38 protein-coding genes are annotated in these 46819 nt (G+C 40.6%); 14 read left to right on the forward strand and 24 right to left on the reverse strand.

Going from position 1 to position 46819, the window contains the following annotated elements; all coding sequences use genetic code 11:
• Positions 1-267: 267 nt before the first annotated feature.
• From nqrM to CWB60_RS13455, 11 genes are all read right to left on the reverse strand, one after another.
• The gene (nqrM, locus tag CWB60_RS13405; protein WP_004587136.1) at positions 268-480 is read right to left on the reverse strand and encodes a (Na+)-NQR maturation NqrM; all 213 of its coding nucleotides are present in this window, start codon (positions 478-480) and stop codon (positions 268-270) included.
• A gap of 162 nt (positions 481-642) precedes the next feature.
• Positions 643-1674, reverse strand: a complete 1032-nt coding sequence (locus CWB60_RS13410) for an FAD:protein FMN transferase (protein WP_138578303.1) — start codon at positions 1672-1674, stop codon at positions 643-645.
• Positions 1675-1771: 97 nt separating this feature from the next.
• Complete coding sequence (gene nqrF / locus CWB60_RS13415) at positions 1772-3001, reverse strand: NADH:ubiquinone reductase (Na(+)-transporting) subunit F (protein ID WP_004587138.1); 1230 nt, start codon at positions 2999-3001, stop codon at positions 1772-1774.
• An 18-nt stretch (positions 3002-3019) separates the two neighbouring features.
• Entirely contained in the window at positions 3020-3628 is a 609-nt protein-coding gene (nqrE, locus tag CWB60_RS13420) for an NADH:ubiquinone reductase (Na(+)-transporting) subunit E (RefSeq protein ID WP_004587139.1), read from the reverse strand.
• A gap of 10 nt (positions 3629-3638) precedes the next feature.
• Positions 3639-4271, reverse strand: coding sequence for an NADH:ubiquinone reductase (Na(+)-transporting) subunit D (locus tag CWB60_RS13425; protein ID WP_004587140.1), 633 nt, complete (start codon positions 4269-4271; stop codon positions 3639-3641).
• Positions 4271-5023, reverse strand: a complete 753-nt coding sequence (locus CWB60_RS13430) for a Na(+)-translocating NADH-quinone reductase subunit C (protein ID WP_004587141.1) — start codon at positions 5021-5023, stop codon at positions 4271-4273. The genes CWB60_RS13425 and CWB60_RS13430 overlap by 1 nt, the downstream gene beginning before the upstream one ends.
• Positions 5016-6218: an NADH:ubiquinone reductase (Na(+)-transporting) subunit B gene (locus CWB60_RS13435; protein ID WP_004587142.1), complete on the reverse strand. Its 1203-nt coding sequence runs from the start codon at positions 6216-6218 to the stop codon at positions 5016-5018. Before CWB60_RS13435 ends, CWB60_RS13430 begins: the two co-directional genes overlap by 8 nt.
• 3 nt (positions 6219-6221) lie before the next feature.
• Entirely contained in the window at positions 6222-7565 is a 1344-nt protein-coding gene (locus CWB60_RS13440) for a Na(+)-translocating NADH-quinone reductase subunit A (RefSeq protein WP_004587143.1), read from the reverse strand.
• Between the two features lie 353 nt (positions 7566-7918).
• Positions 7919-9112 (reverse strand): enoyl-ACP reductase FabV, encoded by a 1194-nt coding sequence (gene fabV / locus CWB60_RS13445; RefSeq protein WP_024034299.1) that lies wholly within the window; start codon positions 9110-9112, stop codon positions 7919-7921.
• Positions 9113-9236: 124 nt separating this feature from the next.
• Positions 9237-9548, reverse strand: coding sequence for a BolA family protein (locus tag CWB60_RS13450; protein ID WP_004587145.1), 312 nt, complete (start codon positions 9546-9548; stop codon positions 9237-9239).
• A 55-nt stretch (positions 9549-9603) separates the two neighbouring features.
• Complete coding sequence (locus tag CWB60_RS13455; protein ID WP_138578305.1) at positions 9604-10215, reverse strand: alpha-ketoglutarate-dependent dioxygenase AlkB family protein; 612 nt, start codon at positions 10213-10215, stop codon at positions 9604-9606.
• A 42-nt stretch (positions 10216-10257) separates the two neighbouring features.
• Between CWB60_RS13455 and CWB60_RS13460 the strand changes: the two genes are divergently transcribed.
• The 4 genes from CWB60_RS13460 to CWB60_RS13475 are packed head-to-tail and all read left to right on the forward strand — an operon-like array spanning position 10258 to position 14008.
• Complete coding sequence (locus CWB60_RS13460) at positions 10258-11400, forward strand: methyltransferase (protein ID WP_024034301.1); 1143 nt, start codon at positions 10258-10260, stop codon at positions 11398-11400.
• Between the two features lies 1 nt (position 11401).
• The gene (locus CWB60_RS13465; protein WP_138578307.1) at positions 11402-11962 is read left to right on the forward strand and encodes a YajG family lipoprotein; all 561 of its coding nucleotides are present in this window, start codon (positions 11402-11404) and stop codon (positions 11960-11962) included.
• 2 nt (positions 11963-11964) lie between these two features.
• Positions 11965-12582: a peptidylprolyl isomerase gene (locus CWB60_RS13470; RefSeq protein ID WP_004587149.1), complete on the forward strand. Its 618-nt coding sequence runs from the start codon at positions 11965-11967 to the stop codon at positions 12580-12582.
• Positions 12583-12628: 46 nt separating this feature from the next.
• Positions 12629-14008 (forward strand): AmpG family muropeptide MFS transporter, encoded by a 1380-nt coding sequence (locus CWB60_RS13475; RefSeq protein WP_138578309.1) that lies wholly within the window; start codon positions 12629-12631, stop codon positions 14006-14008.
• A 71-nt stretch (positions 14009-14079) separates the two neighbouring features.
• Here the strand turns inward: CWB60_RS13475 and CWB60_RS13480 are convergent, their stop codons facing one another.
• Positions 14080-14319, reverse strand: coding sequence for a helix-turn-helix domain-containing protein (locus CWB60_RS13480; RefSeq protein WP_004587151.1), 240 nt, complete (start codon positions 14317-14319; stop codon positions 14080-14082).
• Positions 14320-14818: 499 nt separating this feature from the next.
• On the opposite strand from CWB60_RS13480, the gene CWB60_RS13485 reads away from it, so the two are divergent.
• The gene (locus tag CWB60_RS13485; protein WP_138578311.1) at positions 14819-15007 is read left to right on the forward strand and encodes a hypothetical protein; all 189 of its coding nucleotides are present in this window, start codon (positions 14819-14821) and stop codon (positions 15005-15007) included.
• Between the two features lie 48 nt (positions 15008-15055).
• On the opposite strand, the gene erpA is transcribed toward CWB60_RS13485, so the two are convergent.
• Complete coding sequence (gene erpA / locus CWB60_RS13490) at positions 15056-15394, reverse strand: iron-sulfur cluster insertion protein ErpA (protein WP_002958911.1); 339 nt, start codon at positions 15392-15394, stop codon at positions 15056-15058.
• A 248-nt stretch (positions 15395-15642) separates the two neighbouring features.
• Between erpA and CWB60_RS13495 the strand changes: the two genes are divergently transcribed.
• From CWB60_RS13495 to CWB60_RS13515, 5 genes are all read left to right on the forward strand, one after another.
• Positions 15643-17325 carry a chloride channel protein gene (locus CWB60_RS13495; RefSeq protein WP_055252948.1) on the forward strand — a complete coding sequence of 561 codons (1683 nt, stop codon included), beginning with the start codon at positions 15643-15645 and terminating at the stop codon, positions 17323-17325.
• A gap of 7 nt (positions 17326-17332) precedes the next feature.
• Positions 17333-17767, forward strand: coding sequence for a CopD family protein (locus tag CWB60_RS13500; protein ID WP_024034304.1), 435 nt, complete (start codon positions 17333-17335; stop codon positions 17765-17767).
• A gap of 116 nt (positions 17768-17883) precedes the next feature.
• Complete coding sequence (locus tag CWB60_RS13505) at positions 17884-18900, forward strand: aspartate carbamoyltransferase (RefSeq protein WP_004587156.1); 1017 nt, start codon at positions 17884-17886, stop codon at positions 18898-18900.
• Between the two features lie 35 nt (positions 18901-18935).
• Entirely contained in the window at positions 18936-20216 is a 1281-nt protein-coding gene (hemL, locus tag CWB60_RS13510) for a glutamate-1-semialdehyde 2,1-aminomutase (protein ID WP_138578313.1), read from the forward strand.
• 157 nt (positions 20217-20373) lie between these two features.
• Entirely contained in the window at positions 20374-22215 is a 1842-nt protein-coding gene (locus CWB60_RS13515) for a methyl-accepting chemotaxis protein (protein ID WP_138578315.1), read from the forward strand.
• Between the two features lie 76 nt (positions 22216-22291).
• Here CWB60_RS13515 and CWB60_RS13520 read toward each other — a convergent pair whose 3' ends face one another.
• The 5 genes from CWB60_RS13520 to CWB60_RS13540 all read right to left on the reverse strand — a co-directional run bounded on the left by CWB60_RS13520 (position 22292) and on the right by CWB60_RS13540 (position 31281).
• On the reverse strand, positions 22292-25312 hold the full coding sequence (locus CWB60_RS13520) for a TonB-dependent receptor (RefSeq protein ID WP_024034306.1): 3021 nt from the start codon (positions 25310-25312) through the stop codon (positions 22292-22294).
• A 454-nt stretch (positions 25313-25766) separates the two neighbouring features.
• The gene (gene mrcB, locus CWB60_RS13525) at positions 25767-28109 is read right to left on the reverse strand and encodes a penicillin-binding protein 1B (RefSeq protein ID WP_004587160.1); all 2343 of its coding nucleotides are present in this window, start codon (positions 28107-28109) and stop codon (positions 25767-25769) included.
• Between the two features lie 149 nt (positions 28110-28258).
• Positions 28259-29488, reverse strand: coding sequence for an ammonium transporter AmtB (locus CWB60_RS13530; protein ID WP_004587161.1), 1230 nt, complete (start codon positions 29486-29488; stop codon positions 28259-28261).
• 12 nt (positions 29489-29500) lie between these two features.
• On the reverse strand, positions 29501-29839 hold the full coding sequence (locus CWB60_RS13535) for a P-II family nitrogen regulator (RefSeq protein ID WP_004587162.1): 339 nt from the start codon (positions 29837-29839) through the stop codon (positions 29501-29503).
• 221 nt (positions 29840-30060) lie between these two features.
• The gene (locus tag CWB60_RS13540; protein ID WP_029773860.1) at positions 30061-31281 is read right to left on the reverse strand and encodes a GGDEF domain-containing response regulator; all 1221 of its coding nucleotides are present in this window, start codon (positions 31279-31281) and stop codon (positions 30061-30063) included.
• Positions 31282-31618: 337 nt separating this feature from the next.
• On the opposite strand from CWB60_RS13540, the gene CWB60_RS13545 reads away from it, so the two are divergent.
• Positions 31619-33136 (forward strand): S10 family peptidase, encoded by a 1518-nt coding sequence (locus CWB60_RS13545; RefSeq protein ID WP_029773861.1) that lies wholly within the window; start codon positions 31619-31621, stop codon positions 33134-33136.
• A gap of 24 nt (positions 33137-33160) precedes the next feature.
• Here the strand turns inward: CWB60_RS13545 and CWB60_RS13550 are convergent, their stop codons facing one another.
• The 3 genes from CWB60_RS13550 to CWB60_RS13560 form a co-directional block, all read right to left on the reverse strand.
• Entirely contained in the window at positions 33161-35407 is a 2247-nt protein-coding gene (locus CWB60_RS13550; RefSeq protein WP_138578316.1) for an ATP-binding protein, read from the reverse strand.
• On the reverse strand, positions 35394-36203 hold the full coding sequence (locus tag CWB60_RS13555) for a phosphate/phosphite/phosphonate ABC transporter substrate-binding protein (RefSeq protein ID WP_138578318.1): 810 nt from the start codon (positions 36201-36203) through the stop codon (positions 35394-35396). Before CWB60_RS13555 ends, CWB60_RS13550 begins: the two co-directional genes overlap by 14 nt.
• Positions 36204-36366: 163 nt before the next feature.
• Entirely contained in the window at positions 36367-37887 is a 1521-nt protein-coding gene (locus CWB60_RS13560) for a CYTH and CHAD domain-containing protein (RefSeq protein WP_024034312.1), read from the reverse strand.
• A gap of 215 nt (positions 37888-38102) precedes the next feature.
• Here CWB60_RS13560 and CWB60_RS13565 point away from each other — a divergent pair, with 215 nt between their 5' ends.
• On the forward strand, positions 38103-38708 hold the full coding sequence (locus CWB60_RS13565) for a TIGR04211 family SH3 domain-containing protein (protein ID WP_024034313.1): 606 nt from the start codon (positions 38103-38105) through the stop codon (positions 38706-38708).
• A gap of 112 nt (positions 38709-38820) precedes the next feature.
• Here the strand turns inward: CWB60_RS13565 and CWB60_RS13570 are convergent, their stop codons facing one another.
• A complete protein-coding gene (locus CWB60_RS13570) occupies positions 38821-39303 on the reverse strand; it encodes a winged helix-turn-helix transcriptional regulator (protein ID WP_004587169.1) in 483 nt (160 codons plus the stop codon).
• A gap of 207 nt (positions 39304-39510) precedes the next feature.
• On the opposite strand from CWB60_RS13570, the gene putA reads away from it, so the two are divergent.
• Together putA and CWB60_RS13580 are read left to right on the forward strand one after the other, a co-directional pair.
• Positions 39511-43314, forward strand: coding sequence for a bifunctional proline dehydrogenase/L-glutamate gamma-semialdehyde dehydrogenase PutA (gene putA / locus CWB60_RS13575; protein ID WP_138578320.1), 3804 nt, complete (start codon positions 39511-39513; stop codon positions 43312-43314).
• Between the two features lie 119 nt (positions 43315-43433).
• On the forward strand, positions 43434-44627 hold the full coding sequence (locus CWB60_RS13580) for a cyclic di-GMP phosphodiesterase (RefSeq protein WP_138578322.1): 1194 nt from the start codon (positions 43434-43436) through the stop codon (positions 44625-44627).
• Positions 44628-44676: 49 nt separating this feature from the next.
• Here the strand turns inward: CWB60_RS13580 and CWB60_RS13585 are convergent, their stop codons facing one another.
• Positions 44677-45759, reverse strand: a complete 1083-nt coding sequence (locus CWB60_RS13585) for a general secretion pathway protein GspB (protein ID WP_138578324.1) — start codon at positions 45757-45759, stop codon at positions 44677-44679.
• A gap of 11 nt (positions 45760-45770) precedes the next feature.
• Positions 45771-46688: an ExeA family protein gene (locus CWB60_RS13590; RefSeq protein WP_024034318.1), complete on the reverse strand. Its 918-nt coding sequence runs from the start codon at positions 46686-46688 to the stop codon at positions 45771-45773.
• Positions 46689-46819 lie beyond the last annotated feature (131 nt).

The raw sequence follows: 46819 nt of genomic DNA on the forward strand, positions 1-46819 counted from the left end.
ACACACAATATAAAGATTCTTTTAAGCGAGGCTAACTTTTATGCCTCAAGCTTATGACTGGAGCCTTGCTCTGTGTCTATGGTTAAACTTTAGAGTGTTAGCTCCAATTTGACAAACGAGAAAAATAAACCTAATAGGTGAAAAAAACTAAACTATAGACCTTGGTCTAATACATTAAGGTTGTGTTTAATTAAAAGAAGGTATGAGTACTAAATATACAGGTACAAAAAAAGCGCCATAAGGCGCTTTTTGTCATTAAGCTACTGCTTAAATAATTTGGTTTTCTTTCCAGGCTTGCTCTTTAGCCATACGCTTTTTACGCTTATCACATGGATCGTCACAATCACAGGCTTTATCAATACCTACCGAGCCTAATCCACCGCAACTACTTGCCATAGATTTTCTTTGCACGATCATACCAACAGCCATAGCTATCACGATTAAAATTAATAAACCAAATGTAAGAAGAAAAAGTGACATTGCTTAGCCCCTATTGATCAGCAATAAATTATGCTCAAACATTGTTGAGCGACCGCTAAATTATACACCCAAAACCCACATAGATGCGAGAGAAGTCTATTTCAAAAAATCGGTTGTAATATGCGTTTAGCACTAATAAAGTTTTAGCTAAACGCCATTATATTACAAATAAGGCTTAAATGCAGTGCTCGCGTAAGTCACAATGCCTTTGTCTGATTTAGCCATTAAGTACACAGGTAAATCGTGCTTTTCAGCGTATGCTTTAGCATCGTCCATTCCCATAACCGTTAATGCGGTTGCTAAGCCATCTGCGGTCATTGCACTAGGATGTAATACAGTAACCGACACTAAGTCATGTTTGATTGGCATGCCTGTTACTGGGTCAATTAAATGAGTGTAAGTTTCGCCATCCATTTTATAAAAAATACGGTAGTCGCCTGATGTTGCAATGCCATTCGTACCGGGCGCTAATACACGGTGCACTTTTCGCTCGCCTGGTGGCGCATCTGGCTGCTCTATCGCGATTTTCCAATCTTGGTTATTTGGCTTTTCACCGCCAATGCGCAGCTCCCCACCTATTTCTACCATGTAGTTACTAATATTTTGGCTTTCAAGTAATTGCGCTACTTTATCAATGCCATACCCTTTCGCTGTGGCCGAAAACGACAGCTCTAAACCATCAACTGTTTTAGCAAGGCCCTGCTCAGTAAGATTAAGTTTATCTACACCAATTTTTTCAATCATTGCAGCAAGTGCTTCATCACTTGGGCGCTTAGTTGGTTTTTTATCAGGTCCAAAGCCCCATAAATCTATTAACGGGCCCATCGTTACATCGAGCGTTTTGGTCGACTTACCTAAACGAATCGATTCACTCACCACAGCCCTAAAGTCTTCACTAATTGGCATAACCTGGTTGGCGGGTAATTTATTAAATGTGTTAATTTCAGAATCGGGGATATACGTAGACATAGACTGATTAACCGCTTTCAATTGCGTATCTATTTGCTGCTGTAATTTAGTGGCATCGACGCTTTTATCGTCGGCAAAGTATTTAATATGATAGGTGGTGCCCATCGTTTTGCCTTCTAAAAATACCTCCTGAGGAGTTTTTTCAGCCCCACAGCCAGAGATAAATAGCATTATAGTTAATAAAAAAATACTGATAGCGCCTTGAGAACTGCTTACTCTGTTCATTAAATTAGCCCATGTAAAATAAAATAAAAAAGCCCCGTAGCACAAAGTGCGACGAGGCCCGTATTTTAACCAAAACTAAGCTGTTTTGATATGGGTGTTAGCCACCGAAGTCATCTAGTAAGATGTTTTCGTCTTCTACACCTAGGTCTTTAAGCATGCCGATAACAGCCGCGTTCATCATTGGAGGACCACACATGTAGAACTCACAATCTTCTGGCGCTTCATGATCTTTCAAGTAGTTTTCATAAAGTACGTTATGGATAAAGCCTGTGTAACCTTCCCAGTTATCTTCTGGTTGTGGGTCAGACAATGCGGTATGCCATACAAAGTTATCGTTTTCAGCTGCTAAGCCGTCGAAATCTTCAACATAGAACATTTCACGCTCAGAACGCGCACCATACCAGAAACTAATCTTACGCTTAGAGTTTAAACGCTTAAGTTGGTCAAAGATATGTGAACGCATTGGTGCCATACCTGCACCACCACCTACGAATACCATTTCAGCGTCGGTGTCTTTAGCGAAGAACTCACCAAATGGACCTGAAATAGTTACCTTGTCGCCTGCTTTAAGTGACCAAATGTACGATGACATTTTACCACATGGTAGGCTTAGGTTTCTTGGCGGCGGCGTAGCAATACGCACGTTAAGCATGATAATGCCTTCTTCTTCTGGGTAGTTAGCCATTGAGTATGCACGAATTGTTTCGTCGTCTACTTTTGACTCCAGGTCGAAGAAACCAAAGTGATTCCAGTCGCCACGATACTCTTCAGGAATATCGAAATCTGCGTATTTAACATGGTGAGCAGGCGCTTCGATTTGGATGTAACCACCCGCACGGAAAGGCACTGATTCGCCATCTGGAATTTGTAGCTTAAGCTCTTTAATGAACGTTGCTTTGTTATCGTTAGAGATAACTTCACAATCCCATTTTTTAACACCGAAAATTGACTCTTCAAGTTCAATTTCCATGTCGTTTTTAACATTTACCTGACACGCTAAACGACAGCCTTCACGGGCTTCACCTTTAGAAATGTGATCAAGTTCTGTTGGTAAGATATCGCCACCACCTTCTTTAATGTGTACACGACACTGACCACAAGAGCCACCGCCACCACATGCAGATGATACGAAAATACCTGATTCAGATAGCGCACCTAAAAGCTTGCTACCTGCTGATGTTTTAATGGCTTTGTCAGGATCGCCATTAATACCGATGATGATGTCACCACTTGCAACTAACTTAGATTTAGCACCAATGATAACTAAAACTAGTAGTACAACGATAGCGATGAAAACACCAACGCCTAAGAAAATCTCATAACTCATGATTTATCCTCGCTACCTTTACAGTGAAATACCAGAGAATGACATAAAGCCAAGACCCATTAAACCAACAGTGATGAAGGTAATACCTAAACCACGTAGGCCATCTGGCACGTCTGAATATTTCATTTTCTCACGGATACCTGCAAGTAATGTAATTGCAAGCGCCCAACCAACACCAGCGCCAACACCATAAACAACAGACTCGCCGAAGTTATAGTTACGCTCAACCATGAATGATACCGCACCAAAAATCGCACAGTTAACTGTGATTAGTGGTAAGAAGATACCTAATGCGTTGTAAAGTGCAGGGAAAAACTTATCTAATGCCATTTCCAAAATTTGCACAAGTGCTGCAATAACACCAATGAACGTTAAGAAACGTAAAAAGCTAAGGTCTGCTTCAGGGTAACCAAGCCACTCTAATGCACCCGGTGCAAGTACGGCATGGTAAACCAAGTTATTTACTGGTACAGAAATACCCAGTACCACAATAACGGCTACACCTAGGCCAATTGATGTAGTTACTTTTTTAGATACTGCTAAGAAAGTACACATACCTAGGAAGAAAGCTAAAGCTAAGTTTTCAATAAAAACCGCTTTTACAAATAAACTAATATAATGTTCCACTGCTTGCCCCTTACGCTTTAGCTTCTACTTGGTCTTTCTTATAAGTACGAAGTACCCATATGAATAAACCAATGATGAAGAATGCACTCGGTGGTAAAATCAATAGACCCATAGGTTGATACCAACCACCATCTTGTACTAATGGGATAATATCAACACCGAATAGTGTTCCCTTACCAAATAGCTCACGAATGAAACCAACAGTAAGTAATACCACTGAGTAGCCTAAGCCATTACCAATACCATCTAAAAATGACATAAGTGGCGGCGACTTCATTGCGTACGCTTCAGCACGACCCATTACAATACAGTTAGTAATGATTAGGCCAACGAATACAGAAAGCTCTTTCGCCGTAGCGTAAGAGAATGCTTGTAATACTTGGTCTACAACAATTACTAGTGAAGCAATGATCGTCATCTGTACGATAATACGTACTGATGAAGGTATGTGGTTACGAATGCTTGAAATGAACAAGCTAGAAAACGCCGTTACTAATGTCAAAGCAATTGACATGATTAAGGCATTTTTTAAGCTAGACGTTACCGCCAGAGCAGAACAAATACCTAGTACTTGTAATGCGATTGGGTTGTTAGCTAAAACCGGACCAAATAGGACCGACTTCATTTCTTTAGTATCAGCCATTATTTCAACGCTCCTTCACGTACCTTCGCAAGGAAAGGACCAAAGCCGTTTTCACCAGTCCAAAAGTCAACTGTGTGATCAACACCATTAGAAGTTAGTGTAGCACCTGATAAACCATCAATTTGATGTTCGTTGCTAGCACCGCTTTTCATAATGTTAATAGGTAACTCTTTACCTTGCCATTTAGCTGTCCATTGTGGGTTTTGAATTTCGCCACCCAGGCCTGGTGTTTCGCTATGCTTGTAAAAGTTGATGTTTTTAACTGTTTCGCCATCGCTTTCAAGCGCTAAGAAACCATACATTACACCCCAAAGGCCGTAACCTTGGATAGGTAAAATGATTGCATCTGTAGAGCCATCTTCTTTTTTAGAGATGTAAACAGGCGAGTTTTTAGTCATACGCTGAATACCAGCGATGTCCTTAATCCCTTCTGCTTTAAGTGCAAAACTTCTTTGTTGATCGAATTTCGATTTTTCGAAATCAAATGAGTTTGGATCAGCATCTTCAACAAATTCGCCAGTGTCCATATCAACAACACGTGCTTCGATTTTGCCATCGAATGTGTCAGATACAGAGTTTGCGATTTCAATATCAGCTGCTGCTAAGATATTACGTTGAATATCTTGAGTTTTATTAGCTTGCTGTAAAGGACGAAGCTGTACAGAAGCAAACGATACAATAATTGCACACACTAAACATAGTGCTACAACAACCGTTAACGTTTTGCCGATTGATTCGTTATTACTAGACATTACGTGCCAACCTCCGCTTGATATTAGCTTGCACTACAAAGTGATCGAACAATGGAGCAAATAAGTTAGCAAATAAGATTGCTAGCATCATGCCTTCTGGGAAAGCAGGGTTTACTACACGGATCATAACTACCATAAAGCCAATAAGCGCGCCGTATGCGAACTTACCTTTATCGGTAAATGCAGCTGATACAGGGTCAGTAGCCATAAAGAACATACCAAACGCAAAACCACCCAGTACTAAATGCCAATGCCAAGGCATTGCAAATACAGGATTGCTCTCAGAGCCAACCGCATTTAATAAGAATGCAGTTGCCACCATACCTAGGAATACACCTAGTACAATGCGCCAAGAAGCGATGCGAACGTAAATTAAGAATAAGCCACCAATAAGCACAGCAAGCGTAGATGTCTCACCTACAGAACCTTGAATGAAACCGTAAAACGCATTCCACCATAGCTCCATGTTGCTGTAATCAAGAGTGCCTACAAACGCTTGACCTAGCATAGTTGCACCAGAGAACGAGTCTACTGCAGTCCATACTGTGTCACCTGAAATTTGTGCAGGGTATGCGAAGAATAAGAACGCACGGCCCGCTAATGCAGGGTTTAAGAAGTTACGGCCTGTACCACCAAAGATTTCTTTAGCAATAACAACACCAAACGTAATACCTAACGCCACTTGCCATAAAGGAATAGTCGCAGGCAAAATAAGTGCAAATAATACAGAGGTTACGAAGAAACCTTCGTTAACTTCATGCTTACGCACAGAAGCAAATAGTACTTCCCAAAAACCACCTACTGCAAAAGTAACGGCGTATATTGGTAAGAAGAAACATGCCCCGTAGAACATTTTAGCGCCCCAGCCCGACTCAGCGGTTAATTCACCACCAAATAACTGGAACAAGCCAACCTGCCAAGAGTTTGCTAGTTCAAAACCTTGTGCTAAAGCACCCGCGGCCTGATGACCGATGTTGAACATACCAAAAAACATAGCTGGGAACGTCGCCATCCACACTAAAATCATCATGCGTTTTAGGTCGATATTATCGCGAACGTGAGTTGCGCCTTTATTTACATAACCTGGCGTGTAAAAAATAGTCGCGGCTGCTTCATACAGGGCGTACCATTTTTCGTGTTTACCACCTGGTTCAAAATGCGGCTCAATGTCTTCTAAAAATTTCTTTAAACCCATCTCTTAGCCTTCCTTCTCGATCGTTGTTAAGCAATCGCGTAGGATAGAACCATACTCGTATTTGCCCGGACAAACGAAGGTACATAACGCTAAATCTTCTTCATCAAGTTCAAGCGCACCTAATGAAATTGCACTGTCTAAGTCACGTGAAATTAAGTCACGTAATAATAGGGTTGGCAAAATATCTAGCGGCATTACGCGCTCGTAGCTACCAATTGGTACCATGGCACGTTTTGAACCACCTGTAGACGTTGTCATTTTAAATAAACGACTCGGTGCAAGGTGAGAAAGGAATGTACGCGTTACAGAGAATTTATCACTACCTGGTGCAATCCAACCAAACAGCTCTTTTTCGCGACCTTCAAGTAAAACAGATACTTGAACGTGGTAGCGGCCTAAGAATGCATGAGGACCTGAAGAAATAGCGCCAGATAAAACAGAACCAGAAATAACACGGTTATCACCGTCTTCTAATTCGCCTGCCACTAAATCATCTAATGAAGCACCTAGTTGTGTTTTCACTAAACGAGGGTTTTTAACGCGAGGACCTGCAAGCGAAATAACACGGTCTGTGTTGATTTCACCAGTAAGGAATAAGTGACCATACGCGATAACGTCTTGGTAACCAATATGCCAAACTTGTTTATTAACAGATACTGCATCAAGGTGATGAATATGAGTACCAACTAAGCCTGCTGGATGCACGCCACCGAACTCATGTACTTCTACTTGAGCGATAGACGAGCTAGGAACTTGACTGCCAGCTTGCTTACATACAAATACTTTGCCATCGGTCAAACGCGAAACAACAGCAAGCCCGGCTTCAAATGCAGCTGCATTTTCGGCAATAATTACTGCAGGATCTGCAGCAAGAGGGTTTGTGTCGATAGCGGTTACAAATATAGAGCTAGGATTTGCATCCAACGCAGCTATTTTGCTAAATGGGCGAGCACGAAGTGCTGTCCATTGACCTGACTGAACAAGTACTTCTTTGGCTTTTTCACGCGATAAGCTTGCAAGCTCATCTGCATTGAAAGAGTCAAAGGTGATTTGCTCACTGCCGTTTACTTCAATAACAACAGATTGCAGCACACGTTTAGCACCACGATTAATTTCTTTTACTGTACCAGAAGCTGGTGCAGTAAATAGGACGCCTGGGTTCTTTTTGTCTTCAAAAAGTACCTGGCCTTTTTTGACTTGGTCATCCACACGAACATGCATGGTTGGACGCATACCGATAAACTCTTCACCTAGCACAGCTACACGTTTGATGGCAGAACCATCATGAATAACTTGCTGAGGCGCGCCCTCTATGGGTAAATCCAGACCTTTTTTTATGTTGATCATACGCACTTGCATTAATTAACGGAAAGAAACTGAAAAATCGTATCAACCACGTCGCCACTTGAGTTATCCAAGATATATCAAGGTACAAAAGAACAACTTGCTAGGAATATCAAACAAGCAACGCAGTAAAACTCCTCACATATTGCTTCGATTTTAACATCATTATGTACGACTATGCGAGTGTATTTATGAAAATTATACGACAGAAACGCTTATTTAGTTTTGTTAAGTGTTTTAAATAAAAATCAAGGTAGACCAAAGTGGTAGCCTAAGCACCTAACTGCCACAAAATATCTAAAACACTAAAAGCAAAAAAGCCGCAATAAGCGACTTTTTATAATTACAAAGTATGATTAGTCAATCATGTTTGCAATTGGCTTCACTGCATCTACATCTTGCTCATAGTCAACAGCGTCAATGCCAAAACCAAATAAACGTAAAAATTCGTTATGGTAGCCTACATAATCGGTTAGCTCATCAATTGAGCTCGTATCTACTTTATCCCAAACAGCTTGCACACGTGCTTGTACATCGTCCTCTAGCTCTTTGTAGTTTTGGAATAAGTGGCCGCCCTCGTCAAAGCGTGGGTTTTCACCGTATAGGTTTTCGCTAAATAAAGCATGAATTTGCTCAATGGTGCCTTCATAAGTGCCATCGGCTTTCATTACTTTAAATAAAGCAGAGATATATAGCGGCATAATAGGAATAGCAGAGCTTGCCTGAGTAACAACAGCATTTAAAGACGACACATAGGCTTGACCATTTAAATCTTTTGTCGATTCTTTAATTGCGGCAGTTGCACGGTCTAAATCTTCTTTTGCTTTACCTATTGTTGCGTGCCCGTAAATTGGCCACGTTAACTCTTTACCTATATAAGTATAAGCCGTGGTTTTAAAGTTATCGGCTAGTACGTCTGCTTCTTTTAATGCATCAATCCACATTTCCCAATCTTCACCGCCCATCACTTTAATGGTGTTGTCGATGTCATCTTGGCTTGCGGCTTCTACTGTTACTTCGTCAATTTCGCGCTTTGACGTATTTAAATTTTTTGTGGTTACAGCACTGCCAATAGGTTTAAGTGTAGATGAATACACCTCACCTGTATTTGGATCGGTACGACGAGGCGATGCTAAGCTGTAAATAATACAGTCTACTTTGCCTAAATCTGCTTTGATTGTCTCGATTGCTTTTTGCTTAATTTCGTTAGAAAACGCATCGCCATTAATATTTTTTGACCAAAGCCCAGCTTCATCTGCAGCGTCTTGAAATGCTGCTGTATTGTACCAACCAGCAGAACCTGTTTTACGCTCTGTACCTTCTTTTTCAAAGAAAATACCCAGTGTTTTAGCCCCACCGCCAAATGCCGCCGTAATACGAGACGCTAAGCCGTAACCAGTAGATGCACCAATTACGAGTACATTTTTAGGCGCATCTTTTAATTCGCCTTGTTGTTTTACATAGTTAATTTGCTCTTGAACATGCTCTGCACAACCTACAGGGTGTGCGTTAGTACAAATAAATCCACGAATTTTAGGCTTAATGACCATTGATCATCCTATATCTTTTACAATAAAAATTAGCGCTAGTTTAAAGGCTAATACTAAAAACACTGATCTGATCAGTTAAACCTGATCAAATACCCCTATTTATATTGGCTAACGTACATTGTGGTTAATTTAGCTTTGAGCCGCCCATACAATTTGGAGAGTCAGGTGCTTCGCCACCTTGCTCTGAAAATTCATCTGGCGTGTACGTATGAATCGCTAAGGCATGAATATGATTTGCTAGCTCATCTTTTAGTACTTCGTTAATTTGGCGGTGGCGCTGCAGTAATCGTTTACCCGCAAATTCTTCGCTTACCACAATTACTTTAAAATGCGACTCAGTACCGGCGCTGTGCATATGGCTTTCGTTGATTACGTTTAAATGCTTACAGGCAATCGCGCTACTAAGCTTGTCTTGAATTTGTTGTTGCATTGACATTAAAACACCATATTTAGTCACTGATTTGTGCAGCTACTATAACAAGTTAATTTAACTAACTAAATTGCTTTTGCTTAATGTGCTCAATAAAGCGGTACGTTAAGCTGATCCGTGGGTGAGCAAGCGTTGTTTGTTTGGGGATTGCGTGCTGGTAGTCGCGCTGACTATGCCCACTCATCACTAAGCAACTACCGCTTTGTAATTTTAAGTCGGTGACTTTATTGGTGGCTTTTTGTTTTAATTTGAGTACGCGCTCAGCACCAAGCGATATACATACAATGGTAGGTTCAGGGCCTAGTTCTATTTCATCATCACTGTGCCAGCCCATGGTGTCGTTACCATCACGGTAATAATTGACTAATAACGAATTAAGCGGCTTATTTAAATGTCGCTCTAAACGTTTTCGCATTGCTAAAAGCACTTCATCCCACGGCTCTACTGTTTGTTTACTGTGTGAGTAACCATTTTCAATATTTAAGTCGCTCATAAAACATTGCAAACGTGGAATGGGCCCTGTTCTGCCATACACAGTGACATTAGGCTGCTGCCAATTAAGATTTTTTTGTAAATAATAAAATAAATCGAGGCTTTTTTGCGCACTAAGCGCCTTACTTTGATAAGAAAAGCCGTTTGGTAACTGTTGGGGGTTGGCGTTTTGCCGTTGCATGTTAGAATTTACCTACATTAGATTACTGATCAACAAACCATTATGACGACGCAAGCCCAGCTAGGCGATAAAACATTTACTCTTGAACGTTTCCCTTTGGATCAAAAAAACCGCAGTTTACAAGCGTGGGATTCGGCCGACGAGTACCTTATCAATTATGTTAACGAACATCACCCTGATTGTCGCTCATTACTAATTTTAAACGACGCGTTTGGTGCCCTTGCCTGTTATTTTAGTGAATTAACGGTTTGTTCAGTTAACGATTCTTATATTAGCCACCAAGCTGCAGCCTATAATTTAAAAGAAAATAAACTATCAACAGCCCAATTTACACAGTTAGATAGCTTATCTGCGCTGCCTGAAGAGGTTGATTTAGTACTTATAAAAATACCGCGTAACGTCGGGTTTTTACAGTTTCAATTAAGCGAGTTGAGTGAAGTACTTGCCCCTGGCACACCGGTTATTGCCGCGGGTAAAACAAAGGAAATTCATAACTCAACTATAAAAGCGTTTGAGCAATTTATTGGCGAAACCAAAACAAGTTTGGCCGTTAAAAAGTCGCGTTTAATATTAAGTACAGCTAAAGGCGGTTATAAAGAAGCTAACTTCCCGGTAAGTTGGCAGCTTGAAGGCACTGATTTTAATATAACGAACCATGCCAATGTGTTTTCGCGCGATTCGTTAGATATAGGTGCACGGTTCTTTTTTAATTACTTGCCGCAAACCTCAAAAGCAAAAAGTATTATCGACTTAGGTTGTGGTAATGGTGTGGTGGGCTTAATGACGTTATCACGCTGTCCAAATGCGTCGGTAACCTTTGTTGATGAGTCGTACATGGCGGTCGAATCTGCACGTTTAAATGTAGAACTTAACCAAGCAAATAAATTTGATGATTGCCAATTTATAGAAAACGATTGTTTAACCGGCTTTGCAAGAGACAGTGTAGATATGGTGTTGTGTAACCCTCCATTTCACCAAGCCCAAGCTGTTACCGACCACATTGCGTGGCAAATGTTTAAACAAGCAAAAGATACATTAAAAGAAGGTGGCGAGCTGCGTATTATTGGTAATCGTCATTTAGATTATCACGATAAATTAAATCGTATGTTTGGTAACTGTAAGCTATTAGGTTCAAACAAAAAGTTTGTAGTGCTCAGCGCAACTAAAAATAGTGGGATGCTATAAAATGAAATTAACTAAATTTATTTTAGCCTGTTACTCCATGCTGGTGTTTAGCGCATGCAGTAACCAGCCAAACCAAGTGATATTAAACCCGGTTTATAAAAGTGGCCAAATTAGCGTTATTTCAGCCAGTTTAAGTACCAGCGTTATTGATTTACGTGGTGATAGCGCCACCCTTAAGCTTGTTGAGTCGGACAAAACCAAGACCTTTGCCAGCCAAGATATTGTAACCTCTGTTAAAAGCGTATTAGATAGCGCGCTAAACCGTAACGGGGCAAGTATTTCAAACCTAGCAACAACCCGCTTTGAACTAGACATTCATGCCTTACAAGCACAGGTGACTGAAAAGCTCATGAGCCATACCAGCGAAGCGCACATTGAGCTAGGCGTACGGGTCATTCGCTCTACCAGCAATTTTAGTAAAGTGTATCGTGGCAGTGCTAATTTAGAAGGGCCGCTGAGCCATGATCGCGCCAAAATTGAAGGTCAACTCAATAAGTTGACGGAACAAATTATAACCCGCATTGTATCGGACCCAGAATTAATTGAATTTTTAGAAGGTTAACAATGAAACGATTTTTAATCTGCTTAAGCCTACTATTTAGTGTAAGCACCTTTGCCGCGCAAGAAGGCCGTTTTGTTCAAAAAGACAATATTTTTCCGCGTGTAGAAATAGTCACGTCATTGGGTAGCATTGTGGTTGAGCTAGACCGCTCAAAAGCCCCTATTACGGTAAATAACTTTTTAACCTACGTAATGGATAAAAGTTACCAAGGCAGTATATTCCACCGTGTAGAACGTGATGTTGAAAACGACCGTGACTTTGTAATACAAGGTGGTGGCTACGATAAAGACCTTGATGGCTTACACGAAAACGACCCTATATTTAACGAAAGTGGCAACGGTTTAAAAAATGATATGTACAGCATCGCTATGGCGTATCAAGACCGTGAACCGCACTCGGGAACTCGCCAATTCTTTTTTAATATGGATGATAACGATCATTTAAACCCAGGTAGAGATTGGGGCTTTGCCGTGTTTGGCAATGTAATGGATGGTTACGACACGCTAGATAAAATTATGGCTGTAGAAACCGGCTTTAATGAAAAAATTGGCTACGACTTTGTACCAAAAACGCCTGTTGTTATTTTAAATATTAAAGTACTTGAGCAAACCCCATTATAAAACACTGAGGTGCAACTAAGTTGCACCCAACGCCAATGAAGGCCCTATGAGCAAAACCCTCTCAGTAAGCGAATATTTCTCGTATTTTAAAGATAAACGTTTAATCAATATTTTTATATTTGGTATGAGCAGTGGTTTTCCATGGGTACTGATTGGCTCTGTGATGTCGGCTTGGCTAAAAGACGGAGGCCTAAGCCGCAGTATGATTGGCTTATTTGGTATTGTATTTGGCGCATATAGCATTAATTTTATGTGGTCGCCGCTTATTGATAGAACCAAACTGCCGTTATTGTACAAATGGTTTGGGCAACGTCGCAGCTGGATTTTATTTTGCCAAAGCTTTATGTTTATTGGCACACTGCTTTTAGCGGGGCTTGATTTAAAAGCAAACTTAGCGATTGCCGCCGGCTTATGTTTACTCATCGCAGTCGCCTCTGCCACACAAGACATAGCAATTGATGCTTTTAGAATAGACACGTTAAGCGAAAACGAATCTCATAAAGCCACTGCAGCTGCTGCTATGGCCACATCGGGTTGGTGGACAGGTTACGCATTACTGGGTGCTATTCCTTTTTACATGGCCGATATCCCCTCTTTAGATTGGCCACAAGTGTATTACTTTTTAGCCGCTGTTATGTTGATACTAATGAGCGGCGTGTTGTTTGCCAAAGAGCCTAAATCAAACCGAGAAGCTGTTCACGCAGAGCTTGAGCGCGTATACCTTGAAAAACTAGCCAGCATTAAGCAAACGCCCTTTACTAAAGTGATTGCTTGGCTTGGCGTTACAGTGGTTGATCCCTTTAAAACCTTTTTTGCTAAAAATGGGGTTAAAACAGCCCTTGCCTTATTAGCATTTATTTTCTTATTTAAAATAGGCGAAGCTTTTTTAGGGCGTATGTCGATTGTTTTTTATAAAGAAATAGGCTTTAGCAACAGCGACATAGCTACTTTTTCAAAAGTAGGCACTGCAGTACTCACCATTGCTTTTACCTTTGTGGGCAGCTTGTTCAATCAAAAGTACGGCATTGTAAAAGGGTTATTTATAAGTGGCGTTGCTATGGCGGGGTCTAATTTAGCATTTTCGGCTATTGCGCTGGTTGGCCCTAATTTGGGCTTATACGCTTTTGCTATTGTAATTGATGGCTTTACTCAGGCTTGGTCGTTAGTGGCTATGGTGGCATTTATATCGATGTTATGTGACCGAGCATTTAGTGCAACACATTATGCATTACTGGCTTCACTTGGGAATTTAGGGCGTACATTGCTTTCAAGTTACAGTGGTGTAGTTATTGATGATTGGCTAATGGGAAATTGGGCATTATTTTTTGTGTTAACGGCATTAATGGTAATACCTTCGCTGGTGTTTTTATATTTGATTAGGCATAAGCTCTATCAGTTAGAGCAAAATTACCATAAAAATATGTAATGCATCCCTGCATTAACGTGATTTGCTTAGGCCGTTCAAGTGCCCCTTATAACACCCTAAGCAAAACAATATTAATCCGCTTTAATTAAGCCTAGCGCTTCATGCGGATCAACTTCAAGTGCATTACAGTAACGTACAAACTCAATAACATCTAAGCGGCGTTCTTGATTTTCAATCTTACCGATAAATGAGTGAGGTGTTCCTAGCACTTGTGCCAGGCTACGCATTGTATGACCCTTTTCATGGCGTTTTGTTTTAAGCCATTTAGTTAGCTTTTCGTTTTCTTCAGAAGAAACAGTCTTGCCCATCATTTTACATCTCCTACTAGATGATATGACATACCCGTCAAAGCAGTAGTCACACAATGATTGGAGGCATATAAGCAGATACCCACTACATTACTCAATAGCAAGCTATTGCTTAAATAAGCAAAGGTATTGCTACTTATTCAACCTACCAATCTATTCAGTGCTAACCCGCAAAAATAGGATATAGGTTTATTTTTATTAAGAGTGAAATTTTGCCCGTCTCACTCTTGGATACATTATATACTATTAACAGTTCGGTTAAATAATTAATTACATAGCTTGCATAAATTTACCCAACCACTAACCTTTACTTATGCTGAATATTTAAGTTAACGTACCAAAAATATTAAGTTTTTTCCTAAAAAATTAATTGTAAGATAAAAGCACTTTGTTACAAATTAACGTGCAGATAACCTTGCTGTATTGATGTTTAAACAACAGTAAGGGTAAAAAAGTTCCCATAAATAACGTTTTTCCCTAACTAAGGGACTAAAGAGGAAGTATGTTTAGAGTCTTATTTTTGTTGCCTATTTTACTATGCTTTTTATGGTTTTTGTTTTTACGTCACTACGGAGTACCCATTAAACAAGGTAAAAAAGGCTTTTTATACATACTTGCCTTTTCTGCTTTTATATTAGGCTTTTTTGTATTAATAATGCAGTTTACCCATTACAGCCCAATTGAATTTTAGGCATTAAAAAAGCCGCTAACGCGGCTTTAATAGCTAAGCGTAAATTGCTTAAACGCTAAAACTTGCACCACACCCACAGGTAGTCGTTGCATTAGGATTAGATACAAAAAAGCGTGCGCCTTCTAACCCTTCGGTGTAATCCACTTCGCCATCAACTAAGTACTGAATACTCATTGGGTCAATAACCAAGGTTACACCATTTTTAACTATTTCTAAATCGCCAGGATTTGCTTTTTCATCAAAAGTAAAACCATATTGAAAACCAGAACAACCACCACCTGTTACGTAAACACGCAGTTTTAAATCTGGATTTTCTTCTTCGTCGATTAACTGTTTAACACGAACAGCAGCTGCATCGCTGAACTTTATTGGTAATTCTTCAGACATTTTAAAACCCTCAATATCGCAATGGCGTGATTATCTAATACCCGAGTGTTTTAATCAAGTATAGTCAAACATCTCTTGTGCTATCTTAGGCTTTTAACTATTGCTTTAGCCGATACGATAGCAAAATGTGTTTTCAGTGATTGCTGTAATATTTGTTAATATAAGTGTTTAAAATTGCAAAATCACAAGGACTTACCTGCACACTTTTGTTAAACTGCTCGCTGAAAAAATGTGGCGGAGAATACAGCATGTGGCTTGAGCAACTCAGGCGTCGATTAGCAAAACCAAAAACCTCTGTGCAATTATGCTTATTAGGCGTAAGTGCTGGTTTAATTGCTGCATTTTTTATTATTTTATTTCGCTTAACGATTCTGTTTTTTCAAAGCTTATTTTTAGACACTCCCGATAATTTTACTACTATCCCCACTCTTGAACGAGTTTTAATGCCGTTGATTGCTGCGCTACTGATTGCTACATTTGCTGCATTTACTGGCTTTAAGCACTACCGATTAGGCATTCCTTTTGTTATTCATCGCATTAAACGCCACTACGGGCAAATGCCGCTTTACAACACTGTAAATCAATTTGTTGGTGGTGCACTGGCACTTATTAGTGGTTTTTCGGTTGGCCGCGAAGGGCCATCTGTTCATATGGGCGCCACTGGCGCAAGTATATTAGCCGATAAACTTCATTTACCGCATAACGCCATGCGTACATTAAGTGGCTGTGGTGTCGCCGCTGGTATTGCGGCCTCGTTTAATACCCCACTGGCTGCGGTTATTTTTGTAATGGAAGTGGTGCTACGTGAGTACAAAGTGCATATTTTTGTACCAATTATGCTTGCCGCACTAACTGGTGCATTAGCGACTCAATTTGTGTTTGGTGAAGGCTCAGAGCTTGCACTTATTAGCATTACGCCATTGAGTGGTTGGCATTACCCATATTTAATTTTATGTGGCATGGCCTTAGGGGCAATTGCCTATAGCTTTAATCAAAATTTAATGCTGATCATAAAAACATTTAAACCTTTAAGCATGTTTCCTCGTTTACTCATTGCAGGTTGTATTGCGAGTATTATTGCCTATGCAGTGCCCCAAGCGATGGGTTCGGGTATGAGTGCGATTACTATTGCGGTTGAATCGCCTGAAAACGCGCAGCTACTTACCACTATTTTAATAGCTAAACTGCTGGCGACCCTGTTTGCCATTGGCCTAGGAATACCGGGTGGCTTAATAGGTCCCGTTATTGGGCTAGGTGTATTAACAGGTACTTTAATGGCCTTTTTTGCTCAATTTATAAGCCCAGGTGCTGACATTGCAGGCACATACGGCGTATTAGGAATGGCAGGGTTACTCGCGGCTACATTACATGCGCCTTTAGCAGCATTAACAACTGTGATGGAGCTTACGTCCTCGCCAGAGATTATTGTACCGGCCATGTTAGTGATAACAACCGCCTATGTAACGGCGCTGCAAGTATTTGGCAATCGGTCTATATTTTTGCAACAGCTTGATTTTCAGGGGCTACCCTATCATGTATCGCCCGCGACGGAGGCGCTACAAAAAGTGGGCATAATGGATGATATGGATGAGGACTTTAAACTGCTTTATTCAGACGATAAAGAGCAAATTAAAAACACCTTAGACGCCATGGACAGCCAAACCCCTTTAATAGTTTACGATGAAGAAAACGGCTATCGCCTAGCAGAGTACGACCTTACCCTGATGTCGGGCGAAAACATAAATATAAACTACATTAGTTTACAAGGCATTAGCAGCCAGTCGACCTTAGCTGATGCCTTTGATATTTTAAAAGATAAACGCAGCGGCGCCCTGTATGTATACAACTTGCTAGATGATCAGCAAATAATGGGGCTATTACGCTGGGATCAAATAAATAATATTTTAACTATTCGTAACAGCCTACTTTAGGATTCTTATGAGCGCTTTACTAATTTATAAAACACTGCACATTTTTTTTATGATTGCTTGGTTTGCCGGTATTTTTTATTTACCTCGGTTATTTGTATACCACGCAATGAGCGAAGAAAAAGCCTGTAACTCAATGCTTAAAGTAATGGAGCGTCGGCTACTCTTTTTTGTTACCCCGTTTGCTATTTTAACGGCCGTTTTTGGTGTACTCACTATTGTAGAATATGGCCGTGAGTGGTTTAGATACAGCATGTGGCTGCACTACAAACTGGTACTGGTCATTATTTTATATCTATACCACGGCTACTGCTTTAAATTACTGAGCGACTTTAAACACGACAGAAATACCAAAACGGACCGTTTTTATCGTATTTTTAATGAGCTCCCAGTTATTGCGCTGCTAATTATTGTTGCGCTTGCGGTAATAAAACCTAATTTATAAGCTGTGTAGCGCATGTTAAACTGCGCTGCAATTTACAATACTTGCTATAACACGCGCGATTGCGTGCCCCATTTTTATGGATTATCGCGCCCCTTTGATTGATTAGGAATAACCCCATGTTAAGTTTCCAAGGTGAACATATACTGTCGGTAAATCAACTCGACAGAGACTGCATTGAGCGTATTTTTGCAGTAGCGAAAAAAATGGAGCCTTATGCTAAAAAACAAAAGCAAACAACAGTGCTAGAAGGCGCTATTTTAGCTAATTTGTTTTTTGAACCAAGCACGCGTACGCGTGTAAGCTTTGGTACTGCCTTTAATTTATTAGGCGGTGGCGTGCGCGAAACAACCGGCATGCAAAGCTCAGCACTTGCTAAAGGCGAATCGCTTTACGACACTGCGCGCGTTATTTCAGCGTACGCTGATGCCGTCGCTATGCGCCACCCTGATGCAGGCTCGGTAAGCGAATTTGCAGACGGTTGTACCGTACCGGTAATTAACGGTGGTGATGGCCCTAACGAGCACCCTACTCAAGCTCTACTTGACTTGCTTACTATTGAGCGCGAACTAAACCGATTTGATCAAAACATTGATGGCATGCATATCGCCTTAGTTGGCGATTTAAAATATGGCCGCACAGTACATTCATTATCTAAATTATTGTGCCATTACAAAAACGTAAAATTTTCGATGGTGGCGCCCGATGGCCTGCAAATGCCAACGAGCATTTTAGATGCGGTAGAAAATGCAGGCCATAAAATACAATTAGTCAACAAAATGGAAGGGAACTTAGCAGCCGATATTGTGTACCAAACACGTATTCAAGAAGAGCGCTTCCCTTCACAAGAAGAAGCTAATAAATACCGTGGCGGCTTTAGAATTAGCCAATCAATTTATAACGCGCACTGTAAGCCAAATTCTGTGCTTATGCACCCGCTCCCACGCGATAGCCGTTTAGAAGCTAATGAGCTTGATAACGACTTAAACAGTAACGACAATTTAGCTATATTCCGCCAAGTACAAAATGGCGTGTTAATTCGTATGGCACTGTTTGCTTTAACCCTCGGCGTAGAAAACAAAGTCGAGCAATATGAAGTAGACGTACCTTGGTTTAGCCGCAAACGCGACAGCTAAACACTTTTACCAAGCGACAACTAATAGGATTTTTCATGACAATTAGCCAAGATTTATTTAATCGTGCACAAACTTCAATTCCTGGTGGCGTAAATTCACCTGTACGTGCATTTAACGGTGTAGGTGGTACGCCACTATTTATTACCAAAGCCGAGGGTGCCTTTACCTTTGACGCCGATGGCAACCGTTATATTGATTACGTAGGTTCGTGGGGTCCGATGATCATGGGCCATAACCACCCAGCTATAAAGCAAGCTGTTCACGAAGCGGTAGAAAACGGTTTAAGTTATGGGGCGCCCACTGAAGCCGAAATTTTAATGGCTGAAAAAGTAAAAGCGCTTGTTCCCTCAATCGAAAAAGTACGTATGGTAAGCTCGGGTACCGAAGCCACAATGAGCGCCATTCGCTTAGCACGTGGCTATACAGGGCGTGATAAAATCCTTAAGTTTGAAGGTTGTTACCACGGCCATGCCGACTCATTATTAGTAAAAGCAGGCTCTGGCGCATTAACCATGGGTGTGCCAAATTCACCCGGTATCCCTGAGGATTTTGCAAAGCACACGCTTACCGTATCGTTTAATAACCTTGATGAAGTAAAAGCTGTATTTGAAAAATACGCAGACGACATTGCCTGTATTATCGTTGAGCCAGTAGCGGGTAACATGAACTGTATTCCTCCTGTAGAAGGCTTTTTAGAAGGCTTGCGGGCAGTATGTGATGAGTACAAATCAGTGCTTATTTTTGACGAAGTAATGACCGGCTTTCGTGTTGCTTTAGGTGGCGCTCAGGCGTATTACAACATAAAACCTGACTTAACATGTTTAGGTAAAGTCATTGGCGGCGGCATGCCTGTTGGTGCCTTTGGCGGCAAAACCGAAATTATGGATTACATTGCGCCAGTAGGTCCGGTTTACCAAGCTGGTACTCTTTCTGGTAACCCTATTGCAATGGCTGCGGGTTTAAAATCGCTTGAGCTATTAAGTGAGCCAGGTTTGCACGATAAGTTAGAAGCTATTTCTAAAGCTATTTGTGAAGGCTTTGAAGCAGGCGCTAAAAAAGCAGGCATACCTTTAACCACTAACTACGCAGGCGGTATGTATGGCTTTTTCTTCACTGAAGCAGAAAAAGTAACCACTTATAAACAAGCTACAGAATGTGATTTAGAACGCTTTAAACGCTTTTTCCACTTAATGCTGGAAGATGGCGTATACCTAGCACCTTCTGCATTTGAAGCAGGCTTTGTGTGTGCTGCGCACACAGAGCAAGAAGTACAAGCGACTATTGAAGCTGCAGAGCGCGCCTTCGCTAAGCTATAAGCATCCAATACATGTGTTAATAATATGCGTTATTAACTCTGTAGTTAAAAAAAGCCCTTACGGGCTTTTTTTATTTGTGCGTATTGATAATTGAATGGTTTTTAGCCTTTATACGGTCTCACTTTTTAGACTCACTTTTACCCCACAAGAGAAACGTATGACGAGCTTAAGGCACTTAGCAGCACCTGCTATATCATTAATGGGCAACTTAAAATATAAAACTAAAATTGGTTTAGTTTTTGGTATTTTATTATTACCCCTTGCGCTTAGTTTGTTTTTTTTAGTCTCTTTATTAAGCGAGAGTATCAGCGTCTCTCAAATGCAAAAACAAGGATTACTGAGCTACAGAGACATTCTTGCAAATCAAATGCAGGGTGGAACCTATAAAAATGTAAAAGTAGCTAAAGCACGTGGTTTTAATGTAAAAGATGAGCAAATAAATGACGTACTTGAGCTGGTTTCAATACAGTCTAATTTAGCCTTAGATAACCAACTTGCGAGTGCTTATGTTAATCGCGCATTAGTTACGCCTATACCTGCGCTTATCATGCAGATAAATGCGACAGCGCAAAGCGCTAATACTGTTCTTACTAACCAGCGTTTTACACCAGAGACTTTTATTGCGCTTTCAAACTTAAGTAAGTCGCTCCCTTTATACCAGCAGCAACTCGATAAAATACTTACAATTGCCACCACGGCCGATGCATCTGTAAATAAAGCACTCACGCCCTCTCTCACTAATTTACATAACGCCATAGCCGCTTTTAAAACAGCCATTGATAAAAAGCTGCTTGAACCAGATGATATACAGCTTACACAAAACGAATTTGCAGGGCTTACCAGCCAAGTGCTTAGTCGTATTAGCCAACTAATTGATAAAAGCATCCCTACCCTTGAATCGCTAATAAATGAAAAACTGAACACGCAACGCTTGACAAGAAACACTGTATTGGCTGCATCATTAATTAGTTTATTGATTGCATTTTACTTAATGGTTGGTTTTTATTTTGCGGTAGTTGATACCATTAATCGCTTTGCCGAAGCTGCGCAAAGTGCAGCAAATGGCGATTTAAATGCGGTTATCAACTCAAGTACTAACGATGAAATGGATATTATTGCAGCGCGATATAACGCACTTCTTAATGCTTTTTCAAAACTTTTAGAGAATGTAAAAGCAAGCACTGTGGAGCTATGTGGCGCCACTAAATCGCTTTCACAGGCAAGCAGCCAAACGAGTAACGATGTTGAAAAACAGCAAATACGGGTAAACGCTATTCATGATGCACTAAGTAATATGGAGCAAAGTGCAGTGAGTGTAGAAGAGTCTGCTAATCAAGCAATGTTAACAGCACAAGATGCCGCGCAGCATGTAAAGCAAGGCTCTAACAACACCATGGAACTTGCCAAATACATGCAAGACCTCCAAGTTGAATTTACCGAAAGCCAACAAGCCTTAGATAGACTAGCTCAAGATAGCCAAGAAATTAGTAAAGTAAGCAAAGGCATTAGCGAAATAGCCGATCAAACTAATTTATTAGCCCTAAACGCAGCAATAGAAGCCGCACGAGCCGGTGAACATGGCCGTGGTTTTGCCGTGGTAGCTGATGAAGTAAGAACCCTTGCACAGCGTACACAAACTCAAACACAAGAAATTCACCAAATTATTAGCTCACTTCAGCAGGCCTCTGACGATACACAACAAAAAATGCGCTCAAGTGTCCAGAAGATGGAACAATCGGTAAACGCCGCCACCGAAACAAACGATATTTTACAAAGTGCAGAGCAAAGCATGGGCGATATAAAACACCAAGGCGAAGAGATAGCACTGCGGGTTAAAGAGCAATCTAACGCAACCACCCAAGCATTAAGTGATGCACAAGAAGTAAGTAACTTAGCAGATCAAACTCTTCTCTCTGCACAATCTACACTGCAAGACGCACAGCAACTTAGTCAGCTCTCTGATGACTTAACTAAATCAATGCAGTTTTTTAAATCTTGAAAATAATAAAAATGCTTTTAAATTACAAAAAACCCTTCGATTAAGAAGGGTTTTTAAGGTTAGTTATTAATAAGTATTAAAAGCGAGCTTCCAAACCTATACGAACGTAACGTGGTGTTTGCCAAGAGTATGCAGCATCATGGTACGCATTTACTTCACCTTCATTTTGCTCATAGTGTTCATTCAGTGATGACTCTGTTTGCGAGTTGAAAATGTTAAATACATTAACCGATGCACGCATGTCGATATCAGATACTGTGAAATCATATGCAGCAGATAAATCTAAGTTAAATACCCAAGGTGTACGGCCATTTGTGCCTCGGCTATGTTTTTCATAGATTTTCTCATCTTGATCACAGTCGCCGTTGCCATTTGTATCCGGACACTCATTAGTATAAATGTAGAAAGTATCACCCCAACCACCATTTAAATTTGGATCGGTAGATGGATAGCCTTGACCAAATAAGCTCTTAGGACGCCCGCTTTGTAAAGTAGCATTCCAGCCTACAGTTAAGTCTTCCATTGGCTCCCAACTACCAAAGAATTTAAATGTATGGCGTCTATCATTAGGTTGATAGCCCTGAGAACCATCCATAACTGCTGGGAAGTCGAAGTCTTGGGTAATACCCGCATCTGCTTGACCAATATCTGATTTAACAGCACCTTCAAAGTTACCTACACTTCTAGCCCATGTATAACCAAACTGATAACGAATAGTGTCAGCTTTATAGTCAAGGCTAAACTCTACAGCGGTGTATTCATTATTTGCTTTAGGTAGGCCTATTGTTTCTGCTGAATAGGTAGTTAAAGAACCACTATCTGGAACACCGTCGTTATTGAATGATGAATCTCCCCAATCGGTTCCATTCCAGTAGTAACCGTCACTGTACCAGCTAGACGAATCGCCAGGGTTTATCATTACGCAGTAAGGGTATGCATATCGCCCACAGTAGTCATCTAATGCTGTTGCAACTTCGCGGTATATACCTTTAACACCTACTGTATATTCATCATTTAAAGCTTGCTGTATACCTATAATATATTCATCTTTAGAGAATGGATCAGCCTCTTGCGCTTGGAAGATATCTTTTTCAGGTATAACCGGTACACCACTCACTTGCTGTGAGTTTTGAATACCACCATTCCCAAGCGTGTCAGCTAATGGCGTTAGGCCTGTTGGTGCGCCAGTTTGTGAATCAACACCAGTATACGTATAAGCTGTGGTTATATCACTAACCCCTGATGCGGCTCTAAAAATAGTATTATTGGCTACGGGTAAGTAATAACGCCCATATGTACCATAAACTTTAGTGTCGCCTGTACCTGTAGGATCCCAAGTGAAGCCTAGTCTAGGTGCAATATCTGTTTCAAAGCTAGTTAGTAACTTACCAGTCGTACCCCAGCTATCAAACTCATCAATACGTAAGCCAACTTTAACTGAGAAATCCTCTGTTACTTGCCACTGATCTTCTATGTAGTAAGCTGTTAACTCTGATTCAAAGCTGCCGCCGCCATCAAAGATACGGTCTTCAACATAGTCAAGCGCGGCACCAGTGTTATTTGTTAGTGCGCCATTATCGGCTTGCCAACTACCATTATCTGCAAGAGTTCTGTAATCATAGCTGTGGCCACCAATAGGACTACTTATATTCTCAGACTTACGCTCTTGGTAATCGATACCAAATGTTATTTCATGGTCATTCCATACATATTCAACATCTAAGCGATATTGGGTATTTTCATCATTATTGGCACCAAAGCTACCGCCTGCACCACAGCCAGTGATTGGATTAGCAGTACCTCGAGAGTCGGTAATAGATGGACAAACCAAGTTTTCTGATTGCGTTTCATATTCTGTTTTAATATTACCAGCCATAGCAGTAACAACTAGGTCTTCGGTTAAAACACCCGTATAACTTAAGCTTTGCGCTTCACCACCACGCTTTAAAATGGCACCATCGATACGATCGCCCACAGTACCGTTATTGTATTCGTACACTGAACGCTCAATATCACGACGATTAGAGTAGGCAAAGTAGCTTAACCTATGGTTTTCATTAATATCCCAATCAAGCTTACCGCCCCAAAATAAATTATCGCCACCAGAAGCTGATTCATTTCGGTATTGATCGTTTGGCGAAAATTCATCTCCACCCCACGTGTATGTAGACTCAGTATCTCTTGGGTTAATTAATCCATAGAAAAACAACGTGTCTTCAATCAGAGGACCACCAGCAGAAATAGTCACATCTGTTTTGCTATCAGTGTCTAAGCTTTCATCTCTAAATATTTGACCTGCGCCATTGTTACCACGAGAAATACTTCCCTCTTCTTGCAAAGAGTCTGGTTGAAATTGCACAACTGCCGCAAATTCCCACTCATTTGTACCACTTTTAGTAGTTGTATTTATGGTACCACCGGTTGCGCGGCCAAATTTGGCAGAGTAACCACCCGTTTTAACTTGGAACTGGTCATAGAACTCAAACGGTACTTCACCACAACCAAGGCCTTGGCGTGTATTAGTAACCTCTAAGCCATTAATATAACATGCATTTTCAGCTACTGATGAGCCACCAAACGACGCAGTATTACCAAAAGCACTGTCTCCTTTAACAGCTCCTGGTGCCAACAATGCAACCGAGGTAAGGTCTCTGTTTATCGGCATACGGTCTATTTCAGCATCTGTAATAACTAGGCCAGAATCGGCAGTTGTTAAATCAATCGAAGAAATACGAGCGCCTAATACTTGAATTACTTCAGGACCGGAATCACTGACTTGTGCTAAATCAAAGCTCGCTTTTGCATTAGCACCTAATGAAACGCGCACACTATCTTCAGCTACAACGGCGCCGTTTTTTAAGATTTGTATTTGATAGCTACCTGAAGGCAATGAAGCAAATCGAAATGAACCGTCTTCAGAAATATTTAATGTTCTTTCTAACCCTGTTGCAGGATTTTTTACTGTTACGGTATACCCTGCTGTAGTAGAAATATTATCGATAGAACCTACAACATCAGATGCCACTGCTGGAAGCGCTACACCTAGTGAAGCGAGAACCGCTATTGCCGTAAGATTTTTTTTGAAAATATTTTTCATACTCTTATCCCTGTTAAGTTTATAATTATTTTTGCACTTTATACAAAATGCATACAGAGGGTAACAAAAGGGTACAAATTGTAAATATGTTAATTAAATAAAGATAAAATAGAAATAAAAATAATTTAAAAACAACAGCTTAAATTTATTTTTACATGTTTATTTGTGAAATATAAGATTCTCAATGTTAATTTAAAGAAACAAAAACAGACAATTAATTAACAACAATTCAGTTAATTAAACTATTAACATACTCGTTACAATGATCTTATTTTTAATCTCGCAAAGTGCTACTTTACTCTAATTATACTTACTGCTTTTTAATTTATTTATAAGAAAATAAGCTAATAAAAGTAATTAAAATTTATTTAGTTTCAAATTTTGATTGCTAGATAGTGAAGCAAATATAAAAAAACCGCTGAGTTAGCGGTTTTATTATTAAGGTTTTATTTTATTAGCGTATACACTGCGGCCTAGGCTCAAACTCACTGGCTCTTAGTGGTAACTGAATAACTTTTCCGCATCCGGGCGGTGCTTGTAAACCCGTTCTTTCATTGACGAAAGCCCATCTTATTGATGGCGGGCGTGTATCTGCTATTGCTTCAGGGTTGAGCGGTTTTAAGTAACGTATATAAGCTTCTAACGCGCCCACACTCCCTGTTAAACCGGTGCTTCTATTATCGTCTCTACCAAGCCATGCAACGGTCACTGTGTTTTGATCAAACCCTGCAAACCAACTATCACGTAAATCATTACTAGTGCCTGTTTTACCGGCAAGCTGAATTGATGGAAAGTGTAAGTTTAAACGCTTAGCGGTGCCGTCTTTTGTCACTCGCTTCATGGCATATTTAGTCATATATACAGCGTCTTTTGCAAAGCGCGGCTCAGACTTAACTTTATGCTTATACAAAACGTTACCTACCGAGTCTGTTAGCGCAGATACAGAGGTAAGCTCTCTATACTCGCCATCTGCTGCGATAGTGGTATAAAGCTGGGCAACCTCAAAGCTCGACATTTCTACAGCACCAAGTAGCAGCGAGGGGTATTCATCTATATTACCTTTTGCGCCTAATCCTTTGAGCGTATTTGCTACTTTATCAACACCTACATCTAGGCCTAAATTTACCGCAGGAATATTAATACTGTTACTAAAGGCTTTATAAAGTGGCAATGCACCTCGGTATTGGTGATCAAAGTTCTCAGGTTGCCACACTTTACCTTGCTCATTTGTTACCTGCACAGGGGAGTCATCAAGTAATGTGGCTAAGTTATAATGTGGTAACTGCAGGGCTGTTAAGTACACCGCGGGTTTAACTAAAGAGCCAATATTTCGTTTAGTATCGAGCACTCGGTTGAAACCTGAGTAGCGAACATCGCGCCCCGACACTAAAGCCGACACACCGCCTTTTTCTACATTAACTGAGATCATGGCTGCTTCGAGTTTATCGGTGTTAGGGCGTTTTTCTAAATACGGTAAACTTTTTTGAATGGACTCTTCCATTGCCGTTTGTTTTTGCAAATCAAAGTAAGTAAATACACGCACACCGGCATCTAGTGTTTTTTGATCAGGTAATAACTGCTTAAGCTCACGGTTTACAAGTTCTAAAAAGCCAGGGTATGACTTTTGTAAACTTGCTTTCATAGGCGCTATATCAATTGGGCGTTTAAGTGATGCACGGTATTCTTTTGTAGTTAGTAGCTTGTTTTCAACCATTAAGCGCAGTACTAAGTCGCGACGCTCCATAGTGCGCTCTTTATAACGACGAGGATTGTAATACGAAGGCCCTTTGACCATCGCCACCAGCAGCGCTATTTGGTCATATTCCAGCTCATCAACAGGCTTTGAAAAATAAAACTCAGAGGCCAAGCCCATGCCATGCACGCCTTGGTTATAAGACTGACCTAGGTAAACTTCATTTAAATAAGCTTCTAAAATCTGATCTTTTGAATAACGGTAATCTAGAATAAGCGCAATAAATGCCTCATTTATTTTTCGCACTAAAGAGCGCTCACGCGTTAGGTATATATTTTTTGCAAGCTGCTGCGTTAAGGTGCTACCACCTTGCACGGTACGCCCTGCTTTAATATTTGAATAAAGCGCGCGCAAAATAGAAAATACCGACACTCCATGGTGCTGATAAAAATCCCGATCTTCTACCACTAATAACGTGTCTTTCAACATAGGCGGAAACTTATCAAGCGGTACAAACTCTCTATCTTGCTTTGAATCATTTCCAATTCGAGCTATTTGCACAGGCTCTAGGCGAGCGCTGTTTAGCCGCCTGCCAAATTTATCTTTAATGGTTGCTACCTTTTGCCCCGCAAAACGTAGCTCAATAATGTGCGATTCTTCAAGGCCATCATAAAACTCAAAGTCGCGTCGGTAAATTTTTATGCTATCGGCTGTTTTTACAAACTGCCCCGTGCGGCTTAGCCTATTAACTGATGAATAATTTAGGCGCTCAAGCTCCCACACAACCTCTTGACTAGATAAAAACTGCCCTGGGTAAAACTCCATTGAGCGTGCGTATACTTGGGCAGGTAACTGCCATTTATTACCTTCAAATATACGTGTTGTTTTTGAATCTAAATAAATAAGATACATGGCCATAGCAATAAAAACAGCTAAGCTCAATTTCCAAAAAACAGACCATGTTTTTCGCATAAATGTGCGTTTAACAACAGTGTTTGACGTTTTTTTAGTCGTTTTTGATTTAGCTTTACGTGGCGAGCTGGTTGCTTTAGGTGCACGCTTAGGAGTGGTTTTACTACTGGGTGTTTTTTTGTTGTCAGCCATTTAAGTGTAATTTATTCCAAGGTTTATTCACGAGTGTGAGCTTAGCATATTGGGTATAGCCTAACACCTGAAAAGTTAACCTTCCCTGAAACGAAAAAAAGCCCTACCTTGGTAGGGCTTTGTGAAGACAATGATTAATCTATTTAATATTAGTTACTGCGAACAGATACAAACTCAGGATAAGCATCAACACCGCAATCGTGTTGGTCCATACCGCTTAGCTCTTCTTCTTCGGTTACGCGAATACCCATAGTTTGCTTTAAAATAGCCCACACAATAAATGAAGCTACAAAAACAAAGGCTAAAATAGTCACTAAACCAATAAGCTGTGTTACAAAGTTTGCATCGCCGTTAGATACAGGCACTAACATAATACCTAGCGCGCCACATACACCGTGAACAGAGATAGCACCTACTGGGTCATCAATCTTCGCTTTATCTAGAGCTACAATGCTAAATACAACCAGTGAGCCACCTAAAATACCTAGTAAACACGCCATTAATGGAGATGGTGAAAGTGGGTCTGCTGTAATAACAACTAAACCTGCTAATGCGCCGTTTAGTACCATAGTTAAATCTGCCTTACCCCATAACACTTTACATACAAACAGTGCAGCAATTGCACCCATTGCAGCAGCAGCGTTAGTATTAAGTAAAATTTGACCTACAGCCGTTGCATTTTCTTTATCTGAAAGAAGTAATTGCGAACCACCGTTAAAACCAAACCAACCCATCCATAAAATAAACGTACCTAATGTAGCAAGTGGTAGGTTAGAGCCTGGAATTGGGTAAATTTCACCGTTTTTACCGTATTTACCTTTACGAGCGCCAAGTAAAATTACACCTGCTAAAGCAGCTGCAGCACCAGCACCGTGAACAATGGCAGAGCCTGCAAAATCAACAAAGCCCATTTCTGATAAGAAACCGCCGCCCCATGTCCAGTAACCTTCCATTGGGTAAATAAAGCCAGTTAAAACAACTGCAAATGCTAAGAAAGCAAATAACTTCATACGTTCAGCAACCGCACCCGATACAATCGACATAGCCGTTGCAACAAATACTACTTGGAAGAAAAAGTCAGATTCTAAAGAGTGGTCAGCATCGGCCGCTTGCGTGCCAATTAATGCGCCAATTGAAGGGATGATGCCGCCTTCAGCGTTGTCTACATACATGATGTTGTAGCCAACCAATAAAAACATGGTACATGCGATAGAATACAGCGCCACGTTTTTAGTTAAAATTTCAGTGGTGTTTTTAGAGCGAACTAAACCCGCTTCTAACATGGCAAAACCTGCTGCCATCCACATTACTAATATACCCGACACCAGAAAATAAAAGGTGTCGAGTGAAAATTTGAGTTCTACAATTGTGTTTTCCATTAATCAGCCCCCTTAAATTGCTTCTTCATCAAGTTCGCCCGTACGAATACGCACAATTTGATCTAAGTCGTACACGAAAATTTTACCGTCACCAATTTTGCCTGTTGATGCAATTTTGGTAATTGCTTCAACTACGCGTTGGCAATTTTCAGTACGAGTAGCAATTTCAAGTTTGATCTTAGGAATAAAATCTACCTGATACTCTGCTCCACGATACAGCTCTGTATGGCCTCGTTGACGTCCAAAACCTTTAACATCAACTACGGTCATCCCTTCAATACCTAAATCAGCGAGCGCTTCACGCACATCGTCTAATTTAAATGGTTTTATGATTGCACTAATCATTTTCATAGTGGCCCCCTCGGACGCTTTATTGTTATCCTGTTGGCTTACATAATCCAACCTTTGTGCCACTATTAAAAAACACTTAATATCAATAAGATAAGCATAAATAGTAAATTTAAAACAAAAAAAACGCACCATCAAGGTGCGCTTTTTTAACAACTTAGCTACATTGGTGCATCACCAAAAGTGACGCCCTACTAGCTTGTAATTAGTGTTATTTTTTATATTTACACAACACAGTTTCGGCCATTGTTTTTGGCTTCGTAAAGGGCAGCATCAGCGATGCGCATGGCCTGAGTTAAATCAGTGTTTTGAAAATCAGCAACACCAATACTGATGGTGATAGAAAACGGTTTTTCATCGATTAAAAACTCATGTTTAGCGAGTTTTTTTCTAAAGCCTTCTAAGTACTCTCGCCCACGCGCCGTGTCTATATCATCTAATATAATGGCAAACTCTTCGCCGCCCACCCGCGCAACGGTAAACTTAGAAAACGTAGTTTTAATTAACGTGGCTACCTGCTTTAGTGCCTGATCGCCCGCTTCGTGGCCTAAGGTGTCATTAATATTTTTGAAAAAATCTATATCGAGTAATGCAAGCGTATTTTGCTGTTGTTTTTTTAATAGTTGCTCTGCATATTGGTAAAAATAACGGCGGTTATACATACCCGTTAAATAGTCTCTGTAAGCACTTTCTTTAATATCCGCAATCAGTGACAACTGCTCCATTGTTTGCATAACACGACAATGAAACTCTTCATTCATAAATGGCTTTGTTAAAAAGTCGTTGGCACCGTATTTAATAAACCGAGCCGATAACCCATGTTTACCTGCCCCCGAAAGCCCAATGATGGCCAAATCATCGCGCCCTCTAAAATTACGCACCGCTTTAACCAATTCAAAGCCATCCATTAATGGCATCGCATAATCGGTCATGAGCAATTTTATATTAGGGTTACTTTTTATTATTTCGAGTGCTTGCTGACCGTCTTGCGCATCGGTTACATCAAATAATTGCTTTTCTAGCATTTGCTTCATTAAGGAGCGGCTTAACACCGAATCATCAGCAACCAACGCCTTACAGCCTTGATTTCTCAGAAGCTGAGCTACTAACTTGATAGCGTAATGGTATGAATCGCGATTGTCTTTAATTACGTAATCAATAACACCAAGCTCTAGCATTTGTTGGCGCTTATATTCATCAATTTTTGAGGTAAGTACCACAGTAGGAATGGCGTGTGAAAGTGTAAATTTAGCCACCTCGCCATTAGGTGCATCAGGCAAAGTTAAATCAACTAAAGCCAGCGAGTATTTATGTTTCTCAATATAGTCTTGGCATTCATTTAATGACCATGCGAAATCGACAGCGACATCTAAATATTGAGCCGTTAAGTGGCGTAGCACCTGCTGCACTACTTTACTGTCTTCAACCACTAATACTCTTTGCATAAACTTCTCTTTAATCTTGTTATTTTACGTACTTAAACTTGCACTGAAGCGACAAGCTATGAAAAACATCCAGTAAAGTTCTGTTTATGTAGCCAGTAAGTAGGCTAGGTCCATTAATGTAAGCGCAAGGCTTGTATTTAATTCAAATACAAAGTCGACCAAATATACTTGATTTTTTAGCTAAGCTAAACACGCTAGGATAAATTAACCCTAAATAAACAAACACGCCGTGTATAAGTTTAGACTTAACCAGTATTATCGACCATTAATCTCAATACTTTTGTTATTTGTGTGTTTTTTATTTTAAATAGCATCTAAACAAAAATAAGGAACGACAATGAAGCTTGTCCAATTAACTCGTTACACCTTAGCGCTTGCCATCGTATTACTTAGCAGTACTGCAACAGCAGAAAACCAACGAAAAATAGACATTGATAGCCACGTAGTCACTAAGCATAAAGCAAAAATTAATGGTGAACGCTTTAGCTACACCGTTAAAACAGGCACTCAGCCGGTGTGGAATGATAATGGCGATGCAATTGCCACTTTACAATATACCTATTACACACGAGATAAAGTCGATGACACCGCAGCTCGCCCATTACTGATATCGTTTAATGGCGGTCCTGGCTCTGCATCTGTATGGATGCACTTAGCCTATACTGGCCCACGCGTATTAAAAATTGATGACGAAGGCTACCCCATTCAGCCTTATGGCGTAAAAGATAACCCCTACTCTGTATTAGATGTAGCAGATATTGTTTATGTAAATCCGGTAAATACAGGTTATTCACGCGTAGTAGAAAACGCCAAAGGTGAAATGCTTTCGAAAGAGCAACAAAAAGAGCACTTTTTTGGTGTGAATGCCGACATAAAATACTTAGCTGAATGGCTAAATACCTTTGTTAACCGAAACGAGCGCTGGCGCTCACCTAAGTTTTTAATTGGAGAAAGCTACGGCACTACTCGTGTATCAGGCCTTGCCCATGAACTACAAAACAGTCAATGGATGTACATTAATGGGGTGGTATTAGTATCGCCGACCGATATTGGTATAAAACGCGACGGCCCTATAAAAGCGGCTAATCGCTTACCTTATTTTGCTGCAACTGCGTGGTATCACAAAGCACTGAATAAAAACTTGCAAGAAAAAGATCTCAATGAACTTTTACCCGAAGTAGAGCAGTTCACTATTAATGAGCTTATTCCTGCCCTCGCTAAAGGTGGCTTTATCGATGCCGATAAAAAACGCCAAATAATAAAGAAAATGGCCGAATATGCTGGTCTTTCAGAGCAGTTTGTAGCGCAAAACAACTTAGATATTCCCACTCGATTTTTTTGGAAAGAACTTTTACGTGAGCGTGGACAAACTGTCGGACGTCTAGATTCGCGCTATTTAGGTATTGATAAACGCGATGCTGGCGAATCACCTGATTACTGGGCTGAGCTTACCTCTTGGCTGCACTCGTTTACGCCTGCAATTAACTATTACCTGCGTGAAGAGCTCAACTATAAAACGGATGTTAAATACAACTTATTTGGCAATGTTCACCCATGGGATCGCAGTAAAAATAATACCGGCGAAAACTTACGTTTAGCGATGGCGCAAAATCCGTATTTAAACGTAATGATTCAAGCGGGTTACTACGATGGCGCAACAAATTACTTTGATGCTAAATACACGTTATGGCAGCTTGACCCAAGTGGAAAAATGAAAGACAGGTTAAGCTTTAAAGGGTACCGAAGCGGCCATATGATGTACCTAAGACATGAAGATCTTAAGCTTTCAAATAACGATTTACGCGACTTCATTTTAAGCTCCCTACCCGCTAAAGGGCAGGCCGCTAAATATTAATTAAAAGGGCCATTACATGAGGCATTACGAAGATGCCTCATGTTTATTACAGTACACTTTTAATTGTGTAACCACTTCATTAAACCCTGTTTGTAGTGCAAATAATAACGCTTCATCGACCTTATTTTGCGCGGCTAAGCTTTCTATCTGCTGGCAAATGTCACTTAACTTTAACGCTGCAACCGATTTAGCAGATGACTTTAAACCATGCGCCTGAAAAGATAAATCGGCGTAATTTAAACTATGTGTATACGCTTCAATTAATTTAACTTGCTCATAAGCGGTCTGTAAAAACGCCTGAAAGACTAAACAATGTACATGCGTATCTTTTCCTAACATCGAAAACAATAAAGGCATATCTAATTGACTGTACATAGAGCTTGCTTGCGCTGTGATTTGCAGCGGCTGTGTATGCGAAGGAACAATGCCTTGAGAGTGCTTCATCAACAGTGCTTTTAGGCTTTCAAGCTCTATCGGTTTAGTTAAAAAACCGTTCATCCCAGCGCTGTAACAATCTTGTATGTTTTTTTCCATTATATTGGCCGTAACAGCAATAATTATTAGCTCATTGAACTGTGTGTTTTTTCGGATTTTTTTAGCCAATTCAAGGCCATTTAGCAACGGCATTTGAATATCGGTAAGTAACATATCGAAGGACTTATCTTGGAGCATTTGCCAGGCCTGTTCGCCATTATTTGCAAACGTTGAATTAACACCAAGCATGGTCAGTTGCTGCTTTAAAACCTGCTGATTAGTCAGTTGATCTTCTGCCACCAGCACATTTAATACTGGGAGTTTACCTGTGGCGGAGTCTGCGGTCTCACTGCTGGGGTGATTTATCGGCTCATCAGCTTGTATAGTGGTTAAAGCGCTTTCTTTAAAACCATTAAAGCTAATGGTAAAACACGCGCCTTTATTTATTTGGCTATTTACTTGTAGCTGCCCTTGCATACGCTCTACAAGCTCTTTAGTAATAACTAAACCTATGCCCGTACCATGTGTTTTACTGGTCTCTGCCCCAAGTCTATCAAAGGGTTTAAAAAGCCTTAAAATATCATCTTCTGAAAAACCGCACCCTGTATCTTCAATATCAATATTACAGCGGCTTGAATCAGCAATCTCGCAGCGTATACCTATTTTACCTCGCACTTTGTTATATTTTATTGCGTTGGAAAGTAAATTAAGCAGTACCTGTTTAAAACGGCGCTTATCTACATATAAGTAAATACCTTCAAGGGAGTCAATATTGTGAGTATTTATAGTAACAAGCTCAACTCTGGCAAGTTCGCTCACCATTTCAATACTATGCTGTAGCATGTCTTTCACGGGGGCATATTCAAAATTAAACTGCATATTCCCCGACTCAATAGAAGTTAAATCTAGCACGTCGTTTATTAGTAAAAGTAAATGCTCCCCAGCTTGGTAAATACTTTGCGCATTGTCTTTGTGTACCTCGGTTGCTTTACTGTCATATTGATAAAGCTGCGCTAACCCTAAAATCGCATTTAACGGCGTTCTAAGCTCATGGCTCATACTCGCCATAAAGTCAGACTTAGCCTTACTGGCCGACTCGGCTTGAATTCTCAGCGCGTTTACTTTTTGATGATTAGTAGCAACCTCATCGGCCATTTTATTAAATGCATTTATGACGCTGCCAATCTCATTTTTTTGCTGAACGCTAACGTGGCAATCAAAGTTCCCTTTAGCCAGTTTAGAAAAGGCGACTTCGAGCGCCCGTAAAGGGCTGGTAATTCTATAATCGACCAACCAAGCTAAGCCAATAAAAAACACCACAAGTATAAAAAACTGAATATAAATTAACGTGTAATGTAGCTTGGCCGCTTCGTTTATTTCGTCTACAAAATTAACGACTAACGTTATTTCAGCCAAAGGTTTATCTAAAAAAGTGATGCGCTCATTTAACGTAACATTGCCCTGCTGCGCTAACAGCTGCCACTCATCTAATGGATATAACTGATTACCTGTAGAAGGCTCTACTACTCTAATTGCTTTCCAATTGGGGTTTGTATTAAGTTGCGCGTCTATTTGCTCATACAGCTGTGCGTATTGACGCGTTAATAAAGGGGTTTTTATTGATGTGGATAGTTGCTGTAAAGAGCGCTGCGCTGCGCTAGAAAGGCCATTGTTTACCCACCGAGCTTGCTCTGGCAAAGCGTAAAAAATAAATAAGCATATTAATAAAAAGCCAAATGCCATTACCGCAACAAAGCTTTGAACCCTTAGGCTGCGCCACCAGTTAATTTTCAACATAAAACGAGCGTAAACCCCATTGCGTTAATTGGTTGTAATCGTCAATGCTTGCTTTACTTGGGTTAATTATAGGAATACCCGCTAATAAGTGTTTTTGTTTAGGGTCGCTCCCTATTTCTATAATTGCTTGTTGAACTTGCGCTTGTACCTGATTATTTACTCTAGGGTGAACCACAATGGGGTGGCGGCTAACCTTCCGCGTTTTGTAAATAACTTTTAGCTTTTGCTGCAAATTTTGAGGCTGTTGCTTTAATGTGCCCATCACCCCGCCGCCGGCAGGCGTTGCGTTAAGTGCCACATTTAAATAAACAGATGAGTGCGTTTTTACATACACAGGCTTTATTGTTAAGCCATACAATAGGGCAAGCTCCGCCCGCATTAATAAAGAAGCGCCTAACGCATTAGGCGCAGGAAAAGCAATTTCGGCGCCTTCAAGCTGCTTAACGGATTCAATATTACTGTTTTTATTGACCACTAATACGCCTTGCAAATGGCGCGCAGCATCTTTCACTATAGGTAAATAGCCTTGTTTGTTGTAAGCAATCACACTATGCCATGGGTTCATATAAGCAAAATCGTAATCGCCATCTGCAAACCCTTGCTCAAAAACCGGGATTGATTCCACGGTAACAAGCTTTAGTTGCACGCCTGTTTTTTCGGTTACTTTATTAAGAAAGGGCTGCCATATTGCAGTGAGTTTTTGAGGCTCATATTGCGGAACTACACCAAAAGTAAAGGTTTGAGCATAGACACCCATACTATTGAATAAAAAAAGCAAAACAACACTACACTTCATATTAGTCTTACCGTTGTAGGTTTATGACTATAAGCATAGTTAACGAGTGACTAACGCACCATTTTTATTACGTAGAAATTAAGAGGTTATTTAATTAAGGAGGTTTAAGAAAGTTTCAACAAAAAGATAAAAGCAGGCGCCAATACACACCTGCTTAAATATATTACTGCCAGTACGGCTCTATATCAAAAGACGCTAAACGGCTTTGCTCCATTGCACTGACTAAGTAATCTGACTTTTGATCTAGCCACTGTTGAATTTTAGCCAACTGCTCGTCTTCTTGCCCGCCGCAAAGCTGCTTTAAATATTCCAGCGTGCTGAGCTCGTACATACCATGAGAAATATCCAGCCACGGCAGTCTAAATTCTAAGCGCTCTTCTTTGTCAAACAATGACCCTAAGCAATTACCGCTTAATAAGCTGTTTTCTAATTGGGTGCGTAAGCTTAAATAATCTTGTGCTGTAAGCGTTTGCTCTTTAGGAAGTAGCTTATCTAAATTTTGCCAATCTTTATTAAACAAACGTTTTGCAATTTTAGCTACTGGCTGCTCTGCCGCCTGTAGTTGAGTTTGCCCCCAAAACTTACGCCATTGTTTATCTACCAACCAGGTAGTTAACGACAGCAATAAACGGTTGTATCGCGCGCTTTGAAACAAAGCATTAATATCATCAATGCTTGGCTGTAGCTCTTTTAAATCGTTAATAACTTGCGCTAATGCAGGCGCTGCATTTATTTTTTTATAAAATGCATGGCGTTTAGATGTATAAGTTTTTAGCTGAATTGCATTTTCAACCCAGGCTAATTCACTTAACAGCCACTTTAACTCTGTTCTTAATTGCTCAGTACTGTCTTTACTTACAATATCGTCAAACAACCAAAAATTATGCCTAATTAAGCTAATGCCATCAGTCACACGTTTGAGCGTTTTTAAACTTGGTTTGTCAAAGTAACACTGCTCATGCTTTTGCACAAAACGAATACCAAAATTCATGGCCTCTATTAGTGCTTGCTCTTGAGTTGCTTGTTTTTTTAATTTTACAAACCCAATAGACTTACTTGGTTTAAGCGGTGTTTCATCGGCTAGTCGATAGCCTCTAGCTGCTTTTGAATAAAGCCCTAAACGAATACAGTTTTGGCTAACAAGTTTATCTGCCAAAGCAAATAGCTCGTCTCTGTTGCCCTCAACAAGCTCTATTTCTAGCTCGCTAATAATATCAACCTTACCCGATGCTGCTATTTCGCCTTTATCTAGCACGACTTCAATTTTTGCGCCATTTGGGGTTTCTATTAACCAGGTACGACGAATAAAGTTAGTGCTAAAAATAGGATATAAATTATCGCTAATAGCATTCACTTGCATACCATGAGGCCAAATAGCATTATTAAATGCTAATAAATCAGGACGGCTTGATTCAATTGGTAAGTTGTATTCAGGACGTTGGTGTAGCCCGCCCACAACTTCGCCAGCAAGCTTTATTGTTTGTTCGCATTTACTGTCAGCACAGCGGGTTCTAAAACCTATATCAAGGGCTCTTAGCTCTCTACTTGGGGTATCGTAATAGGCATTTTGCAAACTACGTGAAGGTTTATTAATAACCGTTTTAGCAAATTGTGTGATTAGCGAGGGGATCAGTGGAACAACGGCATCTGATACCAAAAACTTCAGTTCTATCTCAGTATCCATTAGGGTTGAGGATTACCTTTAAAATAAATAAGTGCTCAAAATAAACAAAGCCACCTCATTTTGCAAATTTTTTAACCTTTTTGGCTGAGCAACGCCCGCACTGGGTTACAATATCAACCTTGCTATTAACGCGTTTAATCCATACTATCTCACTACTTATGTGAAAATCTCAATCACAACCACAACGGACACGGATAGACTAACAAGGTAGATAAATGCTAAAACACTGTTTACTAGGGCTACTTTTAACAGCCACCTCGTTTATAAGCCAAGCACAAGAAGCTCAAACAGCCAATTCATCAGATGCAAATTCAGCTTATATAATCGATAATCTATATACCTTTATGCGCTCTGGCGCAGGTAAAAACTACCGCTTACTTGGCTCTGTAGATGCGGGTACTAAATTAACCGTGCTATCAAAAGAAGAAAACGGCTTTATAAAAATAAAAGACGATAAAGACCGTGAAGGTTGGGTTGAGTCTAAATTTATATCGCAAACGCCAGGGCTTCATCAGCAGTATCAAACACTCAGTAGCGAAATGAGCACAGTGCAAAACAAACTACGCCAAGCACAAGTTGAGCTACCTCAGTTACAAGAACATAATCAAAGCTTAACTAATCAAAACAAATTGCTTAATCAACAAATTACTGAGCTGCAAACAACACTTGAACAAGAGCGTGCTCAAAAACAAGCTGCCACTGCAAAAGAAAAACGCCAACTACTTACTTATGGTGGCGCTATTGCTTTTATAGGTTTGTTTTTAGGTATTATACTTACCGTTGTACTTTCGCGCCGTAAGCGCTACGAAGGGTGGGCTTAATTAACCTAAACCTTGGTTAACTAAGTTTAATAGCCGCAGGCTAATCATTAAAAAAGCACCCTTAGGTGCTTTTTTAATGTGTGTGTAATGTATTGCAATAAGCATTTGGTTTTTAAACATCCAAACGTAAACCAGGATCCTGCTTAATTTTTTCTATTACCATGTAAGTATGGTGAGTACCTACTCCCGGAATATCGACCAAGTCTCCTAGCACCTGTCGATACTCATCCATATCCGAGACCCTAATTTTTAGCAGGTAGTCGTACCCTCCCGCTACCATATCGCACTCTACAACTTGCTCAATTTTAAGTATATGCTCTTTAAATACTTTAAAAACAGCCGTGTTAGATGTCACCAGCGATACTTGCACATGCGCTACTAAGCTCTGATTCAGCTTTTGTTCGCTAAGCTTTGCAAAGTACCCTTCTATATAGCCTTCTTGCTCTAAACGTTTTACACGGTCAAGGCATGGACTAGGACTTAAATTAACCTGTTTTGCTAGGTTAACATTAGAAATTCTGCCGTTCTTTTGAAGAACGTCTAATATTGCTAAATCGATACGATCAAGCAGGCGTAATCTATTTGGACTTGTCATACAGAATTTTATACGGATAAGTTGAAAATATGCCCTGTAAATTATCGTAAATCGTGAAATTTAACCAGCATATTCTGCTGAAATTTAATTAGAATGCACGCATTACATCACTGGTAATTTATTGGTAGCAAAGTTGCTTTAGCTCAACAGCCCAAGCACATAAATTTTGTTCTACTATTTACATATTAACATTCCTAAGGGTTGCTTATGTTATTCAATGGCGATTTGACAACAACCTGTCCTACAAGACAGAAAATTCGTGATTTTTACCGCATTGATGAAAATGCTGTTATTGATCATATTTTACCACTTGCAGAAGTGGGTGTTAAAGCACGAAGCCGTGCATGGGAAAGAGCTCGCCAGATTGTTTTAAACATTCGAAAAGATCAAGACGGTCAAAGCGGTGTAGACGCACTTTTAAATGAATTCTCACTCTCTAGTGAGGAAGGTGTAGTGTTAATGTGTTTGGCCGAAGCCCTACTTCGCGTACCAGACAAAGCCACGCAAGATACGTTAATTCGTGACAAGCTTGCTAAAGGTGATTGGAGTTCTCATTTAGGAAGCAGCGATTCTTTATTCGTTAATGCTTCTTCGTGGGGATTATTAGTAACCGGTAAAATGGTTAACTACACAGATAAAACCAAAGAACAGCAATTTGGCATGCTTAAAAAGACCATAGGTCGTTTAGGCGAGCCTGTGATCCGCAAATCTGTAAACTTTGCCATGAAAATTATGGGTAAGCAGTTCGTTATGGGTCGCACCATTGACGAAGCCATTGAACGCGCTGCTGAAAAAGAGCAAAAAGGCTACGTTTACTCATACGACATGCTAGGCGAAGGCGCGCGCACAATGAAAGATGCCAAGCGTTACTTCGACAGCTACATGAACGCAATCCATGCAATTGGTAAAGCGGCAAATGGCCGTGGACCAGTTAAAAGCCCAGGTATTTCAGTTAAACTTTCTGCTATTCATCCACGTTATGAGTTCACGCATAAAGACCGCGTAATGGCCGAAATTGTACCTAAACTGAAAGAGCTCGCGCTTGCTGCTAAAAAGTACGACATTGGCTTTACAGTTGATGCAGAAGAAGCTGACCGCTTAGATATTTCGTTAGATGTTATAGAAGCGGTATTTAGCGATGAAGATTTAGGTAACTGGCAAGGTTTTGGTTTAGCCGTACAAGCATACCAAAAGCGCGCTATTTTTGTTATTGAATGGGTAACTGAACTTGCTACTCGTGTAGGCCGTAAAATGATGGTTCGCCTTGTAAAAGGTGCCTACTGGGATACAGAAATTAAAACCACGCAACAAGATGGTTTAGAGCACTACCCAGTATTTACGCGTAAAGCAACTACCGATGTATCTTACAAAGCTTGTGCTATTAGAATGCTAGAAGCACGCGATGTACTGTACCCGCAATTTGCAACACACAACGCTTACACTGCAGCCACTATTTTAGAAGTTGCTAAAGGCGATAACACCGGGTTTGAATTCCAGCGTTTACACGGTATGGGCGAATCTTTATTTGACCAAATCGTAAATGAAGAAAAAATTCAATGCCGTGTTTATGCACCCGTTGGCCAGCACGAAGACCTACTTGCCTACTTAGTACGTCGTTTACTAGAAAATGGCGCTAACTCATCGTTTGTAAACGCCATTGTAGATACCACTAAACCTGTTGAGTCGCTATTACCTGATCCAGTAGAAACACTGCAAGGTTTACGTAATAAGTACAATACGCAAATTAAAATGCCAATCGACTTATACGGCGATGAACGTGCTAACTCTAAAGGCATGGACTTAACCGATATTAATGTAATTACGCCATTCAAAGAAAACCTTGAAAACTGGTTTAACGATCACTTAATTGATCAAAGCCAAGTACCTGAAGGCGCATTAGCGGTTAAAAACCCAGCTAATCACAACGAAATCATCGGCCACGTTAAACTGCAATCTGGCGATGAGATGAAAGACATTTTGGCTAATGCAGAAGCGGCGTTTGAGTCATGGTCGCAAACATCTGTAAAAGAGCGTGCTAATTTATTACGCCGCGTGGCAGATATTCTAGAGCGTCACCACGATGAGCTCGTAGCTATATGTATTAAAGAAGCCGGTAAAATTACGCAAGATGGTATTGACGAAGTACGTGAAGCCGTTGATTTTTGTCGCTACTACGCGGCACGTGCAGAAGAACTTGCAAGCGATGAGCGCTTTGAAGCACGCGGTGTAATTTTATGTATTAGCCCGTGGAACTTCCCGCTTGCTATTTTCTTAGGTCAGGTGGCCGCTGCGATAGTGACTGGTAATACTGTTATTGCAAAACCTGCAGAGCAAACAAGCTTAATCGCACTTCGCGCTATTGAGTTAATGCTTTCGGTTGGCTTACCAGAGCATGTAGTACAGCCGGTGATTGCCCGTGGTTCTGAGGTAGGTAAAACAATTGTACCTGATGAGCGTATTCAGGCTGTTATGTTTACCGGTTCTACAGAAACAGGCACACTGATTTCACAAACACTGGCTGCGCGTAACGATATTCAAGTACCGTTAATTGCAGAAACCGGTGGCCAAAACTGTATGATTGTGGATTCAACAGCGCTGCCAGAGCAAGTTGTTGATGATGTAATAAGCTCAGGTTTCCAAAGCGCAGGTCAGCGTTGTTCAGCACTGCGTGTATTGTTTATACAAGAAGATGTAGCCGATGGCATTATTGAAATGCTTAAGGGCGCACTCGCCGAGCTGCATATTGGCGACCCGTCATTACTTTCTACCGATGTAGGCCCAGTAATTGATGAAAAAGCCCTTAAAACGCTAAATGATCATGTTGAATACTTAAAAGGTAATGCAACACTTCATTACGAGTGTAAGATCCCTGATAACACCGAAAATGGCGCCTACTTTTTTGCCCCTCGTTTATACGAAATCGAAGATTTATCAGTACTTAAACGTGAAGTATTTGGTCCATGTGTGCACATTGTTCGCTTTAAAGCGAATGATATCGACAACGTGATTGACCAAATTAACAACACAGGTTACGGCTTAACAATGGGTGTTCACTCACGTATTGAAGAGCGTTGTGAGTACCTAGCTAAAATGTCGCGTGCGGGTAACGTATATGTAAACCGCAACATGATTGGTGCCATTGTAGGTGTGCAACCATTTGGTGGCCGTGGTTTATCTGGTACTGGCCCTAAAGCCGGTGGCCCTAACTACCTTCAGCGTTTAGTAAAAGAGAAAGCATCACCTGATAACGTGCAAATGACTAACCTAACGCCAGATGAGCTTGATTTACACCATTACAGCGGTGCAAACGAGCAAGTTGAAAAGCTAATGGCTAACTCAACGCGCGATGAGAAAATTTGGCGTGCAACACCGCTAAATGACCGTGTATCGGCTGTTCGTCAGCTGCTTGCTAAAGTAGCAACGGTCGAAATTATTGATGATCTAGCGGACGATTTGGCATTAACGCTTTCAGAAGCGCGTGCACAACTTAACCGTTTAGAAAAACATATGCGTAAGTTTACTACTTTGCCTGGGCCTACTGGTGAATCAAACACCTTGCACCTTGAAGCACGTGGTTGTGTAGTATGTTATGCAGATAAAAGCACGTCATTTAACTTTTGGGCGCTTTCAATCATTACAGCACTTGCTGCAGGTAATACAGTAATTACGGTAGCATCAGAGCTATTTTACGACGAAGCGGTAGCCTTTAAAGATAAGTTTATTGCCACAGGCGTTGCTGAGGGCGTGTTCCAGGTTGCAAAACCTAATCAGCTACAAGCTATTTTGGCTCACCCTCACTTAGCGGGTGCGGTGGTTGCTGCACGTTCGTCTCGTTTAGGTTACTTCAGCCAACAACTTGCACAGCGTAAAGGCGCTATTTTACCAGTAATTACTTCAGAGTATTACGATACGTTAATTAAGCGCTTAATTACTGAAAAAACGATCAGTATAGATACTACCGCATCTGGTGGTAATACTTCACTGATGACCCTAGTAGAAGATGACGAATAGCCCATCCAATACTAATTAACTAAAAATGTAAAAAAAGGCACTTAAAAAGTGCCTTTTTTTTATATTGAAACGTATAATGATGCTAATTTAAACAAAGACCCATTACAGAAGCAAAAAAATTGAAAGTTATCTCTATTTCGCAATTACAGCCTGGCATGTTTGTTCAAAGTGTTACAAAACAAACTGGGCGCATTAAAATTAAAAACCAAGGCTGGGTTAAAACTCAGACGAGTATCGATAAGCTCAAAAAAGCGGGCATTTTAGAAATAGAGATAGATCCAGATAAAACATTAACTACACCCGAGCCCGACACCCAAGCCCCAGCGCCTAAGGCTGAGATTAAAAAACGCGACCCTTGGCTTAAAGTTCATAGTAGCGAACAAGAAATGGGCAAAGCTAAAAAGCTCTACGACGAAGCTAAAACACTTCAACAAAAGGCCTTTGGCGATATAAAAGCGGGTAGAGATATAGACATAGCGCCTTTTAAAGAGCTTGCCAGTGGCTTTATGGACTCTATTTTTAGAAACCAAGACGCCCTAGCCTGCTTAACGCAAATGCGTCAAAAAGATGCTTACTTATTAGAGCACTCTATTAACGTTTCTATTTTAATGGGTATTTTTGCAAAGCACTTAGGCATAGAGCGCGACATTATTGTAGAGCTCACTACAGGTGCTTTGTTGCATGACATAGGAAAAATTAAAATTCCTGACGAAGTGCTCAATAAACCGGGCCGCTTTAGTGATGACGAATTTAAAATTATGCAAAACCATGCTCTGTATTCTAAGCAAATTTTGGAAGAAGCAGGACTAACGGGGATTGCTGTAGATATTGCCGGCCTACACCATGAGCGCTTAGACGGAAAAGGCTATCCGTTTGCCAAAAAAGGCGATGAGATAAGCCAATACGTACGTATGGCGTCAATTGTAGATGTATATGATGCACTTACGGCAGAGCGGGTATATAAAGCAGGTATGGAGCCTATAAAAGCGTTTAAAATTTTAAAAGATGGTTGCCCTGATAGCTTTGATGGTGAGCTACTTACTAAGTTTATCCAATGTATTGGCATTCACCCAGTAGGCACCTTGGTGCGCTTATCTAGCCAAAAAGTAGGCTTGGTTACACAGAGTAACCCTGAAACACCTTTAAAGCCGGTGGTTAAAACATTTTATAGTGCTAAACACGGTCGCTACACGGAAATGCATGATATAAACTTGGCAAATAAAAAAACAGCTGACAAGCTCGAATCAACCGTTAAGCCGACCGACTACAACATTGATTTAGAGCGCTTTTACAAAAACGCTATTTTACCTTGAGTTAAAAAGTAAAGCCGCAGTTTTGCGGCTTTACTTTATTAGCTGCGCTTTATTGCGGCCAATCCTGCAAAGCTTTAATACTGAATTCATAACCATCAAAATCAAGTACACTCTGCTCTGGGGTAATTTCGCGCACTGTTAGTGCCCCAATGCTCTCCCCTTCGTGTAGCTCTCTCCCATTCAGCTTTATCCAGCGTTTATCTGCACTTGAAGAGTATATATGTGCTTGGTATTTAATGCTTGGTAGCATGGCTTGTAAGCCATCTGGCAATAGCTCAACCGGTTTAACTCGAGATGAACTGCGAGAGGCCTGCGTTACTTCGTAATCTTGTTCTTGCTCCGAGTCTTTTATCGCTTGCGCAAAGGCATCTTTTAATTTACTCGGTACAGCATCAAGCTCCGGACTACTTTGCGGCGCTTGCGTGTGTGGCGTATTTTCACCATTCAGTGGTTTTCCAAGCACTTTATACTTGCTCATATCTAAACCTGCTGAGCTTGTATTTTGTGTTTGTGGCTGCATAAATTGCGTGTTTTGGCCGTGTGCATTATAAGCAAGTGGATTATAGCTTTGCGTATTAGGTAGCTGTGCATTGTAAGTTTGCTGATTAAACGCATTTTGATTATACCCGTTTGCATTTATAGGTGTTTGCACATTGTAACCTGGTTGCTGCTGCGCCGGATTATCATTAATAGGGATGTACTGCCCTTGTGGGGTAAGCAACATTTTTTGTACCCCGGTAGGTGTTTGTACATACACTAACTGCCCTTCAATCGTTGCTTTATTACTATTTTTTTCAGCCTCTGAAGACGGTGATGTTACAGGCTTTTCGGCTTTATTTTGCGCTGTAGTTGGCTCACCTGTTACTGCTTGTTTTTGTTTTTTGCTATCAGTGCTAACAACATCAACCGTCTGGCTTGTGTTTAATAGTGCGCTGCTTTGAAACCACTTACCCGCTGTAAAGCCACCCGCTATGGCAATAAATGCTGCAATTGCGCCGCCAAGTAGCCACACCATTTTTTTATAGCGCGTAAGTGCTTGCTGCTGTTTTAACTGCGCTGACTGCAAATCATATTGCTCGGCGCTCATATCTGCTTGTTGAGATTGCTTTAATGCATCTAATAAATAAGACATAAATTACCTAACTATATAATAAACGACATGCCAACACCTACTGCAAACAAAGCAGCAAATGCTAAGTAATAATAAACACGGCCAGTGGATTTAGGTGCATTATTCTGCGCAGCCACAAAGTCCATAGGCAGTGATTCTTGGGCTGATTGTTTTATAATATCACTATCAACAATAAGCTGCTGCTTAGAAAAAGCCCCGACTAACGCGCGCTCACAGACTAAATTCATTAAGCGTGGAATGCCGCCAGTTAACTGATGTACAGCTTGCATAGCATCGAGCGAAAAAACGCCTTTATCACACCCGGCAATATGTAAACGATGCTTTATATACGCAACTGTTTGCCCTTGGGTGAGCGGTAATAAATGATACCGTGCTGTAATTCGCTGCGCCAACTGCCTAAGCTCAGTACGTTTTAATAATGCCTGAAGCTCTGGTTGACCCACTAAGACTATTTGTAACAGTTTTTTATGATCAGTTTCTATGTTGGTTAATAGTCGTAATTGCTCAAGCACATCGGGGGCAAGGAGCTGCGCTTCATCAATAATTAAAATTGTGTGCCCGCCCGCTTTGTTATTAGCCTCTAGGTGCTGCTTAATAATGTCGGTTAAACTTTTAAGGGTGGCATTTTGGGCATCGTAAGTAATGTTTAGCTCATCACAAATACTGGCCAAAAGCTCAAGCTCCGACAGCGCCGGATTATGGATCATTGCAACTTGAGTATTCTCTGGCAGTTGCTCTAACATACTGCGGGTAATGGTGGTTTTGCCTGTTCCCACTTCGCCGGTTAGCAATACAAACCCGCCATCTTCGCCTAAACCATAGGTTAAGTGGGCAAGTGCCTCTTTGTGGCGTTCGCTTAAAAATAAATAATGGGGGTTGGGCGAGATCGAAAATGGCTTTTCGCTCAAGCCAAAGTAGCTTAAATACACCGCAATGTTCCTTCGTCATTAAAACTCGGCCTATAATGGCAAAAAAAACGACAAAGTAACAACGTTGTATGCGCTTTATTATTGAAATAACGTAAATTTATGTAAAACAAAAAAGCGCCGCTAAATTTAGC

Origin of the sequence: Pseudoalteromonas sp. S327, from assembly GCF_005886415.1 — a bacterium.
In the GTDB taxonomy this organism is placed as follows: Bacteria; Pseudomonadota; Gammaproteobacteria; order Enterobacterales; family Alteromonadaceae; genus Pseudoalteromonas; species Pseudoalteromonas atlantica.

Excerpts from the sequence above, each read along its gene's own strand:
- putA (WP_138578320.1), top strand. The coding sequence starts at position 39,511 with ATGTTATTCAATGGCGATTTGACAACAACCTGTCCTACAAGACAGAAA.
- nqrM (WP_004587136.1), bottom strand. The coding sequence starts at position 480 with ATGTCACTTTTTCTTCTTACATTTGGTTTATTAATTTTAATCGTGATA.
- CWB60_RS13440 (WP_004587143.1), bottom strand. The coding sequence starts at position 7,565 with ATGATCAACATAAAAAAAGGTCTGGATTTACCCATAGAGGGCGCGCCT.
- CWB60_RS13495 (WP_055252948.1), top strand. The coding sequence starts at position 15,643 with ATGTGGCTTGAGCAACTCAGGCGTCGATTAGCAAAACCAAAAACCTCT.
- CWB60_RS13455 (WP_138578305.1), bottom strand. The coding sequence starts at position 10,215 with ATGCAACGGCAAAACGCCAACCCCCAACAGTTACCAAACGGCTTTTCT.
- CWB60_RS13565 (WP_024034313.1), top strand. The coding sequence starts at position 38,103 with ATGCTAAAACACTGTTTACTAGGGCTACTTTTAACAGCCACCTCGTTT.
- CWB60_RS13485 (WP_138578311.1), top strand. The coding sequence starts at position 14,819 with ATGTTTAGAGTCTTATTTTTGTTGCCTATTTTACTATGCTTTTTATGG.
- CWB60_RS13585 (WP_138578324.1), bottom strand. The coding sequence starts at position 45,759 with ATGTCTTATTTATTAGATGCATTAAAGCAATCTCAACAAGCAGATATG.
- CWB60_RS13450 (WP_004587145.1), bottom strand. The coding sequence starts at position 9,548 with ATGTCAATGCAACAACAAATTCAAGACAAGCTTAGTAGCGCGATTGCC.
- CWB60_RS13410 (WP_138578303.1), bottom strand. The coding sequence starts at position 1,674 with ATGAACAGAGTAAGCAGTTCTCAAGGCGCTATCAGTATTTTTTTATTA.
- CWB60_RS13425 (WP_004587140.1), bottom strand. The coding sequence starts at position 4,271 with ATGGCTGATACTAAAGAAATGAAGTCGGTCCTATTTGGTCCGGTTTTA.
- CWB60_RS13520 (WP_024034306.1), bottom strand. The coding sequence starts at position 25,312 with ATGAAAAATATTTTCAAAAAAAATCTTACGGCAATAGCGGTTCTCGCT.
- CWB60_RS13460 (WP_024034301.1), top strand. The coding sequence starts at position 10,258 with ATGACGACGCAAGCCCAGCTAGGCGATAAAACATTTACTCTTGAACGT.
- CWB60_RS13545 (WP_029773861.1), top strand. The coding sequence starts at position 31,619 with ATGAAGCTTGTCCAATTAACTCGTTACACCTTAGCGCTTGCCATCGTA.
- CWB60_RS13555 (WP_138578318.1), bottom strand. The coding sequence starts at position 36,203 with ATGAAGTGTAGTGTTGTTTTGCTTTTTTTATTCAATAGTATGGGTGTC.
- CWB60_RS13530 (WP_004587161.1), bottom strand. The coding sequence starts at position 29,488 with ATGGAAAACACAATTGTAGAACTCAAATTTTCACTCGACACCTTTTAT.
- mrcB (WP_004587160.1), bottom strand. The coding sequence starts at position 28,109 with ATGGCTGACAACAAAAAAACACCCAGTAGTAAAACCACTCCTAAGCGT.
- CWB60_RS13435 (WP_004587142.1), bottom strand. The coding sequence starts at position 6,218 with ATGGGTTTAAAGAAATTTTTAGAAGACATTGAGCCGCATTTTGAACCA.
- CWB60_RS13570 (WP_004587169.1), bottom strand. The coding sequence starts at position 39,303 with ATGACAAGTCCAAATAGATTACGCCTGCTTGATCGTATCGATTTAGCA.
- nqrF (WP_004587138.1), bottom strand. The coding sequence starts at position 3,001 with ATGAGTTATGAGATTTTCTTAGGCGTTGGTGTTTTCATCGCTATCGTT.
- hemL (WP_138578313.1), top strand. The coding sequence starts at position 18,936 with ATGACAATTAGCCAAGATTTATTTAATCGTGCACAAACTTCAATTCCT.
- CWB60_RS13470 (WP_004587149.1), top strand. The coding sequence starts at position 11,965 with ATGAAACGATTTTTAATCTGCTTAAGCCTACTATTTAGTGTAAGCACC.
- CWB60_RS13550 (WP_138578316.1), bottom strand. The coding sequence starts at position 35,407 with ATGTTGAAAATTAACTGGTGGCGCAGCCTAAGGGTTCAAAGCTTTGTT.
- CWB60_RS13505 (WP_004587156.1), top strand. The coding sequence starts at position 17,884 with ATGTTAAGTTTCCAAGGTGAACATATACTGTCGGTAAATCAACTCGAC.
- CWB60_RS13540 (WP_029773860.1), bottom strand. The coding sequence starts at position 31,281 with ATGCAAAGAGTATTAGTGGTTGAAGACAGTAAAGTAGTGCAGCAGGTG.
- CWB60_RS13475 (WP_138578309.1), top strand. The coding sequence starts at position 12,629 with ATGAGCAAAACCCTCTCAGTAAGCGAATATTTCTCGTATTTTAAAGAT.
- CWB60_RS13535 (WP_004587162.1), bottom strand. The coding sequence starts at position 29,839 with ATGAAAATGATTAGTGCAATCATAAAACCATTTAAATTAGACGATGTG.
- erpA (WP_002958911.1), bottom strand. The coding sequence starts at position 15,394 with ATGTCTGAAGAATTACCAATAAAGTTCAGCGATGCAGCTGCTGTTCGT.
- CWB60_RS13480 (WP_004587151.1), bottom strand. The coding sequence starts at position 14,319 with ATGATGGGCAAGACTGTTTCTTCTGAAGAAAACGAAAAGCTAACTAAA.
- fabV (WP_024034299.1), bottom strand. The coding sequence starts at position 9,112 with ATGGTCATTAAGCCTAAAATTCGTGGATTTATTTGTACTAACGCACAC.
- CWB60_RS13430 (WP_004587141.1), bottom strand. The coding sequence starts at position 5,023 with ATGTCTAGTAATAACGAATCAATCGGCAAAACGTTAACGGTTGTTGTA.
- CWB60_RS13560 (WP_024034312.1), bottom strand. The coding sequence starts at position 37,887 with ATGGATACTGAGATAGAACTGAAGTTTTTGGTATCAGATGCCGTTGTT.
- CWB60_RS13515 (WP_138578315.1), top strand. The coding sequence starts at position 20,374 with ATGACGAGCTTAAGGCACTTAGCAGCACCTGCTATATCATTAATGGGC.
- CWB60_RS13465 (WP_138578307.1), top strand. The coding sequence starts at position 11,402 with ATGAAATTAACTAAATTTATTTTAGCCTGTTACTCCATGCTGGTGTTT.
- CWB60_RS13500 (WP_024034304.1), top strand. The coding sequence starts at position 17,333 with ATGAGCGCTTTACTAATTTATAAAACACTGCACATTTTTTTTATGATT.